Origin of the sequence: Arthrobacter sp. 4R501, from assembly GCF_002929755.1 — a bacterium.
Lineage (GTDB): Bacteria > Actinomycetota > Actinomycetes > Actinomycetales > Micrococcaceae > Arthrobacter.
The window spans coordinates 1-56,577 of the sequence record NZ_PJIW01000005.1 but is presented as its reverse complement, the minus strand read 5'-3'; the positions used below and the strand labels follow the sequence as shown (position 1 = coordinate 56,577).

57 protein-coding genes, 1 other RNA gene and 3 pseudogenes (1 of these 61 only partly in view) are annotated in these 56,577 nt (G+C 60.9%); 27 read left to right on the top strand and 34 right to left on the bottom strand.

Going from position 1 to position 56,577, the window contains the following annotated elements; translation table 11 throughout:
• The 5 genes from CXR02_RS05825 to CXR02_RS22315 form a co-directional block, all read left to right on the top strand.
• Positions 1-596, top strand: partial view of a metal-dependent transcriptional regulator gene (locus CXR02_RS05825; protein WP_104061133.1) — the 3' portion only. The gene continues 118 nt to the left of window position 1, outside the view; the window shows 596 of its 714 coding nt (coding positions 119-714); the start codon falls outside the window, past its left edge; it ends in the stop codon at positions 594-596.
• Positions 597-1,031, top strand: a complete 435-nt coding sequence (locus CXR02_RS05820; RefSeq protein WP_104061132.1) for a CrcB family protein — start codon at positions 597-599, stop codon at positions 1,029-1,031.
• Positions 1,031-1,426, top strand: a complete 396-nt coding sequence (locus CXR02_RS05815; protein ID WP_104061131.1) for a CrcB family protein — start codon at positions 1,031-1,033, stop codon at positions 1,424-1,426. Before CXR02_RS05820 ends, CXR02_RS05815 begins: the two co-directional genes overlap by 1 nt.
• Positions 1,427-1,469: 43 nt before the next feature.
• Positions 1,470-1,838, top strand: a complete 369-nt coding sequence (locus tag CXR02_RS05810; protein WP_056343264.1) for a hypothetical protein — start codon at positions 1,470-1,472, stop codon at positions 1,836-1,838.
• Positions 1,839-1,919: 81 nt separating this feature from the next.
• Positions 1,920-2,057 carry a hypothetical protein gene (locus CXR02_RS22315; protein WP_167349845.1) on the top strand — a complete coding sequence of 46 codons (138 nt, stop codon included), beginning with the start codon at positions 1,920-1,922 and terminating at the stop codon, positions 2,055-2,057.
• A gap of 4 nt (positions 2,058-2,061) precedes the next feature.
• Here CXR02_RS22315 and CXR02_RS05805 read toward each other — a convergent pair whose 3' ends face one another.
• The 14 genes and pseudogenes from CXR02_RS05805 to CXR02_RS05740 all read right to left on the bottom strand — a co-directional run.
• Positions 2,062-3,039, bottom strand: a complete 978-nt coding sequence (locus tag CXR02_RS05805; RefSeq protein WP_104061130.1) for a S1C family serine protease — start codon at positions 3,037-3,039, stop codon at positions 2,062-2,064.
• Between the two features lie 204 nt (positions 3,040-3,243).
• Positions 3,244-3,612: a transfer-messenger RNA gene (gene ssrA / locus CXR02_RS05800) on the bottom strand.
• Between the two features lie 87 nt (positions 3,613-3,699).
• Positions 3,700-4,170, bottom strand: coding sequence for an SsrA-binding protein SmpB (gene smpB, locus CXR02_RS05795; RefSeq protein ID WP_056343258.1), 471 nt, complete (start codon positions 4,168-4,170; stop codon positions 3,700-3,702).
• Positions 4,171-4,257: 87 nt separating this feature from the next.
• Entirely contained in the window at positions 4,258-5,664 is a 1,407-nt protein-coding gene (locus CXR02_RS05790; RefSeq protein WP_104061129.1) for a M23 family metallopeptidase, read from the bottom strand.
• A gap of 27 nt (positions 5,665-5,691) precedes the next feature.
• Positions 5,692-6,606: a permease-like cell division protein FtsX gene (gene ftsX, locus CXR02_RS05785; RefSeq protein ID WP_104061128.1), complete on the bottom strand. Its 915-nt coding sequence runs from the start codon at positions 6,604-6,606 to the stop codon at positions 5,692-5,694.
• Positions 6,603-7,397, bottom strand: a complete 795-nt coding sequence (ftsE, locus tag CXR02_RS05780; RefSeq protein ID WP_104061127.1) for a cell division ATP-binding protein FtsE — start codon at positions 7,395-7,397, stop codon at positions 6,603-6,605. The genes ftsX and ftsE overlap by 4 nt, the downstream gene beginning before the upstream one ends.
• 175 nt (positions 7,398-7,572) lie before the next feature.
• Complete coding sequence (gene prfB / locus CXR02_RS05775; protein WP_058931963.1) at positions 7,573-8,691, bottom strand: peptide chain release factor 2; 1,119 nt, start codon at positions 8,689-8,691, stop codon at positions 7,573-7,575.
• A 63-nt stretch (positions 8,692-8,754) separates the two neighbouring features.
• Positions 8,755-9,168: a pilus assembly protein TadG-related protein gene (locus CXR02_RS05770; RefSeq protein WP_104061126.1), complete on the bottom strand. Its 414-nt coding sequence runs from the start codon at positions 9,166-9,168 to the stop codon at positions 8,755-8,757.
• 64 nt (positions 9,169-9,232) lie between these two features.
• Positions 9,233-9,736: a hypothetical protein gene (locus CXR02_RS05765; protein WP_258060829.1), complete on the bottom strand. Its 504-nt coding sequence runs from the start codon at positions 9,734-9,736 to the stop codon at positions 9,233-9,235.
• Positions 9,717-10,160 carry a TadE/TadG family type IV pilus assembly protein gene (locus CXR02_RS05760; RefSeq protein WP_258060828.1) on the bottom strand — a complete coding sequence of 148 codons (444 nt, stop codon included), beginning with the start codon at positions 10,158-10,160 and terminating at the stop codon, positions 9,717-9,719. Before CXR02_RS05760 ends, CXR02_RS05765 begins: the two co-directional genes overlap by 20 nt.
• Positions 10,161-10,163: 3 nt before the next feature.
• Entirely contained in the window at positions 10,164-10,430 is a 267-nt protein-coding gene (locus CXR02_RS05755) for a hypothetical protein (RefSeq protein ID WP_258060827.1), read from the bottom strand.
• Positions 10,431-10,511: 81 nt separating this feature from the next.
• Complete coding sequence (locus CXR02_RS05750) at positions 10,512-11,453, bottom strand: type II secretion system F family protein (protein WP_104061125.1); 942 nt, start codon at positions 11,451-11,453, stop codon at positions 10,512-10,514.
• Positions 11,450-12,304 (bottom strand): type II secretion system F family protein, encoded by an 855-nt coding sequence (locus CXR02_RS05745; RefSeq protein ID WP_056343669.1) that lies wholly within the window; start codon positions 12,302-12,304, stop codon positions 11,450-11,452. Before CXR02_RS05745 ends, CXR02_RS05750 begins: the two co-directional genes overlap by 4 nt.
• Positions 12,304-12,561: pseudogene (locus tag CXR02_RS05740) on the bottom strand (CpaF family protein); the annotation flags it as partial. The gene CXR02_RS05745 and the pseudogene CXR02_RS05740, both read right to left, overlap by 1 nt.
• Before the next feature lie 516 nt (positions 12,562-13,077).
• Here CXR02_RS05740 and CXR02_RS22310 point away from each other — a divergent pair.
• From CXR02_RS22310 to CXR02_RS05730, 4 genes are all read left to right on the top strand, one after another.
• On the top strand, positions 13,078-13,215 hold the full coding sequence (locus tag CXR02_RS22310; RefSeq protein ID WP_181037139.1) for a hypothetical protein: 138 nt from the start codon (positions 13,078-13,080) through the stop codon (positions 13,213-13,215).
• Positions 13,212-13,337, top strand: coding sequence for a hypothetical protein (locus CXR02_RS22805; RefSeq protein ID WP_258060826.1), 126 nt, complete (start codon positions 13,212-13,214; stop codon positions 13,335-13,337). The genes CXR02_RS22310 and CXR02_RS22805 overlap by 4 nt, the downstream gene beginning before the upstream one ends.
• 112 nt (positions 13,338-13,449) lie before the next feature.
• On the top strand, positions 13,450-14,337 hold the full coding sequence (locus CXR02_RS05735) for a LuxR C-terminal-related transcriptional regulator (RefSeq protein ID WP_104061124.1): 888 nt from the start codon (positions 13,450-13,452) through the stop codon (positions 14,335-14,337).
• Entirely contained in the window at positions 14,334-15,221 is an 888-nt protein-coding gene (locus CXR02_RS05730; RefSeq protein ID WP_104061123.1) for a hypothetical protein, read from the top strand. Before CXR02_RS05735 ends, CXR02_RS05730 begins: the two co-directional genes overlap by 4 nt.
• Positions 15,222-15,405: 184 nt before the next feature.
• On the opposite strand, the gene CXR02_RS05725 is transcribed toward CXR02_RS05730, so the two are convergent.
• From CXR02_RS05725 to CXR02_RS05690, 8 genes and pseudogenes are all read right to left on the bottom strand, one after another.
• Positions 15,406-15,663 carry a hypothetical protein gene (locus CXR02_RS05725; protein WP_104061122.1) on the bottom strand — a complete coding sequence of 86 codons (258 nt, stop codon included), beginning with the start codon at positions 15,661-15,663 and terminating at the stop codon, positions 15,406-15,408.
• Positions 15,663-16,985: a phage major capsid protein gene (locus CXR02_RS05720; protein ID WP_104061121.1), complete on the bottom strand. Its 1,323-nt coding sequence runs from the start codon at positions 16,983-16,985 to the stop codon at positions 15,663-15,665. Before CXR02_RS05720 ends, CXR02_RS05725 begins: the two co-directional genes overlap by 1 nt.
• Before the next feature lie 388 nt (positions 16,986-17,373).
• A complete protein-coding gene (locus CXR02_RS05715) occupies positions 17,374-17,811 on the bottom strand; it encodes a hypothetical protein (protein ID WP_146072480.1) in 438 nt (145 codons plus the stop codon).
• Between the two features lie 463 nt (positions 17,812-18,274).
• Positions 18,275-18,523, bottom strand: a complete 249-nt coding sequence (locus tag CXR02_RS05710) for a hypothetical protein (RefSeq protein WP_104061119.1) — start codon at positions 18,521-18,523, stop codon at positions 18,275-18,277.
• Between the two features lie 282 nt (positions 18,524-18,805).
• Complete coding sequence (locus CXR02_RS05705; protein WP_104061118.1) at positions 18,806-19,567, bottom strand: hypothetical protein; 762 nt, start codon at positions 19,565-19,567, stop codon at positions 18,806-18,808.
• Between the two features lie 544 nt (positions 19,568-20,111).
• Positions 20,112-20,474 carry a hypothetical protein gene (locus CXR02_RS22085; protein WP_146072479.1) on the bottom strand — a complete coding sequence of 121 codons (363 nt, stop codon included), beginning with the start codon at positions 20,472-20,474 and terminating at the stop codon, positions 20,112-20,114.
• 15 nt (positions 20,475-20,489) lie between these two features.
• Positions 20,490-21,905: a recombinase family protein gene (locus tag CXR02_RS05695; protein WP_104061117.1), complete on the bottom strand. Its 1,416-nt coding sequence runs from the start codon at positions 21,903-21,905 to the stop codon at positions 20,490-20,492.
• A gap of 37 nt (positions 21,906-21,942) precedes the next feature.
• Positions 21,943-22,662 (bottom strand): annotated as a pseudogene (locus tag CXR02_RS05690) (CpaF family protein); the annotation flags it as partial.
• A 24-nt stretch (positions 22,663-22,686) separates the two neighbouring features.
• Here CXR02_RS05690 and CXR02_RS22305 point away from each other — a divergent pair.
• The 7 genes from CXR02_RS22305 to CXR02_RS05655 all read left to right on the top strand — a co-directional run bounded on the left by CXR02_RS22305 (position 22,687) and on the right by CXR02_RS05655 (position 25,537).
• Entirely contained in the window at positions 22,687-22,866 is a 180-nt protein-coding gene (locus CXR02_RS22305) for a hypothetical protein (protein ID WP_181037150.1), read from the top strand.
• Between the two features lie 30 nt (positions 22,867-22,896).
• Positions 22,897-23,274: a hypothetical protein gene (locus CXR02_RS05685; protein ID WP_146072478.1), complete on the top strand. Its 378-nt coding sequence runs from the start codon at positions 22,897-22,899 to the stop codon at positions 23,272-23,274.
• A 2-nt stretch (positions 23,275-23,276) separates the two neighbouring features.
• Positions 23,277-23,912 carry a hypothetical protein gene (locus CXR02_RS05680; RefSeq protein WP_104061115.1) on the top strand — a complete coding sequence of 212 codons (636 nt, stop codon included), beginning with the start codon at positions 23,277-23,279 and terminating at the stop codon, positions 23,910-23,912.
• Between the two features lie 11 nt (positions 23,913-23,923).
• On the top strand, positions 23,924-24,313 hold the full coding sequence (locus tag CXR02_RS22300; protein WP_181037138.1) for a hypothetical protein: 390 nt from the start codon (positions 23,924-23,926) through the stop codon (positions 24,311-24,313).
• A gap of 284 nt (positions 24,314-24,597) precedes the next feature.
• Positions 24,598-24,819 (top strand): hypothetical protein, encoded by a 222-nt coding sequence (locus tag CXR02_RS05665; protein WP_104061113.1) that lies wholly within the window; start codon positions 24,598-24,600, stop codon positions 24,817-24,819.
• A gap of 9 nt (positions 24,820-24,828) precedes the next feature.
• Complete coding sequence (locus tag CXR02_RS05660; RefSeq protein ID WP_104061112.1) at positions 24,829-25,335, top strand: hypothetical protein; 507 nt, start codon at positions 24,829-24,831, stop codon at positions 25,333-25,335.
• Positions 25,325-25,537: a hypothetical protein gene (locus CXR02_RS05655; RefSeq protein ID WP_104061111.1), complete on the top strand. Its 213-nt coding sequence runs from the start codon at positions 25,325-25,327 to the stop codon at positions 25,535-25,537. The genes CXR02_RS05660 and CXR02_RS05655 overlap by 11 nt, the downstream gene beginning before the upstream one ends.
• Positions 25,538-26,194: 657 nt before the next feature.
• Here CXR02_RS05655 and CXR02_RS05650 read toward each other — a convergent pair.
• The 9 genes and pseudogenes from CXR02_RS05650 to CXR02_RS22075 form a co-directional block, all read right to left on the bottom strand.
• On the bottom strand, positions 26,195-26,926 hold the full coding sequence (locus tag CXR02_RS05650) for a type I restriction enzyme HsdR N-terminal domain-containing protein (protein WP_181037137.1): 732 nt from the start codon (positions 26,924-26,926) through the stop codon (positions 26,195-26,197).
• 430 nt (positions 26,927-27,356) lie between these two features.
• Complete coding sequence (locus CXR02_RS23160; RefSeq protein WP_146072477.1) at positions 27,357-28,682, bottom strand: DUF3631 domain-containing protein; 1,326 nt, start codon at positions 28,680-28,682, stop codon at positions 27,357-27,359.
• Positions 28,675-28,827, bottom strand: a complete 153-nt coding sequence (locus CXR02_RS22295; RefSeq protein ID WP_181037136.1) for a hypothetical protein — start codon at positions 28,825-28,827, stop codon at positions 28,675-28,677. The genes CXR02_RS23160 and CXR02_RS22295 overlap by 8 nt, the downstream gene beginning before the upstream one ends.
• Positions 28,824-29,099, bottom strand: a complete 276-nt coding sequence (locus CXR02_RS22080) for a hypothetical protein (protein WP_146072476.1) — start codon at positions 29,097-29,099, stop codon at positions 28,824-28,826. The genes CXR02_RS22295 and CXR02_RS22080 overlap by 4 nt, the downstream gene beginning before the upstream one ends.
• A 335-nt stretch (positions 29,100-29,434) precedes the next feature.
• Entirely contained in the window at positions 29,435-29,866 is a 432-nt protein-coding gene (locus CXR02_RS05635) for a hypothetical protein (protein ID WP_104061107.1), read from the bottom strand.
• Positions 29,863-31,281, bottom strand: a complete 1,419-nt coding sequence (locus CXR02_RS05630) for a recombinase family protein (protein WP_104061106.1) — start codon at positions 31,279-31,281, stop codon at positions 29,863-29,865. The genes CXR02_RS05635 and CXR02_RS05630 overlap by 4 nt, the downstream gene beginning before the upstream one ends.
• A 41-nt stretch (positions 31,282-31,322) precedes the next feature.
• Positions 31,323-31,589 (bottom strand): annotated as a pseudogene (locus CXR02_RS05625) (CpaF family protein); the annotation flags it as partial.
• Positions 31,590-32,766: 1,177 nt separating this feature from the next.
• The gene (locus tag CXR02_RS22290) at positions 32,767-33,162 is read right to left on the bottom strand and encodes a hypothetical protein (RefSeq protein ID WP_181037135.1); all 396 of its coding nucleotides are present in this window, start codon (positions 33,160-33,162) and stop codon (positions 32,767-32,769) included.
• A gap of 1,028 nt (positions 33,163-34,190) precedes the next feature.
• Complete coding sequence (locus CXR02_RS22075; protein ID WP_219816390.1) at positions 34,191-35,873, bottom strand: HNH endonuclease family protein; 1,683 nt, start codon at positions 35,871-35,873, stop codon at positions 34,191-34,193.
• 1,395 nt (positions 35,874-37,268) lie between these two features.
• On the opposite strand from CXR02_RS22075, the gene CXR02_RS22795 reads away from it, so the two are divergent.
• Positions 37,269-39,446: a lysozyme gene (locus CXR02_RS22795; protein ID WP_308470664.1), complete on the top strand. Its 2,178-nt coding sequence runs from the start codon at positions 37,269-37,271 to the stop codon at positions 39,444-39,446.
• Positions 39,447-39,512: 66 nt separating this feature from the next.
• Here the strand turns inward: CXR02_RS22795 and rfbA are convergent, their stop codons facing one another.
• A complete protein-coding gene (gene rfbA / locus CXR02_RS05605) occupies positions 39,513-40,385 on the bottom strand; it encodes a glucose-1-phosphate thymidylyltransferase RfbA (protein WP_104061105.1) in 873 nt (290 codons plus the stop codon).
• 57 nt (positions 40,386-40,442) lie between these two features.
• On the opposite strand from rfbA, the gene rfbB reads away from it, so the two are divergent.
• Complete coding sequence (gene rfbB, locus CXR02_RS05600) at positions 40,443-41,441, top strand: dTDP-glucose 4,6-dehydratase (RefSeq protein WP_104061104.1); 999 nt, start codon at positions 40,443-40,445, stop codon at positions 41,439-41,441.
• Between the two features lie 2 nt (positions 41,442-41,443).
• Positions 41,444-42,856: a bifunctional dTDP-4-dehydrorhamnose 3,5-epimerase family protein/NAD(P)-dependent oxidoreductase gene (locus CXR02_RS05595; RefSeq protein ID WP_104061103.1), complete on the top strand. Its 1,413-nt coding sequence runs from the start codon at positions 41,444-41,446 to the stop codon at positions 42,854-42,856.
• 99 nt (positions 42,857-42,955) lie between these two features.
• Here CXR02_RS05595 and CXR02_RS05590 read toward each other — a convergent pair whose 3' ends face one another.
• Complete coding sequence (locus CXR02_RS05590; protein ID WP_104061102.1) at positions 42,956-45,211, bottom strand: hypothetical protein; 2,256 nt, start codon at positions 45,209-45,211, stop codon at positions 42,956-42,958.
• Positions 45,212-45,274: 63 nt separating this feature from the next.
• Positions 45,275-47,056, bottom strand: a complete 1,782-nt coding sequence (locus tag CXR02_RS05585) for a hypothetical protein (RefSeq protein ID WP_146072475.1) — start codon at positions 47,054-47,056, stop codon at positions 45,275-45,277.
• 338 nt (positions 47,057-47,394) lie between these two features.
• Between CXR02_RS05585 and CXR02_RS05580 the strand changes: the two genes are divergently transcribed.
• From CXR02_RS05580 to CXR02_RS05540, 8 genes are all read left to right on the top strand, one after another.
• The gene (locus CXR02_RS05580) at positions 47,395-48,450 is read left to right on the top strand and encodes a glycosyltransferase (RefSeq protein ID WP_181037134.1); all 1,056 of its coding nucleotides are present in this window, start codon (positions 47,395-47,397) and stop codon (positions 48,448-48,450) included.
• Positions 48,443-49,399: an NAD-dependent epimerase/dehydratase family protein gene (locus tag CXR02_RS05575; RefSeq protein WP_104061100.1), complete on the top strand. Its 957-nt coding sequence runs from the start codon at positions 48,443-48,445 to the stop codon at positions 49,397-49,399. Before CXR02_RS05580 ends, CXR02_RS05575 begins: the two co-directional genes overlap by 8 nt.
• Positions 49,400-49,512: 113 nt before the next feature.
• On the top strand, positions 49,513-49,947 hold the full coding sequence (locus CXR02_RS05570; protein ID WP_181037133.1) for a GtrA family protein: 435 nt from the start codon (positions 49,513-49,515) through the stop codon (positions 49,945-49,947).
• Positions 49,944-50,804, top strand: a complete 861-nt coding sequence (locus CXR02_RS05565; RefSeq protein WP_104061098.1) for a glycosyltransferase family A protein — start codon at positions 49,944-49,946, stop codon at positions 50,802-50,804. Before CXR02_RS05570 ends, CXR02_RS05565 begins: the two co-directional genes overlap by 4 nt.
• 915 nt (positions 50,805-51,719) lie before the next feature.
• Entirely contained in the window at positions 51,720-52,517 is a 798-nt protein-coding gene (locus CXR02_RS22070) for a hypothetical protein (protein WP_146072473.1), read from the top strand.
• A gap of 846 nt (positions 52,518-53,363) precedes the next feature.
• The gene (locus tag CXR02_RS05550) at positions 53,364-54,263 is read left to right on the top strand and encodes an ATP-binding protein (RefSeq protein WP_258060824.1); all 900 of its coding nucleotides are present in this window, start codon (positions 53,364-53,366) and stop codon (positions 54,261-54,263) included.
• A 280-nt stretch (positions 54,264-54,543) separates the two neighbouring features.
• The gene (istA, locus tag CXR02_RS05545; protein ID WP_104061276.1) at positions 54,544-56,010 is read left to right on the top strand and encodes an IS21 family transposase; all 1,467 of its coding nucleotides are present in this window, start codon (positions 54,544-54,546) and stop codon (positions 56,008-56,010) included.
• The coding region (locus CXR02_RS05540; RefSeq protein WP_181037132.1) for an ATP-binding protein at positions 56,007-56,577 on the top strand (571 nt) is incomplete at its 3' end. The genes istA and CXR02_RS05540, both read left to right, overlap by 4 nt.

The window sequence follows — 56,577 nt, the reverse complement described above, 5'->3', positions numbered from 1 at the left end:
CCAATTCCTCGGTCTCGGAGATGGTCCGCAAGCTTAAGGACCAGGGCCTCGTGGACCACAAGCCATACAGCGCCATCACCCTGACAGACTCCGGGGTCCGGCTGGCATTGTCCATGGTGCGCCGGCACCGGCTCATTGAGACCTACCTGGTGCAGGAGCTCGGTTACAGCTGGGACGAAGTCCACGACGAAGCCGAACTGCTGGAGCACGCGGTGTCGGACACGTTTATTGAGCGCATGTCGGCAAAGCTGGGCAACCCGCAACGCGACCCGCACGGTGACCCGATCCCCTCCGCGGACGGCACGGTGCTGCTGCCAGCAGCGCATCTGCTCGGCGAACTCGATCCCGGACATACCGGCCGGATCACCCGCATCAGCGACGAGAACCCTGATCTGCTGCGGTATCTTTCGGCCGAGGAAATTGACCTCGACGACGAGGTGGAGGTAGTGGGCCGTAAGCCGTTTGGCGGAGCGCTGGTGGTGCGGATCAGCAACGCCGGCAGGAAGCGGGACTACGATCTCGCGGATGAAGTCACCGCGGCGCTCTGGGTCCACAGCGACCACCCCCACACCGGCTGCACCCTCAGCGACCGCTGAATGACGAACGCCCGCGTTCCGCACTGGCGGGCATGGCTGGCCGTGGCGGCAGGCGGCCTGGCCGGAACGGAACTCCGGTACGGGTTGGGACTCGCCTTTCCGGAAACCGTGGGGGCAATGCCCTGGACCACCCTGGGAATCAACGTCACCGGAAGTTTTGTGCTGGCTGCCCTCACTACGGTCTGGATGGCCCGGCCGCAGACGGCATTCTGGCTCCGCGCCGGCCTGGGGCCCGGATTCCTGGGCTCGTTCACCACGTTCTCAGCAGTCGTTTTCTCGAGTGACCAGCTGTCCAGGGCCGGCGAACATCCCGTGTGGATTGCGTACCTGGGGCTGTCCCTGCTGCTGGGACTGGGCGGCGCGGCCGGTGGCTGGCGGACCGGACGGCTGCTCACCGACCGGCTGCAGGGTGACCGGGCGGGGACAGCGCCGTGATGGGCGCTGTCCTGGTGGGAGTGTTCGGCATGGCGGGCGCCCTGCTGCGCTTCGCCGTCGACAGCTGGTTCGCCCACCGCGAGGGGCTCCGCACGGCCGTCAGCCCGAGCGGCAGGCCGCGGCACTGGCCGTGGGCCACGCTCACCGTCAACGTCACCGGGTGCCTGATCATCGGACTGTCCATCGGCATGACCGGACGGCTCGGCCTTGCCCCCGAGTGGCAGACCGCTGTCGCCACCGGCCTGGCGGGCGGGCTCACCACGTTCAGCTCCTGGACCACCGCCACGGTGCGGCTCCTGAGCGAGTCGCGGTTCGGTGCCGCCGCCCTGAACGTCGGCGCCAACCTGGCCGCCGGATTTGCCGCGGCGGCTGTGGGCATCGCACTGGCGTCGTAAGGGACTCAAACAGGTTTGTCCCGGTCCCGTATCGTTGACTCTGATGATTAGCAGACGCGACGCGGCAATTGCCCTTGATGTACCGATGGAAATGGCCCAGCGCCATGGCATCCCGAAACGACTGACCGAGGCGGAGCTGGGCGAAATCCTGGACAACCCACCGGCATGGCTGATCCAGTCGCGGGCCAACCGGACCGGCAAGCGTCCGGTCTGGGTGCACCTGGAATGTGCCGTCTGCGGCTACGAGGAAGCGGCCCGGCCCAAAAAATGGTGGCCGGAATTCACGTATGTGGTGTGCGAGCACCATGCCCCGGACGAGGTGCCGCCGCTGCGGCCGGGCCTCATCAGGAGCGAGTTCGACGGCGTCGGTACCCGTTTCGTGGGCATCGCGGACGTTGCAGTTCCGGACTGATTCGGGGCATTACATTCGGGGCTGAACAGGCGTATTTTACGAAGTGGGACGCAGCCCGTCCCACGTCGTAAGGAGCATGCCATGCCGGACAAGTCACCACACCAGCAGCTGCACAAGAAGCCGGTCAAAACCATCAAGGAAAAACGCGCGGAAAAGAAGGCCAAGAGCCCGGTTGAAGGCCCGCAGGACCCGGTAGCGCACCTGAAGAAGCGCCGGTAGCGGTTTACCCGTTCCCGGCCATCTCTTCGGGCACTGCCACAATGTCCACTTCCTGGCCGTCCCTCAGCGCTCGGATCGGCAGCGGCTTGCCGATCGCATCGGCGAACAGCAGCTTCTGCAGGCTCTCGGCGTTGCTGACGGGGCGGCTTCCGGCTGTCAGGATGACGTCACCCGCCCGCAGGCCCCCGCGGTCTGCAGGCGAACCGGCCAGAACCTCCACCACGCGCAGCCCGTCCCGCTGTCCCGTCCTGATCACCGCGCTGGCATTGAGCCGGAAAGGTGTGCTGACCACGCCGAGATAAGCCCGCCTGACACGGCCGTCCTTCAGCAGCGCTGAGATGATGCGCCGCGTGGTGGTGTTGATGGGCACGGCCAGGCCCAGCCCGGCTCCGGCCACTGCGGTGTTGATTCCCACGATGCGGCCGTGCGTATCGGCCAGTGCTCCGCCGGAACTGCCGGCATTGAGTGCCGCGTCGGTCTGGATGACGTCCTCGATCACGCGCCGGTTGCCACTGGACCACACCGGAATGGCACGGCCCAGGCCGCTGACCACACCCGCTGTAACTGATCCGGCCAGGCCCAGCGGGTTTCCCACCGCAATGACCAGCTGGCCCACCCGCAACGTCTCGGCATCGCCGAACTGCGCCGGGGCCACTTTCGGTGCCCTGCCGTGGACCACCGCGAGGTCGGACAAAGGATCCGCCCCCACCAGTTCAAGATCGGTCCGGCTGCCGTCAGCAAAGGCGGCATGGCCTTGATGGGTGCCGGCCACCACATGCGAATTGGTGAGCAGGTAGCCGTCTTCAGTGAAGAGCACCGCCGAGCCTGCCCCCATGCGGAACCGGCCGTTACGGCGGTTGCCGGTCATTTCAATGGCCGCAACATGCGGGGTGACCGTCTCAGCCACGCGCATTACGGTCTCCGAATACGAGTCCAGCGGACCGTCGTCGGCCGCTGCATTGGGTTCCCGCGCCTGTTCCATGGCACACCTCCTCGCTGGCGTTGCTGCCCCCGGCTTCCAGACCTGCTGCTGCGCCGGAGCTTACTGGGGACAACCACGCGGTGGCGCCCTGTAGTCCCGGAACGGCTACGCCGTGGGTGAACAGGGCACTCAACACGGCGCTTAAATGCCAGAAGACCCGGACGCGGGGTCCGGGCCTTCTGGCAATGTCTTGCGACATTCAAAATGTGGAGATGGGGGGAATTGAACCCCCGTCCGATGTTGTGTTAACAGGGCTTCTCCGGGCGCAGTTTGCGTCGGACTTTCTCGGCCCCAGCCCTCCTGCAAACAGGTGGCTGATCCGGGCCCAGTCATCTAAGAGTCCCGTTTGCCCCGATGACGGAGGCAAGCAGCAGTGGCTATCTAAATGACGCCAGGATCCGGGGCAATAGCAACCTCGGGCTGACGGACTGTCTTACTGCTTAGGCAGCGAGAGCGAAGTCAGTGCGGTTTGATTTGGCACTTATTGGTTTGCAGACAGCGTTTACGAGATAATTCTGCATCCTCGGCCCGCTTCACCTGTCGCGACTAACATCGTCGAAACCGATCATCCCCGTATTTTGTTTTCAAACCGGCCGGGCTGTGCACGCACAAATCCCTGCCGGACTATCTATCATAACGCATGCCCGGCGGAAATCATTCCTACCGGCGGTTGCGTTCCCGGACCTCGCGAAGGGCTTCGCGGTTGTCCTGCTGCTCACGCAGGGTCTGGCGCTTGTCGTACTCCCGCTTACCGCGTGCGACACCGATCTCCACCTTGGCCCGGCCATCGAGGAAGTACAGCTGCAGCGGCACCACTGTGAAGCCGGACTCCCGGATCTTCACGGAGATCTTGTTGAGCTCCTCACGGTGCAGCAACAGCTTCCGACGCCGGCGTGCGGAGTGGTTGGTCCAGCTCCCCTGGTTGTACTCCGGGATATGGATGCCCTCCATCCACAGCTCGTCGTTGTAGAACGTGCAGAAGCCGTCCACCATGGAGGCGTGGCCTTCGCGCAGGGACTTGACTTCGGTCCCCATCAGGGCGATGCCGGCCTCGTAGGTATCCAGCACGTGGTAGTCATGCCGGGCCTTGCGGTTGGTGGCCACAACTTTACGGCCACTTTCTTTGGGCACGGTGGAACTCCTCAGTTCGTGGATCCTGGTTGGCTCCGGCCGTTCCGGCGCGGAGTCATACCAGTGTACGGCAGGCGCGGACAGGCGTTACAGCAGCCGCATCGGGTCAACGGCAGCCCCGTTGAGCCAGGTTTCAAAGTGCGCATGGCATCCGGTGGAGTTGCCGGTGTTGCCCGAGTAGGCGATGAGCTGCCCCTGGGAAACCTGCTGGCCATTGGAGACCACGACGCTGCTGTTGTGGTAGACGATCGTGGTCAGGGAGTTGCCCTGCACCACACCGTGGGACAGCTTCACCCGCCAGCCGCCGCCGTCGGCGGAACTCCAGCCTGAGGAGAACACCTCGCCGGCCGCCGCAGCATAGACGGGGGTGCCGCAGGCGGCGCCGAAGTCGATGCCGGTGTGGAGGTATCCGCCGGTGCCGTAGAAGTCAATGGTTCCCGGCGGGGTTGAGCGCCAGCCGAAGCCGGAGGTGATCGGAACGTCACCGGAGAACGGGTGCCGCAGGCCAAAGGCCGACGGCGATCCGGTCACCGGGGCGTACGGCTGCTCGGCCTGGCCCTGCGCCCGGGCGGCGGCAGCGGCAACCTCCGCGAGCCGGCGCTGTTCGGCCTCCCAAGCCTCGCGGAGCCGGCGGTCACGTTCGGCGATTTCGTTGGCAATGGAGTTCTGGCTTGCGGCAACAGCGGCCATTTGGGACTGGATACCCGGTTTCGCCGCCTGAAGTTCAGCATCAAGGCGCACGGTGTCGGCGATCAGCTGGTCAACCTGCGCCTTCTTGGCAGCCGCCTCGTCACGGGCAGCCTTCTCCCGCTCCAACGCGGCATCTGCCTTGGCCTTAAGGTCCCTGATCTCTGCCTCGACGGCTTCGAGCCGGGCCTGGGAGTTCACATTGGTGGCGCTTTGCTGCGACAGCTTGTCCATGGCGGCGTTCTGGCTGCGCATGGCCTGGTCCGCGAGGTCCATGGTGTCGGTCAGGCTGCCGCCGTTGTTTGCCCCGAAGAACAGGGTCAGGTTCGACGGGACGCCGCCGGACTTGTAGGCCTGGGTGGCGATCTGGCCGATCAGCTTCTTGGTGTCCGCGATCTTCTGCTTGTCAGCCTCAAGCTGCTGGGTGATTTTGGCTTTGTTCTGCTGAGCAAGGTCAACGCGCGCCGTCAGCGCTTCGACTTCCTTGACCGCACTGGCCACGCGCCCTTGGGCCTCCAGCAGTGCCTGCTGGGCGCCGGGCAGCTGGCCCTGATAGATCACCAGGTCGCCGGCGGCCTTCGCGATGCGTGAGTCCACGAATTCCAGGGACTGCTGAACCCGGGCCGCCTCAGCTTCGAGGGCGGCACGCTTGTCATCGAGCTCATCGGCGTGCGCCACCGGGGCTGACGCACCCATGCTGGCGGCGAGGAGCAGGGCCAGGACGCCGCTGATCAGGCCGGCGCGGCGGCCCGCAGGTCGCCGGCGTTCGGCTCGGTGCCGGGGCGCAGTTCGGTGCAATTCGGTCATCAGGATTCCTTGTTCGGTTTGCACAGCCTAGACCTTCAAATATCTGCGTAAGGTCAAGAGCGACGAAATTCCTGCCAAAGATCCGCCAAGGATCAGCAAGGCGGGCGCAAGAATGAGCGTCTGGCCCGGCGAGATAAACGCCGTATCCGGATACTGCTTGGACAAGTACTCGCCCAGGAAGAAGTGCGCCACCGCCCACAGTGTGCCGGATGCCAGGGCGGCGCCGATGACCGCCGCAATCACGCCTTCGAGGATGAACGGCAGCTGGATGACAAGCTTGGACGCACCCACCAGGCGCATGATCCCGGTCTCGCGGCGGCGGCTGAAGGCCGAGAGCCGGATGGTGGTGGCGATCAGGAGGATGGCACAGACAATCATCACGCCGGCGATGCTGACGGCAACCAGGGAGGCGGCATTCATGGCCGAGAAGAGGCGCTCCAGCAGCTGGCGCTGGTCAATGACCGTTTCGACGCCCGGCTGCGAGGAGAACGTCTCGCTGATGATCTGGTATTTTTCCGGATCCTTCATGTTGATGCGGAACGATGAAGGGAGCTGGTCCGGCGTGACGGAATCCACGATCGGAGAATTCGAGAACTGGTCCTTGAAGTGCTTGTAGGCCTCTTCCTTGGACTCGAACTGGAAATCGTTGACGTATTGGGCCACGGCGGGTGATTCGAGCAGGGTCTGCAGGTTGTCCTGCTGCTCCGGCGTGACCGGCCCGGTGGCGCAACCGGCCGCCGTCGAACCGTCACTGCAGAGGAAGATGGCCACCTGGACTTTGTCGTACCAGTAGCCCTTCATCTGGTTGATCTGGAGCTGCAGCATGCCTGCGGCACCCACGAATGTCAGTGAGACAAAGGTGACCAGGATGACCGAGACCACCATGGAAACGTTGCGGCGCAGTCCGCTACCGATTTCGCCGAGGACAAAGGCGAGCCTCATCGCTGCTCCTCCCCTGCGCCCGGATTGCGTTCCGCTGATACGGGCGGCTGGGATTCGTCCCGGCCGCTGGCGTCCTTGAGCCGGCGGGACTGGCCCACCACGGGGATCATGGAGGTGTACAAAGCTTTGGCCTCGTCGCGGATGACGATGCCATTCCTGAGCTCTACAACGCGTTTGCGCATCTCGTTGACGATGTCGTCGTCGTGCGTGGCCATGACCACCGTGGTGCCGTTCTGGTTGATCTTGTCCAGCACGCCCATGATGCCCATGGAGGTGGTGGGGTCCAGGTTGCCGGTGGGTTCGTCGGCGAGGAGGATGCCGGGGCGGTTGACTACCGCACGGGCGATGGCCACACGCTGCTGCTCGCCGCCGGAAAGCTCGTGCGGAAGGCGGTTTTCCTTGCCTTCCAGGCCCACGGTCTTCAGGACTTCGGGGACGGTGTCGCGGATGACGCTGCGGCTCTTGCCAATGACCTGCATCGCGAAGGCTACGTTGGCGAACACGCTCTTCTGCGGAAGGAGCCGGAAGTCCTGGAAGACCACGCCGATGCCGCGGCGGAGCCTGGGCACGCGCCAGCTGGAGATCTTCGCGACGTTTTGCCCGGCGACGTACACGGCACCCGAAGAGGCCCGGTCTTCCTTCAGCACCAGCCGCAGGAAGGTGGACTTTCCGGATCCGGAAGCGCCGACGAGGAAGGCAAATTCACCACGGTCAATCTCAAGGCTGACATCGTCCAGCGCAGGCCGGGCCGTGTGGTCGTAGACCTTGGTGACATTTTCGAATCGGATCATGGCCCTAAGTACCCTGCAGGGCAGGGCTGATACAGCCCAGATCTGCAGCCGGCGCACGGGCATTCGTTTGGGGGAAGTAGAGCTCCGGCTCCTCGACTATACGCAGGCTTTTGGCCGGATTTCGGGGGCTTCGGGGGTGTGTCGCGCGATCAGGCCTACCGGGCAGGCACAGCAGCTACGACTTTTCGGCGTTCCGGTTGTCGGTGCGCCAGCGGATCCCGGCGTCGATGAAGTCGTCAATTTCGCCGTCGAACACGGCGGAGGTGTTGCCTACCTCGTGTTCGGTCCTGAGGTCCTTGACCATCTGGTACGGGTTCAGGACGTAGGAGCGCATCTGATCGCCCCAGGATGCCTTGACATCGCCGGCGAACGCCTTCTTTTCAGCGTCCTCCTGCTCCTTCTTCAGGAGAAGCAGCCGAGACTGCAAAACACGCAGGGCTGCTGCCCGGTTCTGGAGCTGCGACTTTTCGTTCTGCATCGACACCACGGTGCCGGTGGGGATGTGAGTCAGCCGGACGGCGGAGTCGGTGGTGTTGACCGACTGCCCGCCGGGACCGGAGGACCTGAACACGTCCACACGGATCTCGTTGTCCGGGATGTCGATGGAGTCCGTTGACTCGATGAGCGGAATGACCTCGACGGCGGCGAAGGACGTCTGGCGGCGGCCCTGGTTATCGAACGGGCTGATCCGCACCAGGCGGTGGGTTCCGGCTTCGACGCTGAGCGTGCCGAACGCATACGGCGCCTTGACTTCGAACGTTGCGGACTTCAGTCCCGCCTCTTCGGCGTAGGAGGTGTCCATGACGGTGGTGGGGTACCCGTGGCGTTCGGCCCAGCGAAGGTACATACGCATGAGCATTTCGGCGAAGTCTGCGGCGTCAACGCCGCCGGCCCCCGCCCTGATGGACACCACGGCTTCACGTTCGTCGTACTCTCCGGAAAGCAGCGTCACTACTTCGAGTTCCTTCAGGGATTTCCTGATGGACTCCAGCTCGGTTGCAGCTTCGCCCATGGAATCGGCGTCATCCTCGTCCTGGCCAAGCTCCACCAGCACTTCCAGGTCATCGATCCGCGATACCAGCCTGTTCAGCCGCTCCAGCTCGGACTGGCGGTGCGACAGGCGGGAGGTGATCTTCTGCGCCGCGGCGGGGTCATCCCACAGGTCCGGCTCGCCGGCGCGTTCGCTCAGTTCGGCGATGTCTTCCTTCAGAGCCTCAACATCGCTGACTCGCTCGATGGAGGTGTAGGTGGCGCGAAGAGCGCGGATTTCTGCGGAAAAATCAATATTGGCCATGGTTGTTTAAGCCTACGCTATCCGGCCGGAGTGCCGGACTTCTCCTGGCTTCTCCGCTTCCGGTCAGCGCGTGAGCCGGGAACGGGCCGTGGAGGCCGCTTCAATTCTGATGCCATCAGGCACCAGGAAGTTCACCATCGGCGGGTGGACAATAGCGCTGAGAACCACGACGGCGGTGGACCCGTCAGGGCTGCCCGTCGCCGCTGAAACGGCTAACCCGTCGAACCGGGCCGACGACGGGCTCCGGGCGATAAAGTCGGCCGCGACGCTGCGGACGCGTCCAGGGCCCAGTACGGCTGAGGGGCTCCCGCCCTCTCCCCCGACCTCGCCCAAGGTGTAGCTGTCGGCGGCGGCCAGCGAGGCGCCGTCGGCCAGGGACAACAGCCGCTTGTGTTCGAGGTAGACACTGGAGATGCCGATGACCACCGTGACCACCAGGAGGGCCAGCGCGACGTAGCCGATGATCATGACGATCATCTGGCCGTCCTCACCTGGATCGCTGGGCGTGGCTTCGGGGATCGCTTTGTGCGTCACCTTTGGGTCACCGGAACCTGCCCACCAGTTGGGTGGCCGAGGCTTCAACTTCGCTGGCCTTGAGCCTGAAGTCCTCGTTGAATGGCACGAAGGGCAGCGGCACAGTGAGGTTGACCGTGACGGTGATGGCCGTGCCCGCAGCCTGGCAGTCGGCAGGGTCGCAGCGGGTGGATACGCGTGCCTGCTCGGCATCGTGGCCGAAGTCCGCGAGTGCGATGAGGGCTGCCTGTTCGGCGGCAGCCTGGGCAGACTCTGCATCCGGTTGGGCGACGAACACCTTCGCGGCCTGGTCGGCGGCGCCGACCACGGCGAAGGACCCACCCTGGATCTGGCCCACGGTGATGATGAAGTAGACCAATGGGACCATCAGGAGCAGCGCGAGGAAGGTGAATTCGACCACCGCACTCCCCTCTTCCCTGTGCTCGTTGCGGAGCGCCTCGCTGAACCTGTTCTTGAGGCGGGCCCTGATATCCAGTCGGGCCCGGATGGTGTTAGGGCTGGATTGCGGCATGGCCTTTCACTTCCAGCAGGTCCCGGGGGCCGATAAGCCCGATGACGGGCATGGGAGCCTTGATGGTCACTTCGAGGGTCCGCAGGCCCTGGAACATCACTTCGGCAGTTGTGATGTCCTGCGCGAACTCAGCGTTCAGGGAAGTCTCGATGAGCGTCGCCGCCCGTTCCTGGGCATCTGACGCTCCCCGGTCTGCGAGCGTTCCATAACGTGCCCCTGAGGCTGCCGCGTCGATCAGTGTGTTGCGGACGTGCAGGACAAGGGTCAGCTGGATTATCGCCAGAAAAAACATGGTGAGCAGGCCGCCCACGAGGACGAAGTCCACGACGGCAGAACCGCATTCATCGCGGCGCCAGCCCGGCTCAGCGCCGATCCGGGACCGGCACGGTTCCCGGCTGGGCATGCACTGGCTGGCGCCCAGCATGACTTACTTTCCGACCTTGTCCATGGCCTGGTTAAACATTGTTTCGAGGGCTGGGCCGGCGAGAGCCAGCAACGCCGCCACCAAGACTGCGGACATTAAGGTGATCATCACCCAACCGGGGACGTCGCCACGTTCCGGGTGGTCGTGGGCCGGCACGTCGGGATCTGTCGCTGCGTACCTCCGGCCTGACACAGTTTCACTGGTCCGTGCCCACAGGCCGGCCAGCAAAGCGAGGAGCAGCAGGCTGCCCGAGATTCCCATGTTTTTCATTTCGGTCCCATTCGTTGTGTAAATGACGCGGTGGAAGTCATGTGGCGGTTAGTGGCTGTGGCGGCTTGGCGATGCTTATGGCTAGAGTCCAAGGCTGATGGCCGCGATGCCGGGGAACACTGCGAAAACCACTGTTAAGGGCAGGACACCAAAGACCAAAGGAACCATCATGGCAATTTCTTTCTTGCCCGCCGACTCCATGAGGTCCCGTTTTGCGGTGTCCCGGACGTCCTGGGCCTGAGCCCTGAGTACATCTGCCAAGGGTGTGCCCCGCTCGACCGCGACGATGATTCCGTCGACAAATCTGACGAGCGGCCCCAGATCTGTCCGCGCGGAAAACTCCTGGAGCGCTTCCACCAGCGGTTTTCCCGCTCTGGTCTCAGCAAGAATCTTGGAAAACTCCTTGGCTAGCTCGCCACTGGCACTGCGACAGACGCGGTCCAGTGCACCAGTGGCACTTTCACCGGCACCGACAGCCAGGGCCATGAGCTCGGCAAGGCTGGGAAACTCCGCCATCATCCGGGATTCCCGCCTGCCGATCTGGACGCCCAACCAGAAGTCACGGAAGAGAAAGCCGCCGAGCGCGCTTCCGAGGACGGCCACAACCGCGAGGAATGGACTGAACCGGCCGGCTACCGCGCCCAGCACCACCGCGGCCACGGCGGCGGCGAATCCAGCGGCGGCCCAGAGGAGCTGTTCGGCCCGGAAATCTATGGGTGATTTGTTGATGCCGGCCTGGGCGAGCCTGCGGGTCAGCGCCTTGGACCCGAGGTTCAGCTTCCCCAAGGCTGCGAGTCCGTCGTGGAGCAGGGGACGCGCGATCCGTTCCAACGGTCCGAATGGCGTGGCGTTCTGTCCGCTGGCCCTCAGCAACCGCGATTCAAGGTTTTGCGATTTCAGCTGCGGATCGATGCGCTCGACGAATGTGAGCGGCCGCATAAAGGGCAACCGGACGAAGAGTAGCCACAGGCCCGTCCCGAGGACGATGCCGCACACAATCGCGGCCGCCGAGATCCCGTTCATCGCAGCACCCGTTCATCCTGCGGAAGGGCGCCGATGCGGAGCATGATGGAGTAGCAGACCAGCGACACCACGAGCCCGCCAAGGAGGACGCCGGCTCCCATGGGTGTGTTGTAAGCGTTCACGGCTTCAGGCCTGGTGGCCAGGAGGAGCATAACGATCCAGGGAGCGGCAACCGCGAGCCTGGCGGCGTTGACAGTCCAGGACTGCCGGGCCTCGAGCTCGCTGCGTGTCCGCGCATTTTCCCGGAGAAATTCCGCAAGGGTGCCCAACAGTTTCCCCAGGTCCGAACCGCCAACTTCACGGGTCAGCCTGAGTGCCTCGACGATCCGGTCCGCCACCGGGTCCGCCAGTCGGTCCTTGAGTTTATTAAGCGATGCATCGAATTGCCCGCCCGCGCGGTAGTCGGCACCGAAGTCCCGGAAAACATGCCGAAGCTCCTCGGGGCCTTTCTCCCCCAGCTGGATCAGGGCCTCCGGCAGTGAAAGCCCGGCGCGGATGGCCGAGCGCAGGTGGTCCACCACGTCCGGCCAGAGCTGGCGTAGGACGGCGGTTCTCCTGTTCGCCCGCCACCGGACAATGCTGACGGGCAACCACGCGCCGAAGAGTCCGAAGCAGACGGATATAGGCCATGACCGGCTGACGACAAAGAGGATGAGAGCCACAAATATGCCCAGTCCCAGGCACGACGCGACGAGGCCCGTCCCGGTGACCTTTTCGATTCCGGCGGACGCCAGCAGGTCCTCGAGGCGGCTGACCCGCGGGCGGCGCTTCAGCGCTGCCGGCTTTTCCCAGAACGACCACCAGATCAGGAAGAGCCCGGCGCCCGCAAGCACCCCTACCAGAGGCGCCATCAGCGCGGCTCCAGCAGCGCCGCGACGTCGTACCCTGCCCGGGAAAACTTCTCCGCCGCGGGCATGGAGTTGGCCCGCGGCTGCAGCTGGCCGTCCTCCATGGCGAAAACCATGGAGGATTCGATGATGCCGTTTTCCACCCGCCGGCCGAGGGAAAGGATCTCGGTTACTTGGCGGCGGCCGTTGGCGTGCCGGCTGCAGTGGACCACGAGGTCGATGCAGGATGCCACAGTGGGGACAACGAAGGCAGAAGCAAGATATCCAAAGTCCCTACTGTGGCAGGCCGCGCAATGCGGCCAGGACCAACGCGGCGGCATCGTGGCCTGGGCCTAGGAGAGAGGGGTTTTTCGTTCGAGGCGGGGCATGCCGCGGCCGCGACACGCCGACGATGGGAAATGCCGAAACAATCTTTTTCTGTGTGTAACTACTCCACAGGATGTGGACAGGCTAGCTCTAAAGGCCGAGATTCGGGGGATGTGACACGGCGTGGCCTGTGGATTAACGAGGTGTTACTTACACGCGTGTACTACAGCCAGCCTCCCGGCCGAACTGCCGGATCTACTTGCCAGTAAACTGAGAGGGCAGCCAAAAGGCCTCGTACGGACAGTGGGTCCGGACGAGGACCTGAAGGTAGTGACTTGTATGTGTGTGGGTTTATATCTTTTGCAGGGATATGTTCCAAACACTACAGGGGTTAGGTCCGGCGTAACAACCTCTTACACCGGACCAACTCCAGCGGTCACCCTTCACTTGGACTCGGAAGGGATACAAAAATGGCCACTAATAAGAGGCAGACGAGCAGCAAAGCAGCAACCGCAGCCAGCAAGGTCTTGAGGGACGGGCGCACCAGCGCCGCGTCAAAGACTGCCGCTGCAAGCGCCCTCTCCCAGAAGGGCAAGGGCAAGAAGTGACGGACCGGAAGGAACAGCCGCGGGACGGCGAAGAACGTTTCTTCTGGGGCGGTAACGGAAACACCCAGCCGTACACGGAGACCTACTACACATCTACCGGGATGTGGCACAAGGACCTTTAGGTTCTGAATGGGAGCCCCGCCCTGGAGATCCTCTGGGCGGGGCTTACCCTTTCCGCCCGTTTTTGGCTGGCAAAATTACAAGCATGGATAAAGCAGGCAAGACGGGGGAAGCGTGAAGATTTTTATCAGTTGGTCCGGGGAAGAAAGCAAGCAAGTAGCACTGCTACTTAAAGGCTGGTTGAAGAAAATCCTCCAAGCGACCGATCCCTGGATGAGCGACGTGGATATCCAGCCTGGCACGAGATGGTCACAGAGCATTGCGGGTGAGCTACAGACATCCGGTTTCGGCATCATCTGCGTTACGCCCAGCAACGAGTCGGCCGAGTGGATCAACTTTGAGGCAGGCGCACTTTCCATTGCTATCCAAGACGGAACCGAAAGGAAAGTTGTCCCTCTTCTGATCGGGTTTGATAATCGCGGCGCGATTCAGCGTGGCCCGTTGGGCCTTTTTAACGCTCTCCGCTTTGTAAAGGAGGATGTCTGGAAGCTCCTCCTAACGCTCAACGCCGAACTGCCTAACGCGCTGGATGGTGATGATCTTGGGGACCTATTCGAAACCTATTGGCCAAAGCTTGCGGCCCAGGTCGAGGAATTGAAAAAGCTTGAGAAAACACCAAGTCCCGCCCCCATAAGTCAAGAAGAAATGATCAAGGAGATTTATTCTTCGGTCCTCAATTTACAACACCTCCTGCCCAAAGCTTTGCTCGATCCGATTTTTACGTCTTCGCAGTACGAGGCCGCGGCGAAGCGTGATGCCCTAATTCGCATGGTAGGCCAACTGGAGGTCGATAAATATTCAGGCACTGTTAACAGCCCTTTCACGCCGCGGGAAATTAAAGTCGCAACGATGGCTCGGGAAGGACTGTCAAACGAAAGGATTGCCGAAGAACTTGGCGTTAGTCCTCGTACTGTCGAGGGTCATTTGTACAAAATCTTCAGCAAGACGGGTGTCACCCGCCGCTCAGATATACCAAATCTCACTGTCAAGGATGAACCGTGACCCCCGAATGGATTCAAGCCGTCACGTCAGTCCTGACTTTCTTAGCGGCTGTAGCGGCTGGCTGGTACGCCAGGCGGGCTGCAATACATACAAAGCAACAGGCCGAGGCTTCCGACAAACAGGTCGAGATAGCTGGGCAAGCCCTGGAAATCACGCGGAAGCAAGCAGCGGCCGCAGAGGAACACTCCCTTGAAAGCCTGGAAATAGCACGCCAGGAAGCTCAAGCAGTCCAAGCGGCGGCGGCTCGTCAAGTTGAAGAGGCGAAAGCCACATACCGGCGATATGAAGAGTCGAAGCTAGACGCGGTTATCCCTGAGGTCCTTGCTACAGTGCGGCGCCCCGGCTGGTTCATTGAGACAAAGGAGTTGTATGAACCCGGTCGATGGACAGACCACTGGGAGCCATTTACTGGTGTTCAACATTTTGAAGAAAGCCAACGCAATGAAATCCGATTCCGCATCCGCTTGAATGTTGTAATTGAAAACGTGTCGTCCAAGACTGCGCGTGTCGATATAGTCGACCTTGCAAACGGTGAGTTGGTCAATATTCGCTCCGACGAGCATTTGATCGTGCCACCACATCAAGAACGTGTTTTTACTTGGACCCGCAGTTTCACACCTGGCATGCTCGCAACAGAGGACGAGATAAATGACTCCAAGAACTGGCTCTTTAACCTAACCCTTTGGGTACGTGACCTTGGAATGAATGTGCGCGACACGTACAGGTTCAATTCCGATCTACGCCTGTTCAGCCGCGACGGAACCCGGCTCGTTGTTAGACCAGAGCCCGAACATAATTGGACCGAAAACGTCGCTCCCCCGCTGCAAAACCGGGTTTACGAAAGGCTCGAGACAAATCGCTCAATAACTGTAAATCTAAGCTGATCGGGCAGCCTCACTACAGAACTACAAAAGGACCCGGCCGTTTGACGACCGAGCCCTTTTGCATCATCGGGCGCTGGTGGGTCAGTGAGGGAAAGAGCACAAAAGCCCCTGACCACCATCGCTCCGCCCGGCCGCTCGATTGGAGAAATAAACACGGCAGGCGGTGACGTTGACGCCCTGGCTATCAGCGGCCTTTCACTGGCCGCTTGCCTTCAGATTGCGGTGCCTCGTCCAGTGGCAGCAGGTTCAGCTCCGCCAGGGTGTCGCTTTCACGCTTCGCCTGTTCTGCCATCGCCCAATCCGGCAGGGCCTCGCCTGGGACGAACACCACCTCGGCCCTGGTTTCCGGGTTCGTGGCGTGCAGGTAATCCAGCGCGAACCGGTAGCGGTTCGTGTTGATGCTCAGCGCCGGGCCGCTCTCAGGATGCTTGGCCTCGCTCATCAGGCTGCCCCTTGGATTGCACGGTAGACGGCGAACGCTGCCGGGCGGGCCGGTGCCACGTCACCGCGCCAGTGCGCCACGATGCCGATCTGTCCATAATCCGCGTACCGCTCGGTCAGGACCTGGATGGTAATTGCAAGCCGCTGCCCAATGAGCAGTTGCGTCCAGTCGCCAGCGAAGATGTCCGTCGCCCGGCCCGTCATCGTGCCCTGCGTGTAGCTGGGCACCTGGTTCGTCGTGTACCGCGTGATGCCCTCAACATCCGCAGGCAGCCGCAGCGGCTGTCCCGTGGTGTCGTTCGCACCCGCGTACTGGCGTGCCAGCTTGGGGTTCCAAATCAGCCCGTTCGGCTCCTCGTTGCCGTACTTGACCTTGTAGATCACGTCCAGCACCTCGTTGAAGTACGTTGCCGCGGTCTGTGTCGTGCCGTTGGCCACGCCGCCGAGGACGTTGCCTGCCAGGGTCGCGTTCAGTGCAGCCAGCACGCCGCGGGGGTTCGGCGGCGTCGGCAAGTTGATGGACCCGGCACCGGCAACAATGCCGCCATAGAGCGCCACCTGGTCCAGCTTGGATGCCATCGCCTGGGCAATCGCGTTCTGCACGATGGCGTCAGCATTTGCGGCGTCCTGGAACCACTCAAGGCTGCCAATGACGAGGCAGGACATGTCCTGCGCGGTCAGCGTGACGTTATCCAGCGTCGGGTCGCTGGGCGTAATCAATGATCCCTCTGTGCGGAACGCCGCCGTCGGGTCGCCCGACAGCCTGCCGATCTTCACCACACCCGCGTCCATCGGCACAATCTGTGCACCAGCCTGGAGGACCGCGGACTTGTTACGGGCAAGGTCGATCAACTGCGCCGCCCATACCTGCGGCACGACAGCAGCACCACCGGTGAGGGTGAGGGCGCGGAGCTGGTTCGCCAGGTTGCCGTGCGTGGCAACCGCAGCCTGTTCCTGCGCCGATTCCATCCGCCGGGCGGCCGAAACGACAGTGTGCTCCACAAAGGATTGCCCGGAGCGGACAGCGGCCGCGGCACCTGTAGCCAGGTTCACAAAGTCGCCGCCACGGGCCTCATCATCCTTGCGGCCGCCGCTGAAAGGGGCCAGCGCATCCTCAGCGGCCCGCTCGTCGGCTTCGAACGTGTCCATGCGCTCGATGCTCTCGGTCAGCTTTTGCAGCCCCTCCATATGGCCATCGAATGAGGACCGTTCCTCGCCGGTCATTTCCCGGTCCTCGGCCGCCGCAGTGTTCAGCAGCGCCTCGGCATCGGCGCGGAATTTCGCGCGCCGCTCAACCAGCGTCGCCCTAAGTTTGGTGTTCATTGTGGGTATGCCCCTTTCACGGGACGGGCGCAAACGCGCCAAAATGTGAATGGTGGGAAACGGGGAGAGACTGGGCCTCAACACCGCGCCAAAGATTGGCGGTCCCGGGTGGTTTTCGACCTGCCCGGCGGCGGTACGCTCAGCGGCTCCGAACGGTGGGTAGCGGATGTGTTGCGCACTGTCCGCGTAACCGTTGCTTTGCAGCTACTTCAAGCATAAGTGAGGTCGCGCTAGCACTTTTCCTGTTCCAAAAGGTGCCCACTTTTGCCCCGTACGTGCCAAACCGATGCTCGGCCCTGACAAGCGACGAACCCCCGGAGAAGGGTGTCAGGCCCACCCCCGCAGCGAACGGCCACGAGAGCCCGGAGACAACCCGGGACAGCACACATCAGCCCTCGCCCTCCACCTGCGCCGCCGCGGCAAGTTCGGACACACACACCGCACACCCGCACAACTCCCGGCCCATACCGTACCCATGCCCCGGTTCGTCCGGATGCTTCTGCCCGTACCACGCCCGCGCCCGCGGTGCAGCGTCACAATCGCCACACGCCCCGGGCGTCACCACCGGGAAACTGTCCTGGCACCGGACAGACGGCCGATGGATAGCCGCGAGCCAAAGACCCACATCACCCGGGTCGCCTGCATCGACCACTTCCACGGGCGGCGGTGGCAGGATCGAGGCCTCCAGCGCCTTCATCGCCGCCTCGTGCATCCGGTGTGCCGCCGACAACGGTCGGCCCGCAGCAAGCGCCTCATCCAGCGCCCTGGCACCAGCAACCGCCTGGGCAATCAACAAAGCCTGAGCCGGCGTCGCCTCCAGGCCCATCGACCGGATCAACTTCCTAGTGCCCCGCTCCATCTCACCCCGCCTGCGACGGCCAACAGACCCAACAGCAGCCGCCGGGACAGGCTCTACAGCATCCCCACGCTTCCTCGCCCGCTCACCAGCCTCACAAATCCCGCAACGGCAACCCTGCCGGTAGCCCGGAGCCCCATGCCGCTTCACGGCAACTAACTGCCCGCTATCGGACGGGTCTTTCCTGGCAGTCATCCCTGCCTCCCCTCCGTACGCGGTTTTTCACAGTTCCCGACCATAAATAAAATGTGCCACGGCGCGGTGGAAGCCAGCATGCGGTTCCTAAAAAACGGGACCCCCTCCGGCCGGGTGTTGCTGCCCCCCGCTGACTCCGTGCTGCCTGCCCCGCTGTCGCGTTGTCGTCGCCGTGTGTGGGTGCTCATAGCTGAGCGGGGTCCTGTCCCCGTTGTCGGGGCGTCTACTGCCCTGGCCTTCATCGGCCTGAGGCTTCCAGCTTCACGTACATGTCGAGCATGCGGTCGACGTATTGCTGCTGGCCGCCCAGGCGTGGGTCTGCTGTTATTGCCGTCAGCACCTCGATGGCGGTATGGAACAGTTCCTCGGCCTCCACCGGGTTGGCCGGTGCGAGTGCTATCCACTCGCGGGTCCCTTTGTTGCGGTCCGGGTTGATCAGCGCTTTGAGCAGCGCGAGGACCTGGCGGGGGTTTGAGGTGTCGTTCATGGGTTGGGTTTCCTTTCCTTGTTGGGTTGCGGTCGCGTCATTTGTGGCACCGCGGTCCACATCACTTCTTGCCGCCAGGCACCAAGAACAATCGCCTGCCGCTGCTGTTTCGCTCCGGCAATGGAATAGCCGCCACCTCCGGCGAAGCCTTGTAAGCCAGCCACGCCTCATCACGAGTACGCGACCACCCATCCGGCATGCCCTGCGCATCACATTCATCGCAGTAAACACCCGCGGCATTAGCCAGCCCACGGCAACCCAAGACAGAGCACGGGACCTTCATCAGGACCACTCCCGCCCGGGATAGGCCCCCGCCAGCATGTTCAAGGCCTGCGCCTCATTCAGTCCAGGCCATGCATCAATCAGCCCCTGGACCGTGAGCACGCTGTTCTCTTCACACCAAGTACGCCAACTGAGCGCGTCGTCGTCGGCTGGCCACGCATCAGGGTCAAGCGCCAGCCTCCCCACAGATACCGGCATTCCTTCTGACCCGGGATTACGCGTAACCGCCGCTGTAACGGGACTAGCAACAGGCTTCTGCGCCATCGGGTTGCCTGGCATTGCATCGCTGCTTTCGATACCGGATGAGAGAGTCTTTTGCCTATCCTGGCCTTGCCTGGCCTGGCCTGTGTCGTACGCCGTACCGTACGCCGTACTGTCGGGCGTACTACAGCTCTCTGCATCCGTGACGGCCCTTGCCGCCTTGGCCCGTCCGCGGTTCTGAGCGCTGCGCTGGGCTTCCTTCGTCCTGGCCATCTCGGCCGCTTCAAGTTGCGCGCGGCTCGTCTGGGTTGCCAAGTAATCCGTGATGACCCAACCGCCGCTGCCCTCCTCCTGCCTCCACAGTCCTGCGGCAACAAGAGGTGGAATGCTACCGCGCTCGAAGTGAGGGATGGCTTCTATGTCGTCCTCGGTTAGTTGCCCATCAGTGCGATTGCACACGGCGTACATCAAACTCATGGTGTAAGCGCGGAACTGCTCAGCGTTGAGCCGCTGGATACGCCGGTCCATAAGCCAGCGCTCTGGAAGCCGCGCGTCAGTCATGTTTTGCCTCGCGGCGGGTGCAGGTGGGGCCGAGTTTGGCGGAGATGCTGCGCGAGGCCCAGAGTGGCGCGCCGCATCGGGTGCAGCGGCAGACTACGGAAAGGCCGAATGCTGCCGCTGTGCGTTGGAGGATAGCAAGCGTTACGTCAGACGGGTTGGCGTGCTGCGCGGCGGGGGGAACGTCGCTCATGACGCACCCCGGTATGCAGGCCGGAGCAGCAGCGCGATACGGTCTAGCTGCTCGGGCGTGAGTGGCGGGGCTTCTGCTACGGCCTTCGCCACGTAGTCAGCGAGCTTAGCTGCCTTGAGTTGTTGGCGGGCCGCCACATATTCGGGATCATCTTGGGAGCGTGAGCGGGAAAGCCCAGCTACTACGCCGCGGGCGTGGGCTACTTTTTTGGAGGGTGTTCCAGGCAAAGCGATCACCTACTAAGGACCTCAGTAGTTTTTCGCTTTCCTTGCGGGAGAGCTTTGTCCCTGACCCGGTTGAGTCGGCGGCAATCTGGACGATCAGTCTCGTCCAGCAGACGTTGAACTAATCGTACTAGCTGTTAGTGGCTATCACCGAAGGCGGTGCCGACAGGTTGAGGGTAAGCCGCCCCTGCGAATCGTATTGGCCAGCCGCCTTCAACGCTTCGGCATATTTTTGAAGGGATTTGAAGGACAGCGGCGTGTTCCGGTCACACCTGGAACAGGCGTTGAAACGAAAAGTCATGCCGTGGGCAACAAGGCGGCCTTCTTCCCACAACGTCGGCCGGGTGGGGCCGGAATAGGCCAGAAATTGGTGCTCTGGGCGTCTTGCATTTTCGTTCCAGCCGATCAGGCCGATAACCGTCTCGTCGTGGGGTCCGGGCTTCGTCGCTGTGCGTTTTGCTGTTCCAGTGCAAATGACGCGGATATCCTGCACTTGATTCATTTTTGATCAGGCAGCCTTCCACTCAATGCGGACGCGAGACGGGTCAAACAGCCTGGGTGCGCTCTTGCGGATTGGTTGCACTACAGGCACCAACAGGGCATTGATCACTGCACGTCGCCTCTCAATATCGGCATCATCCCACCAACCCCTCAGGTTCCTTCCCGCGCTGACAGGCACTACCGACGACCTGGCCGCAGAAGCCAGCTCCTGCTCAATAACGTCAAGCCTTCCGCCAACCCGCGCATTGATGGCCTCAAGCTGCTTCCGCGTTATCAGGCCATCAGCAAAGCTCTCGGCAGCTTCATCCATCCGCCCCCGCAACACCGAAGCTTCGCTTTGCAGCGACTGCTGTACCCGCTGGTCATCCGGCCCGTTCAACCTGGCAAGGACCGACGCATCACTGAGGCGGGCCAGGACAGTCTCTGTGATTAGGTGCTCCACGGGTTCCGCTGTTTGGAAGGCGTGGCCTGTCCCCGTAGTGGGGCACTTGTAGTAAAACTTCGATTCGCCCGCCCCTCCCGCCCGGGAAGATGTCTTCATCGCGGCACCGCAAGTGCCGCATCGCAAAAGGCCTGCCAGCAGGTGGCGGACACGAGAATCAGTCTGGGACCGCCGGGCGGGATTCGTGACGATTGCCTTCACCGTCCGCCATTCGTCTTCCGTGATGATGGCCGGGAACGTGGATTTCTCCTTCATGATTTCGCCCTTGTATGCAGTCAGGCCCGCGTTAGTGGGCCGCAGCAGCAGGTTACGGACACTTGTCGAGGTCCACGTTTGGCCTCGCCTAGTTGGCACTCCCCGCCCGTTCAGGTCCTTGACGATTGAGCCGATGCTTGCCCCCGCGATGATAGCGGCTATGGCTTTCCGTATTTCGGCCGCGTCCTCTTGCACGATTGCAGGCGTCTCGGATTTCTTTTCAATCCTCCAGCCGTAAGGTACAGGCCCACCGCTGAACTTTCCCGCCTGCGCCAGTTCTACTTTCTTCCGTATGATCCGCTCGGATTTATGCTCGGATTCATATCGTGCCCAGACGCCCAGGGACCGCGCATTAGCTCGCCCAGAAGGCGTGCTCAGGTCTAGGTCGCCAGCCTTGACCGTCTGGGTAGTTATGCCCCTGCTCTCGGATATCTCGATGTAGTCCTCAAGCTCCCGCGGCGACCGGTGCAGGCGGTCTGTGTGCCAACAAATAACCGTCTGCACCGAGCCTGCCGCCATGGCTTCGAGCAGCTGCTTATAGGCGGGCCGCGCCTTGCCGCTGAAGGCACTTATGTCGTTGTCCACAAACACGCGAGCGACCTGCCAGCCCATGCGCTGGGCGACCTCCCGGCAGTCCTGTTCTTGCCGTTGTACGCCTAGGCCTGCGCCTTCGCGGTCCTTGGAAATGCGAGCATAAATGGCTGCTCTCAGTGGTGTCGTGCTCATGACTCGAACTGTACGCCGCTAGTAGTGCTTTTGCCGAGTACGCAGACGAGATATTTTCACCGGCGAGTAGCGGAAGGGTGCAGATCTTGGTCACAGCGTCGTGGGCTGAGTTTGCATGGACGGTGCACATCCCCGGAAGTCCACTGTTTAAGGCGATCAGCATGTCCAGGCTTTCCGCTTCCCGTACCTCTCCCACCACGAGTCTGTCCGGGCGCATCCGGAGGGCTTCCTTTACAAGCCTGCGCAGTGGGATCTCGCCTTCGCCTTCGAGGTTAGGCTGCCTGCATTGGAGTCCGACGACGTCCCTGAGCGGGAACTGGAGTTCAAAGATTTCCTCAACCGTGATGACGCGCTCACGGCTGCCGATGCTCGCAGCCAGGCAGTTGAGCATGGTGGTCTTGCCCGCCTGGGTTGAGCCAGACACCAGGATGTTGAGTCCGCTGGAGACAGCTGCTCCGAGGAACCGGGCGGACTGGGGTGTCAGCGTGCCAAGCTCGACGAGGTGTTCAAGGCGACTGGCCTTCACCACGAACTTGCGGATATTCACAGCCCAGTGCCTGCGCGTGACATCCGGAATGACTACGTGAAGCCTCGAGCCATCAGGCAGGGCTGCATCTACAAAGGGCGATGACATGTCCAGGCGACGGCCCGAACTCTTCAGCATGCGCTCCACGAGATCTCGAACTTGTTGGTCAGTGAGACTGAGGGAAGTCAGCTCCGACTCGCCGTTCCTGGCGACGTAGATCTCGTTGGGGGAAAAGAATCTATATAGGTTTCTTATATGACCCTCGAAGACATGAAAACCCAGTTCGCCGGAAAGCGCGTGCAGTTCGTCGGCATGATGGGCGCCACTGACGGCCCCAAGGGGAAAGTCTGGCGAGTCACCAACCGCGGAGTCTGGGTTACGTTCCCGGACGGCCACCGCGAACAGCTCCACCCTGAGGATCTCCGGGTCATCTAGACCCACCACGACAACAGATTGGTCTCAGCCATGAATACCACCGCAATTTCCCCCACCCTTTACCCGGCCACCGTCCGCGAAGCAGGAGACATGGCCGAAGCGCAGGGTATGAAGCTCTCGGAATTCCTTGAAACGCTCGGACCCCTGCCGACGCCGCCCGCCGGTTACACCATGTCGGAATGCGTCGATGGACTCTGGACGGCTCCGGAGATTGAGGCTCCGGTCATGGGCATGGTCATCATCCCGGCTTGGAACTACCGGACGCAAAGGCACTACATCGAGCTCTGGACGCACAAGGGCACTGAGGCCGAGTCGCTGGTGCACCTATCCCAGACCGGCGCCCACAAGCTCGCCGCGGTCCTGGCTGAAGTGGCCGCCAACACCACCACCCAGAAAACGGAGAAATAGACATGGCTCAGCCCGGACAGTTCAGGCCCCCGAACGACGAGGGATGGATGGGTCGTGAAATCACCGACATCAAGCGCCAGATTCGGGAGCTCTCCGCCGCTAACGTCTTCGGCTTGACGGGGATCCGCCCGAAAAACGGCGGCACGGAATTTGAGGGGTACGTCACCATCAACGGGCCCGCCACGATCACCGGCACCCTCGACTTGCCCGCCGGGATCATCGGGAACGACGCGCTGACGAGCCCGGTCCAGATCGGAACCGCAAGCAACGGCGTCAACAACTACGCGATCGGGACGGCATCAACAGTCCGGGCGTCTGTTGCCCTGACGGTCCCTGCCGGATTCACGCAGGCAGTAGTAACGGCGAACCCCACCGCCATGGGCCAAAACAGCACCGCGACAACGGATTACCTCTACGTCATGGCTGTTGTTCAAGGCATCAACGGCGGCGAACTCTACACATCAGCCGGCGCCGGTCTAGGCGTCGGACTCGCTGCGCCGTTCCACACCACCTTGACCGGACTTACCGGAGGGGAAGAAATCGTCATCAGTGTTGCTACTCGCGCCGGCTTCAATACTTGGGCGGCTTCTACAGCCAACCAGGCGAACATCTACGCGACGGCGCTATTCCTGCGCTAAGGAGCCCAGACATGGAAACGAAATCAGCAGCACTAGGCGTAGCCGGAACACTCCTCTTCGCCTCTGTCGCCTTCGGCCTCATCGCCACGGCAAACGCCGAAAACACTCCGGCGCCCGTGCCGGTCACCACCACATCCGCCACGCCACCCCCGACACCATCCCAGGAGCCCGTCATGACAAACCCCGTCCCCACTGAAGCCGTACCCGCAGCCGTAACGCCGGAGCCCGTTACGGTTCCTGAGCCCGTAGTTGTCCCTGAGCCTGTCGTAATCGCCCCAGCGGCACCCGCGCCGGTAGTGCCCATCCCGGCGCCCGCCCAGACGTTCGATGCCCCTCCTGCCGAAGCACCCGGGATGCCAAACCCCATCCCCCGCAACATCCCATGGAACCCGGTCGGATGATGACCCGCCCCCGCGTAAACACCCGCTTCTGGGGATGGAGAGACCCGCAAGGGAACGAGCTACCCGGCGTTGGACTCTTCCGCGGCCGTGACCTACAAGCCCACCTGACCTACACCGAAGCCCGAAAACTGGCCGACAAGCTGCACGACATGGCCGACACACTCGAGGCCCGACAGGAGCCCACCCAATGACCACCACCCCCGGCTGCGGCCTCACCCGTACCGGCGCCGAACGGCTCGCCGGCTACACCTTCACCGTCCCAACCAACTAAGGAGAAAACCCAAATGAGCAACATGTACGAAGACACCGCCAACACAGCCGCGACGGCAATGGAACAGCGCCAGCTCGAAGACAAAGCCGCGTCATGGACTCCGGCAGCCCAGGCCGAGTACGCCAACTTTCAGCGCATGCAGACCGAAGGCATCAAACTCAGCCCGAACATGCATATGGCACTCGGCTACCTGGACCGAGCAAAGTCCGCTTACCAGCAGATCAACGGAAAGTAGAGAACCATCATGACTATCAAACTCAGCACCGAAGCACTTGCCCAGGAACTCGAGAGCCGCCGCCAGCAGGAACAGACCGAAGGGCAGCGCCGCGCCGACGTCGTAACCGCAGCCCAAAAGGAATGGTCTAAAGAAATCCTCCGGACCTACAAGGAAACGGAAACCAAGCTGGAGGAAGACGGCGCCGCCGCCATGGTAGCCGCAGAGAAAGCAGTCACTGACGGCGACCTCTCCGGCGCATTCACCGGATACACCAACTGGCACGCCTCACGGTGGGCACGCTACCACCTCCGGTCATCTGCCCAGGCTTCAATCAACCGGGTGCCCGAGTACACCGGGCCAGCTATCCCGGATCTGCGCGTCGCTGACGTGAAGTTCCCCGAATGGCTCAGCTCGCAGTGCGAACGGCTGGCCTCGCTCAACGGCGCAGAAATGTTTGAAGACGCCATCGGCCCCGAGATCCCCACCAACTACGAAGACGCCGCCGCCTGGCTGGAGGCCAGCCATGGCAAATGACGCACTCGACCCCGGACCGAACGGCGATTACCCGTACATGCCGCGCAACCCGGACGGGACGCTCGACACAGTACGCATGCCGATTCACACAGTGCAGCACCCGACAGCACGGGACGCCGCGGGTAACAAGGTCCGCATGAACCTTGAGCCCACACTGCCGGACGGCCGCAAGGTCTCAGCAGTCGTACCACCCCAGCAGTAACCCATGAACCGGCGTCAACACCACCGCAGTCCACAAGGGTGAGCTGAGAACGGAAGTGATGGGCAGTCAGAACACTGCACCAGCGCCACACGGTGCCGGGTGCGTAGGAGCCACAACAACAAGCAACAGCGACGGCCACCGCGCACCCGACACCCCTACCTCTACCCCTTTTTTTCGCACCTCCGGCATTGCGACATTCTCGCTCATGGGCTTTTTTCCACAGCCTCTGAGAGCCTCACAAGGCCCCCTTGGTGTGGAAATGCACGTTCGGGGGGATACGGATCGTAGTGCCAAAGGTGCGAACGCAGGGGGGCGGAAGGGTAAACGCCACGCTGGCACTAGCGGCTTGGGGCCTGACTCTGTGTATGGCGCGAACGTCACGGCGGGCTGCAACAAGGCAAGTGCCGAACGATGGCGGGGAGCCCTTTGCTTGAGGGTGCGATGATCCGCCAGCGCCCGGCCGCCGGCAAATGGGCCTGTGACTAACTGAGAAAAGGAAACACCTTCCCTACATCAGGCCACGGCGGTACAAATGGGACGGCCCCGGATCTCTTCGGAGGTTCGGGGCCGTGCCTACGACCGCCACGGCACCCTGCCCGCTTGCCAGACCGCAAGAGCCCGCCGGCAACCAAGCTGACAGGCTCTTGCGGTCTGCTGTCACTTGGCCAGTTCTGGCACCAGCACGGAGTCGCGAACGAGCCTGCCAAGGTCTGCTGAATCGATCGTGTGACCTGACCTACGCTTTACTTCTTTCCGCAGCTCGTTCAGAACAGTTTCAGAAAGGATGGCGCTTGCCAAAGCCTTCGGCGCTGTCGCCGCCCGGGCTTTCCATACTTCCTCGATTTGCCCACGCTTCAGTGATTCCTTGTGAAGGTAGAACATCTGCGCAGCTTTCACGGCAATGGACTCGTCGGAAATCAGGTTGACATCCAGAACAAGGTCAATTGTCACTGGCATACCAGGGATCAACCGGAAAACTTGCCACTGCCATCCGTTCGTAAGGATCAGCCATTCGACGCCTTCATTAACCGCATACATCTCGACTTGGCGAAGGTGTCGGCTGTTGAGTTTTGTAGTGGCGCGCTTAACCTCGATGAAGGCAATGAGTTGTTGATCAAGACGGACACCATAGTCCGCGAACTCACCTTTTACTTGATACTCCGTGGTTAGCTCTGCGTACTTGTCCCAGCCGAGCCCCTCGCAGAGCATGTCAGTAATGAGCAGTCTGGTGTCGCCCTCGTTAGCATCTCGCTTGATAAGGTCAGCCAGGGGTTTTGCGAACTTGCGGAGGCTTGCTCGCACCTTCTCCGCAGTATCCTGCTCCCACTTCGGCCGCTTGGAAACAGGCGTAGATTCCTCGGACATTTTTCCCCATTCATCAAACCCCACAGAATTTCCCCCAGCATAGGGCATGGAAACTGTGCTCGGACGGGAAGCGAGCCCTATTTGCGATCATTTCGCGTGCGGCTATTCCCAATTCCGACTGCCACCCTTAGGCTTCAGTCCGAGGCAAGAGCCTCACTAAACCTTGGGGGGAAATAATGCCTACAGCCTGGACATGCGGTGATTGCGGTTCACCGACAATAAACCGGAAGGTGGATGCATCGTCCATCGCTGATTCAGTCAAGCAATTTGTCACGGTTCCGGATAGGTGCAGTGAACGCAAATGCCCGAACAACGACAGCCGGAACCACAGTCTGGAGTGGTGCAACGAGGTCTGAACGCGCCCAATGTCGCCCCCGGCACCGCCCTGTCGTGGCCGCTGACGGCACAGGAAAGCCCCGGACCTATGACAGGTGCCGGGGCAGTTCCTATGGTCTTAGAGTGCCGAGCAGGTAAAGCAGACGCTTGGCTTGGGTATCGGATGGAGCTTGCAGCCGTCGGTTACGGCGGTCTCGTCGGTTCCGTCGGTTTCTTTTGGAGGGGTCATGCCCATCCGACGCCAGACTTTTTCGAGATTCGCCCGGAAGTATCCGCGCTTGGAATCGCCCTGTCTGGTGGAGTGCAGCTTGAACGCGGTAACCAACATCCGGCCGAGCCGCTGGGCGTTCAGTTCCTTACCGTAACTGCTCGCCATGCTCCACATCGCCGGGTTGTGCTGGATCAGCCGGTGGATAAGTACCGCGGAAGGGGTGAACGTGTCTGCCGGTTCCCAAATGTCCCGCACGTCCTTTAGGAGAACCACAGCCGGGGGTAGGTGGGTGATTCCGTCTTCCTTGTCCATCTCTGCCTCCGCTATGTCTCTCTTGATGAGTTCATCCGCAATGGCTGCCCACTGCTCTCCTGCCGCCGTAGCTACCCGCTTTATGGGATTCCAGCGCTCTTTGATCCGGCCTATGCATCCTGCCGGGAGTTCCGGGCGAACCGTGCGCACAAACTCCCGCGCTTCCTCCGCAGCCTCCGTTAGGCGCCTGCCGAGCTCCTGCGCATCTTCCTCTATCTCTTCCCAATCTGAGGATTCAACGCGGCCCTCAAGGTCTGGCATCAGCAGCACTCGAATGCAGCGGGAGCGAGTATCGTCCGGGAGGTTCGGCGCGTTGCCGGCCATCGCTACCGGAGAGAACGTGGGCATCTCGCTTACGTCCCACTCCCCACCCTTGCCAGGAACCAAGACCGGCCGGGTAGCTCCGCGCTTGTACCCGGAGTTGAGAACCGCAATGAGGTCTTCGACTCCGGGCTTCTTTGGATCCAGTGACCTGTCCACTTCATCTATGAGGATTGTTCGCATCGTCTTATTGAGCATCCGGGTAAGCAGTGCAGGGGATGACAGGGACGCTGCCTGTACCGGATTGAGGCAGAGCCGGGACAGGTGTTCGAGCACCGTGGTTTTCCCAGAGCCCGGCATGGATGAATCCAGTACAAGCCGTGGTGTCGTGTATGTCTCGAAAGCAAGGTGAGTATGGGCTGCCCAGAGGGTCAGGAGGTCTAAGTCAAGGTCATCCATCACGCAGACAAACCTTGAGAGCCAGGCCCTCACGTCGGTTAGTACCCCCGAAAGTGAACCGACGGGACCGACGGGACCGACGGGACCGACGGTTCGGGGGTCTGTTATCAAACCGACGGGACCGACGTAAGCGACGGAACTGACGGCAAGACCTACGCCGGCCAATTCTTCATCTGTGAGGGGCGCGAAGTTGCTATTCATAGCGGCGGTCACCTGTCCTAGGAACGTAGGTAGCGCCTAGGCAGGTGCGGGACGCGTGCACGCCTATCCATTCTTGGGCGCGGCGGGCGGTTGTGCGGACGTCGGGAGCGTTGGCCAGGAAGTCGCGGATCTCTTCGTCGGTCACAGTGCACCGCCTACGGGCATGAGCTGGCAGAGGATGATGTGCGCGGCGTGCCCGGACATCACGGCTCGGTCTGCGGCCCGCTGGGCTCCGGGGAGGTTGAAGTAAACGCGGCGGCGGTACTTGCCCTCGGCGGTCTCCACAACTACGACATGTACGCCGGTAACTAGTGCGGTGGCCGTTGTTTCGTCTGTGGCCGCTGGTATGCTGTTGGTAGCAAGATTTATAGCCGCCTTGGATTCGTGCCCTGGGCGGCTTTCTTGTGCGTGGGTCATGCAGCACCACCACGCAGCAGGACCGAAACGCGGTCTATCTGTTCCGGGGAGAGGGCTGGGGCTTCAGCGACTACGCGGGCTACGTAATCTTCGAGTTTTGCGGCGGCAAGGTTTCGGCGGGCCTCCACGACCGCGGCCGGATCCTTACGGCGGGTCGCTACACCTACTGCACTTCTGGCCTTGAGTATCTGGGACAAAACAATAGCTCCCTAGTGAGAGCAGCTAAGCTGCACTTTCACTGGGAGCTATTAGGCTACTTCCCCTTTTGGGGCCCTGTATTGGTGGAATCCGAGGCAACCACAACCATGTAGTAAAAACCTATCACAACTTGTTGTCTAGGTTCGCACCTGAACTACCGGGCGTGTCCTGGCCTTCCCCGCCAGTGCCCCAAGCGTCGCTTTCAGCACCCAAACAGCATTGTGTCGCGTCACGGTCCCACACTCCGGGCAGGTGAGGCTCAGAGGCGCCGCGGCGTCATCCACGTGACGTATCCCAGTTGGCGGGCGTCCTGCCAACTCAGGAGTAGAAAAGTAAAGCAGTTCCACGCCGGATGAGCCGATCGCCAGAGACACGCTGTAACCCGTAAAGTGCGAACCGCACTTGAGGGGAATATCAGCCACCCGGCCAATGGACTTTTTCACGCTGGCGTCAACCAGCGAGACAATCGGTTCCAGCTTGGCAATTTCGCGGAAGTCGGCTGTCCGCAGGTCGATCGCTGCGAACCACCCGTCCAATGATCCAATGTTGTTCGCGTATGGGCGGCTCATGCCGAAACCTTCCATTCGATTTTTACCTGCTCCGGGCTGAATCTAATGCCGGGCCCTGATGGCAGGATGGTGATGGTTGCGAGCTGCCGGATTATCTCGCGCTTCCGGTTTATGGTGGCAGACTCCCACGCGGCCGCGGCGCCTGCCCCGGTCATGCCGTCAAGGATCCTGACCGGCTGAAAGCGGAGCACTTGCCCCTCAGCCTCAGCAAGACTGATCTTCAGCCGCTCATTCACGCGTGCCATCTGCCGCGCCGTGATGGTGCCGTCTGCATAGTCATCAGCGGCGGTATCCATGCGGGCCAGGATCGCGGCCCGGGAGCTGATGGCCGATGCCAGCGCTTCCGGCTTTTCGGACAGGTCCAATACCGTGTCAGGGCGCGAGAGTCGAGCAACCATCACGGCGTTTACCACCTCGTCTACCGGCGCCATCTGTCGCGTGAGCCTCATGCAGTCTTTGCAGGCGTAGTTGGAGCGCAGGTATGTGCCGTCAGGAAGTAGCTTGTACATGTTCGGGCGCAGAGTGCCACCACAGCGCCCACACAGGGCAATGCCGGATAGCAGGTGCTTGGGCTCCATCCCGCCGGAGTGACGACGGCCCGGAGCCGTCAGGACGGCCATTGCCTGATCATAGGTGTCTTGGCTGATGATGGGCTCCCAATCGCCTTTGCCAATGATCTGCCCCGCGTGGGTACGGTGGCCGGCATACCGGGGCTTCCTCAGCATGTTGCCCACGACGTTACCGATAAACGCGTTACCCTGCCCAGTCTTGAAACCGCTCTCGTTCAGGTACTTTGCAAGGTAGCGCAGCGTGTCCCCGGCGATGGCGCGGGCGTAGAGCTCGCGGATAGCTTCCGCCTCTGCCTCAACTATGGCGTCACAGGTGCCGATCTGGCGGCCGTTCTCGTCAAGAATGGGCTCCCTTCGGTATCCGAACGGCATAACGCCGTGAGACTTGCCCGCCTTGGCATTCTCCTGAAATTTACGCTTGAGGCGCCGTGACATTTGCTCTACCTCGTGCCGTGCTACTGATCCCTTGATGCGCGCCGTGAGCCTACCCTGAGGCGTGGCTAGGTCAACTTCACCGCCGACTGATGCCAGCGCCAGGCCGTGACTATCTGCTAGTCCGATGAACCGTTCCAGCTCGGCAGGCGTGCGGGTGAGCCTGTCCACGTCCCAAACAACCACGGCGTCAATCGTGCGATGCTCGATCGCGTGCAGCATCCGTTCATAGGCCGGGCGCTTCTTAGTGCGCGTGGCCGACACGTCGTTATCGGTGAAGACCTCCCCCAAGGGCCAGCCGCGCCGGGATGCTTCGGCTGTGCAGTCCTCAATCTGTCGGGCCACGCCTAAGGCTGTGCCCTCGTCGGAGCTAATGCGGGCGTAGACACCGCAGGATTGAACGCTTTTCGTCATATTCCAACTGTAGCGGAAAGAAACCTATATTGCGCCTTGACAGGCGCGTTGATCCAGACTTCCTCAATGGTCGGATCGTCCAGCAGCGGCTGAAGGACGCCGAAGCCGGCCACCGCGTCAAAGACAAACCTGCGCGCGGCCTCCAGCGGACCAATCGGAGGCAGCGGCCCCATCAGGGCCCGTTCGTCGTAGTCGCTGACAGCCGCCTCTACGAGACGACGGACCTCGCCCGCCTGCCGCAGCGGGTCAAGACCACGACGGCGGATCAGCTCGCGGACTTCGTCTTCCACGATTCGCACAGCGTCCAAGTTGTTCCCCAATACAACTGCCGCCCCCGGCGGAGGCAGTTCAACTGGGTACAGCCTAGGGACCGTACACCACGCCGCCAAGTCATATGAGGCGGGCTGTGGATAACAGTGACGCATCTTTCTTCGCACCGTGGCGTAGCCGGTCGGTGCTTGGGCCGTCTGCTCGAGCGTCCTCGCCTTTGGACGCGATCGCCAAATTGGACTTGGCAGCGAGAACTCGTCCCTCCAATGCTGAGAATATGCGTCGTTGGTCCCAAGTTTTCCAATGGAGACGACTGTTACCGCGCAGACGACACAGTCGTTGCAGCTCCCATTATTAATGGGTGTACCAACGACCCCTGGAACCCAGCATGTTAGGCCATCCGGGCCTCCCATTGCTCGTCATCTTTGGCTTTGCGTGTTCGCTGTTCCCAGCCCTGCATGGCGGCTTGGCCCTCCCGGAATTTGGGTGCGACCGTGCCCGCGTCCGCATCCTGCCGCCGCCGCAATAGCCACATCGCTATGGCCCGTTCGCGAGGGCTTGGTGATTTCCTTGACGGCACGATGATGATCCCGCAAGGCTGGGTCGCTCTCGGCTTCTAACTGGATGTGGTAGCCAACTTTACTTGCCCCGGCGCCAGCGTACTTGGCGATGCTAGTCGCGCTTATCCCGCCGCGGTACATCTCCACCCACTCGGGATCCGGGGCGCGGCGGTGACCTTGGCTCATAAGAAAACATCCTGCCACGTGCTCTGGACGGTCTAGCTCTGCCATACACTTTCGGCATGAACAAACAGCCGGGTGCCATCGTGGTTTTCGTGCTGCTCCTATGCACATTGCCTTCGTGTAGCACGAACGAGCCTCCTGCAGAGACGGTGGCAGAAGTTCAACAGTGCCATGGCGCGTACGTTGCTGACGTAGACACCAATGCTCCAGGAGAGCCGACCCAAGAAGCGGCAGCGGCGGCCTGGGCTACGTCGCCGATCGCGCCCTCCGGCGCTCCAACCGATGGATGGGAAGAGGTGGATAGCCAGACGCTGCGCAGTGGCGACTGGAGCGTGGGCCTGAATCCTACCCTTTCCGGCGGATGGCTTGTTTCTGGACTTGGTTGCCAATCCCCTCAAACCTGATTCTTTCTCCGGCACGCGAAAAGGCCCCGCAACCCGCTTCGGGGGCGCGAGGCCCTTCCAGTCGTAGCTTAGGGTGCGCCGATACGGTCGCCATCTGAATCCAACAGGGCAACGTCCCCGTAGTAGGGGTAGTAGGTGTTGAACCAGTTCTGCGCCGCTGCCCAGTTGGTGGAGTCGGTGCAGTTCACACTGTTACCGGGATTGCCGGGCTGTGTGGGAGGCGGACTGCTGCCACCACACGGGGCGTTCCGGACAGTTGGAGTGGGCGAGCCAGACGCCTGCCATTCGTTCAGGCTTAAAGGCCGATTCATTCCGGGGCCGGCATACCAGATCGTGGTGCTGCCGCAGTCCTTGTAGAACGAGTCACGGGTGATCCGCTGCACGGCCCGTGGGGTGGGAAAGGCTTCTTCCTGCCACTCGGCGTAACCCATGGGACGGCCTGCGCCGGTGCTGAGGTTCGACATGCGGGCGAACTCTGGTGCCCAGCTGAGCTTGAGGTACCCTTCGTTGCTGCGCTGGACATAGCCGCGGAATCCTGAATCGGCCCATTCCTGGTAGGTGAGCTTGTGGTTAACACCGTCAGCACCTTCGACGAAGATCTCAGAGGATGTGCCCCACTGGTCGAAGTGGCTGTCCTTGATCCAACCGGCGTTACGCGGGGATGGCCTGCCCGCTGTGAGCCACTGCTGCTAGGACAGGGGCGTCCACAGCCACTTGTGTTCCCCGCCAGGCCAGAAAGTAACCGCATAGACGGTGGGAGACCAGGGGTACTTCACGAAATCGGTAGAGGCCGGGGTCGGTGTCCGGAAGCTGCAAACGTCCCGCCACTTTTCGTTGAGAAGCACTACCGGCAGCAGCAGCGCACGAAGGACAATTGCAACGCTGAGAGGTGCGGAACGCGGCTGAAGCCGTGCAAGTCTCGGCAAGGATTCTGCCGAACACATGAGCCCTGTTGCTGAAAGAACCGATCCGCACACCGGAGGCAATTGCCGGACCTTGGAAAAGTTCGTGGCACAGATCAGCCCAAGCCGAGCAGGACTGGAAGGCCTGTTCGGATGCTGGCCGTGGCAAGGACGAATCAACAAGTCAACCGGCGAAGTCCGCCCAGGGTATGGATTGATAAGCATTGGTAACCACGATTGGCTCACCCATCGGTACTCGTAGGGTGGCGCCGATACTAATATCCAGCCCCATGAGTCAGTGGCATTGACAGCCGTACCACGGCAGCGGCATGTACTCGTAATCCGGCTCAAGATCCTCGTAGGGGCTTGCGATTTGTTCATCTTCAATTCGGGCCATCATGGCCCGAAAGCCATCGGGATCAAACTTCACCCTTGCGGGCGAAGGTAGTGGCAAGCTACCAAAGAAGCCCCCGCTCTGCCATGTATGAGGGCAGTTCGGGGGCTTCTATGTCACTTTCCGCGAATCGGGGGACGCGGACCGAGCCGCCATCAACAAGTACAGCATGCGTACTATCCCCCTAGCCGAGGCCTTACGGCAGGCTTTCGCAGACGCGGCCGTCGTTATCGATACCGTCGAGGTTCGCTACGTCGCCGTAGTAGGGGTAGTAGTGGTTGTACCAAGCCTGCGCTTGGTACTGATAGGTGAAGTCCGAACAATCTACGTCAGCGGGGCGGGCGGGCTGCGAGGGCGGAGGCGGCGTAGTGCTACCACACGGGGCGTTGCGCACGGTCGGGTTGGGTGAACCTGCTGCCTGCCATTCCTGGAGGCTGACAGGTCGGTTCATGCCAGGCCCGGCGTACCAGATCGTGCTGCTGCCGCAGTCCTTGTAGAACGAGTCACCTGGGATGCGCTGCATCCTCTGCGGCGTGGGAAAGGCTTCTTCCTGCCATTCCGCGTAGCCCAAGGGTCTGCCGGACTGAGTGTAGAGGTTTGTCATGCGTGCCATTTCCGGCGCCCAGGTCAGGGCGGCGAACCCTTCAGCATGACGCTCTTGGAAAGACCGGTAGCCCGAATCCGCCCACTCCTGGTACGTGAGCTTGTGGTTCACACCATCTGCGCCCTCCACGAAAAGCTCACCGGAGTTCGTGCCCCACTTGTAGTAATAGCTGCCCTTGATCCAGCCAGCGTTACGCGGGGTCGGGTAGCCAGCAGTCTGCCACTGGTGGAAGGACAGCGGTGTCCACATCCAGTAGTTCTCCCCGCCAGGCCAGAATGTCACGGCGTAAACCGTAGGAGACCATGGGTACTTGACGAAGTCGGTTGCTGCCGGAGTCGGGGTCTGGAAGTTGTAAACGTCCCGCCACTTCTCATAGCTCAGCGGAAGAGGGGTCTGGGTTGCCCCGTCGGGGTTGGTCACGAGTTCGTAGATCGTAGAGTCGTAGACGATCTTGTACAGGGGCCATCCGGTGAACGTGCTGCCGGTAGTGTCCATCTTTGTCGGGCGCTCAACGACGGTTGACCCGCATGAGGTGCCGTTCACTAGGGAGTTCAGGGCTGCGTGTTCGCTGTTGTCGGCGGTGAGGTTCCACCGCCATTTCACGGAGACCCAGTCAACGGCGTAGCCGCACTGCTCCAGAGTCGGAATCCAAGTTGCCGGGTCCTGGGCACCCTTGGACTGATTCACTTCGTCAGTGACTGCCTCGAGGCTGCGCTGGTAACCAAGGTCGTTGGCGTAGGCCGCACGAAGTTCCGGTGACCAGCGCCAGGCTCCTGACTGCCAAGCCTCCTGCAAAGGCACGAGGTGGTCGACGTCCACGTCGGAGGGGTTCGTCCATGTGGCACCGTCGTACCGGGAGTACCACTGGCCTGCGATGATCGTGCAGCCGCTGCTGTAGGAAACGTCTACTTGTGACTCTGCAGCGAGGACTTCCTGCCGTGTGTCACACCCGTTGCCGTCTGCATCGATCCAGTGCTCGAAGAGCGCCCGGTCGTATGTGCTGGTGTTCTCTTCGGGCATGAAGGAGAGTTCGTTGAAGAACGCTGACAGGGTGGTCGTGTTGGCTCCGACAGCCGCGGCCTCGGGCTGCGCAAGCTTCGCCGCCTTGGTCTGCGGCGCCTCAAGTGTGGCCGTTGGCGCCGACAGTGGCGTAACGAGGGGCTCTGAGGTGGAAGTTGAGGTGGCGGCTTCTGTAGCCACCGGGGTTGGTGCGACGGCACCGGTAGGAGCAGCCGTGGTCGCTGGTGGCGACACTGTTGGGTCGTTGGTAATCATAGTGAAAGGCGCTGCGTTGGCCGGAGAAGCAACAGATCCTAGAGCGACGGTTGCGATGGCGAGCGAAGCGAAGACGGCAGAGAGCCGCCCGCGGTAATCCCCCATGGAAGTCCTTCTATATAACGCTTCGTGAGAAGCAGCAAGTCAATTGGCCTCTGGAGCATATCCACCGATTCGATGATTGCGTGAATGTGACACAAGTGCGGGCGAAGCACCCAGCAGCAATGGCCTTGCTGGCTGGCATCTTGTCGCGGGGCCAGCACCAGCGTCCTGCCCGGTTGTCCACTGACGTTCGGAACCGTATTGGTACTTGTGCCCCCGAGTGAAACGATTAGTAGGTACACGCTTTGCGTCTCCGAATGCGCCGCCAGCAGTAGCCGTAGGACGGGCGAACGACTGTGCACCATAGTCAGTGCCGGGCTCGTTGGTGTACCCGCCCACCCCAGGAACGTGACCGCGTTGATAGCATCGTTCGCTGGTTATCGCGGTTGGAGGAATGCCAGTTGAGTTCCACTCATCCTTGTCTGCTGCGATACTTCCCCGGCTGTTACGTCGATGCCGAGGGTGTGGCCAGTGATGTCGCGCCCGAACCGGTGGCAGTTCCGGCAACCATGGTGCTCCAGATGATGACCGCACGGTGAGGCCCGGAGAACGGCGTAGGCTTCCGCTTCGTTGCCTCTGGCTCGGATCCGCAGGTCGTGAACGCTAGTCCCTCCCCCAGTAGAGGAAGGTCAATTGGGATGCAGCCCCGGGGGCGTGCAGCAGGCCGCCCAGTCAACTGAAACGGGCTGTGAATAACAGTGACGCATCATTCACATTGGCAACAACGGAAACTCTGGTTACTGCAGACACTGCGGTGTTAGGGTAGGCGCATTAAGTCTCGATATTTCCAGTTCAGCGTCTCCTGAACTGCAACCCCTTATGTCGCGCTCAAGCAAGCGCCTCCTTGTCTCCGGAGCCAAAATGAAGCGGAACCCGTTCAACAATCATCGTCCCCTCCTGCAATTTCTGGGCACGGCAGCCCTCGCTGCTGCTCTGGTGGCGGGTCCTGGACTGGCGGGCGTCGCCTTCGCTGTTGAACCGAGCCCGACGCCCACTCCTGACTCGACGTCCGCGCCGGCACCGGCGTCGTCCCTCGCCGGATCGACGCCGGTCCCGGACTCGGCTACGACCGGAGCTGCTTCACCCTCCGCGCCAGCGCCTTCCCTCCCTCCGGATCCGTCGGCTGCACCCTCGCCTGGGCCTGTATCGATCAGCATGAATGAGTCGATGGCAGAAGCCGTTGGCGTTGGCGGTGCGGAAATGGGGCAACGCTCCGCACGAGTGGCTGCATCAACTTCAAGCTCCAGTTTCAAGAAGCTCAGCACCGAGGCCCTCGGAACCGAGGGCACATGGATGCCGACGTTTGGTGTTCAGGGACTCGACGTGAGTGGCCATCAGCCGAGTGTTGATTGGCAACAGCAGTGGAACATGGGTGCCCGATTTGCCTACGTCAAGGCCAGTGAGGGCAACTACTACACCAACCCGTCGTACAGTTCGCAGTATCAGGGGTCACGGAACGTTGGCATGATTCGTGGGGCATACCATTTCGCGATCCCCAATTGGTCTTCGGGCGCCGACCAGGCACGTTACTTTGTTCAGAACGGGGGTGGCTGGACCGCCGACGGATACACGATGCCGCCGGTCCTGGACTTTGAGTTCAACCCGTACGAGAACCGCACCATCAACGGATTCTACTTCGGCAACACGTGCTACGGCATGTCGCCAGCTCAGTTGGGTTCATGGGTCCGCGACTTCGGCAACACCATGCAGTCATTGACCGGCCGGCTGCCTGTGATCTACACCAATACGAACTGGTGGCGCCAATGCCTTGGTGATCCGTCAGGCTTCGGCGACTACCCGCTGTGGGTCGCCGCATACCCAAGCTCGCCCACTAACGACGCGGGCGCTGTTCCCTCCAGTTGGGGCACATACAGCATCTGGCAGTATAGCAGTACTGGACCGCTCGCCGGTGACTCGAATGTGTGGAACGGGGATTACGCGGGACTTCAAAAATTCGCCAGCATTGCTGACGGCTCGCGATTGGTGATAGGTCCGTCCGGCGGTGTTATCTATCTCGTTGCCGGCGGAAAGAAGTATTCTTTCCCCAATTGGGATTTGTATGAAATCTTCGCCCGCATTGGTGGCCTATCTCAAGTGAACCAGGGTTACCTGGACGGACTAACCCTTGGCACATCCGTGGGCCGCTTTGTTCGGAGTGAAGATGGCGCTATTTTCCTAGTGGATCAAGGACGAAAGCACCACGTACCTTCGTGTTCCATCATGAACGATTTCGGCGGAGGATTCTGCGAACGGTGGGTCCCGCTCGCAGACAGCCAACTGGCTCTATTCGCCGACAGTGCCCCTCTGGCTAATGCCACTACTTCGCCGTCCGGCCGACTGTTCTACGTCGAAGGCGGGATTAAACGGGAGTACTTCGACGCCAACTCCTTAAGCGAAGCAGGCCGGAGTTATCAGACAGTGCCGCTGAGCGATGCAGTTACGGCTGGCATGCCGTACGGATCACCGATCTTACGACAAGACGTCATAGTGGTCGATAGAAGGACGGGAGCGCCGTATATCAATACAGCAGGGAAGCTCGTCCCGGTTCCAGCTTCCATCAATGCAAATAATATTTGGGCCAGAACACTCATGGTTGCCGCCATGGATGAGCAGTCCATTGAGAAATTGCCCAAGTCCTCGGCATATGGAGGATTCGCGCAAAATCCCTCAGGCACTCAAAGCTTTGTCGTCGGCAAAAATCAAAAATACCCGGCGGCGGTCAGTCAGTGGCAGGCAGCTCCTGTTGTTTTCTCAGACGCACTGCTGGGCACCATACCAACGGGACCGTCCATAGGAATTCCCGCATTCGTTAAATCCGATGCTTCACCAACGGTTTTTCGCTACGAAAACAAATTATTGCGGGAAGTTCCCGACCTTGAAACCCTGTATCAACTCGGCCTTGGGCAGATGCCGCCGCTGTACTCGTTGACTCCGGAGACCATAGATTCCATAGCGAAGGGTGTACCCCTACTCCAGCCTGGACGACTCTATGTCGGTGACACCCGCCCCGAGGTGTATCTTGTCGACGGAGCGAGCAAAATGTGGAGAGTCGAGGACTTCCGAATTACGGATGCCATGGGCATTCGTGGCTACTCGCGGATCAGGCAGAGCGCGCTTTCGCCTTATCAGGACTCCGGGACGGTTCTACCAACTGTCAAATGCAACGGCAAAGCCCTTGTTGGTTACAACGGAGCCCTTTGGAATGTCGTGGCAAACGCTGACACGGCACAACTGCCTGCGCGCACCTTGGATCCCGCTACATGCCTTCCAATGGAAGTCAAGGGAACAATCAGCAGCACTGTTTTCGTGAAGGCGTTGGATGACGCAACAATCTACTTTCTTCGGGATGGATTGAAGCAACCAGTCTCATCTTGGTCACGCCTCGTTGAATTAAACAGAGGCAACTCACCCGTCATTGTCGAATACAGCCGGAGCGCTCTTGAAGCAATTCCGATGGGAAACCCCGCATAACTCAGAAATACTGAGTAGCAAAAAGGCGGGTGGCCGGTAATTTCCCGACCACCCGCCTTTCCTTGATCAGTCCGCGCTTTGATCCAGCAGTTCAAGCAAGTATTTCCCGTAGCCGCTCTTGACGAGCGGTTCGGCCCGTTCCTGCAGTTCCGCGTCGCTCAGGAACCCCAGCCGCCAGGAGATCTCCTCCGGACAGCCGATGGACAGACCTTGGCGCTTCTGCACAGTGTGAATGAATTCGGATGCTTCGTTCAGCGAATCAAACGTTCCGGTATCCAACCAAGCTGTGCCACGCGGCAGGATCTCCACCTGGAGCCTGCCTCGTTCCAGGTACACCCGATTCACGTCCGTGATTTCCAGCTCTCCCCGCGGGGAGGGCTTAAGATCCTTGGCGATCTGCACAACGTCGTTGTCGTAGAAGTACAGGCCGGGAACTGCGTAGTGGCTCTTGGGCTTGGCCGGCTTCTCCTCAAGCGAAATGGCCTTGCCTTCGTCATCGAATTCCACCACGCCGTAGGCTGAGGGGTCGGCAACCCAGTATCCGAATACTGCACCGCCGTCGATGTCCGAGAACCGGCGCAACTGGGTGCCCATACCGCGGCCGTAAAAGATGTTGTCCCCCAGTACCAGGGCTACCGGTCCGTCGCCGATGTGCTCGGCGCCCAGGATGAATGCCTGCGCAAGACCGTCCGGCGACGGCTGCTGGGCGTACGTAATATTTACGCCGAACTGCGAACCATCACCGAGCAGTCGCTGGAACTGATCAGCGTCATGAGGCGTCGTGATGATGAGGATGTCACGGATGCCCGCGAGGATGAGTGTGGACAGCGGATAGTAGATCATCGGCTTGTCGTAGACCGGCACCAATTGCTTGCTGATGCCTAAGGTAATGGGATGGAGTCTGGAGCCGGTACCGCCGGCAAGGATAATTCCGCGCATGCAACCTATCTTTCCCTCTGATTCGAAGTCCAGCCAAATCCGGTAACCTATGAAACTATGCAGCGACTTCTCGTAACCGGCGGCGCCGGATTCATCGGCTCGAATTTTGTCCATTATGTAATGGCCAACACGGACAACTATGTCACCGTCTTGGACAAGCTCACCTATGCCGGCAACCTCGAGTCGCTGAGGCACCTGCCCGAGGACCGTTTTGCGTTCGTCAAGGGAGATATCGCTGATCCTGCCGTCGTCGATCAGCTCGTTGCCGATCACGACGTCGTGGTCCACTACGCGGCTGAGTCTCACAACGACAACTCCCTGCACGATCCCCGGCCGTTCCTGGACACCAACATCATCGGCACCTACACGCTGATCGAAGCCGCCCGCAAGCACAACAAGCGCTTCCACCACATCTCCACCGACGAGGTCTACGGCGACCTTGAACTCGACGACCCCGAACGATTCACCGAAAACACCCCGTACAACCCCTCCAGCCCATACTCATCCACCAAGGCCGGATCGGACCTGCTGGTCCGGGCCTGGGTGCGTTCCTTCGGGCTGCAGGCGACCATCAGCAACTGCTCCAACAACTACGGTCCCTACCAGCACGTCGAGAAGTTCATCCCTCGCCAAATCACCAACGTGATCGCCGGAATCCGCCCCAAGCTCTACGGCAAGGGTGAGAACGTCCGGGACTGGATCCACGCCAACGACCACTCCTCCGCCGTCCTAGCGATCATCGAAAAAGGCATCATCGGTGAGACATACCTCATCGGCGCCGACGGCGAAAAGAACAACAAGGAAGTCGTCGAGCTCATCCTTGAGCACATGGGGCTGCCCCGCGACGCCTACGACCATGTCGTGGACCGACCCGGCCACGACCTTCGCTACGCCATCGACTCCGCCAAGCTGCGCGACGAGCTGGGCTGGCAGCCGGAGTTCTCAAACTTCGACGCCGGCATCGAGGACACCATCGCCTGGTACCGCAACAACGAGGACTGGTGGCGCCCGCAGAAGGCAGCCACCGAAGCCAAGTACAAGGAGCAGGGCCAGTAAGCATGGAGTTTCAAAAGAAACTCGCAGGTGCAAAAACGCCAATTCCCGGCGTCGTGCTCTACGACCTTCCGGTGTACGGCGACAACCGAGGTTGGTTCAAAGAGAACTGGCAGCGGGAAAAGATGATCGCTGCCGGTCTGTCCGACTTCGGCCCCGTCCAGAACAACGTCTCCTTCAATGACAAGACAGGAACAACCAGGGGGATCCACGCCGAGCCTTGGGACAAGTTCGTCTCCGTGGCCACAGGCCGGATCTTCGGCGCCTGGGTGGACCTCAGGGAAGGCCCGTCCTTCGGGGCAGTTTTCACGGCCGAACTCGATGCCAGCAAGGCGATCTTCATTCCTCGCGGCGTCGCCAACTCGTACCAGACGCTGGAGGACAACACGTCCTATGTCTACCTGGTCAATGATCACTGGTCACCCGACGCCGAGTACACGTTCCTGAACCTGGCCGATGAGACCGCCAACATTCCGTGGCCGATTCCCTTGGCCGACGCGGAAGTTTCCGAAAAGGATTTAGGCCACCCGCGCTTGGCCGAAGTCAGGCCCATGGGCCCCCGAAAGACGCTGATCGTGGGGGCCGACGGGCAGCTGGGGCGCGCCCTTCGCAAAGTGTACGACGGCGACCCTTCCATCGAGTTCGCGGGCCGCCAGGAATTCGACCTCCTCGACCCGGAGTCCTACTCGGCACGTCACTGGGGCAACTACAGCACGATCATCAACGCCGCCGCGTACACCTCGGTGGATGCTGCAGAATCCGCCACCGGACGAGCGGCAGCCTGGGCCATCAATGCGGCAGCCGTCAGCCGTCTGGCGCGGGTGGCAGCGGAGCATTCCCTGACCCTCGTGCACGTCTCCAGCGACTACGTGTTTGACGGGTCCAGGCAGGAACACGCCGAGGACGAACCGTTCTCTCCCCTCGGCGTATACGGCCAGAGCAAAGCAGCCGGAGACGCCGTCGTCAGCACGGTCCCCCGGCATTACATTGTGCGGACGAGCTGGGTCATCGGCGAGGGCAACAACTTCGTCCGCACCATGGCCTCCCTCGCGGACCGCGGGGTCCAGCCCGCTGTCGTCTCGGACCAAATCGGACGGTTGACGTTCGCCACGGACATCGCCGAGGGAATCAGGCACCTGGTCGAGTCCAAGGCATCATTCGGAACATATAACCTGAGCAATGACGGATCCCCGCAATCCTGGGCAGACGTAGCAGCTGACGTTTTCGAGCTAAGCGGCTCCGAGCGATCGGCTGTCTCCGGCGTCACTACTGCCGAGTATTTCAAGGACAAGGCCGCTGCCCCGCGGCCGCTGAACAGCGTCCTAGACCTCAGGAAAATCAAGGCCACGGGATTCCAGCCGCGGAACTCCAGAACGGCCCTCGTCGAATACCTCAGCACCAGCCAAGCGACTGTCTAGCACTCGATAACAGACAAAAGCCGGTTGCCGTCCGAAAGGGCGGCACCCGGCTTTTCCTGCTCAGCGGCTATCGCGCACTGAGATCCGCGGACAGCACAGTCACGAACCGGCAGCTACGGATTTTTCTGCGGGAGCGCGGCGGCGGTGGGCCGCAACAAGATCATAGGCCGCCCACACCGACATGCCGCCCACACCAACCGACCACAACGCAACTCCCAGTGTCCATCCAGGAGGCGTGAAAGCGACTGATACTGTGCGCCCGGCCGCTTCCTCTGGCACGTCAATGGCCAGCAGGAACCCATCGACGGGAGAACTAATGCCTGCTCCCCGGGCTTCGTAACCCGGCCATGGGAGCCGGGCCAAGGCAGCGCGGCCGCCGCCAGGTGGGACCTGATCCACACGAAGCGTGACCTGCGTCGGCGTGCGGCCTGTTTCCGTCAGTCTGGTGCCAGCCGATGTCCAGACGAGGCCACCAGACGTGTCCGTTGATTCATCGCGGCTCCACAGTGCAATTTCTCCGTCGTTACTGACCTCGCGCCAGCCCTCCGGAACAGACCTGACTGGCAGGTCTTCCTCTCTTCCAACATAATTGTTAGCAGCGGACGGGCGCTGATTGCCGTCAAAGGACTTTTTTAGAATCTGGATGTTGTCGATGCCAAGCTCGTCGACCAGCAGCATTCCCGTTTCAGGCCGCGGCTCAAACAGCCTGCTCAGCAACTCGGCGCAGGTGCCTCCCAAATAGCGGAGACACAATATCTGATTATATTGCGCGTGGCCGATTAGCTGATATCTGTTCAGCACTGACGCCTCGCTCAGATACCAAGTGTTAGCCATAAGGGTCCTTGACCAAGTCGACTCATCCTGGGGATAGTCAAGGGGGTCTCCGACCACGAGCACCTCGCCGGACACGCCAGCGAGGACGCCCTGCGGAATGGCTGAATCGGAAGGAACTCGAGAGTCTGACAGCGGGCTCGGACCAGTTGTACGATGCTGCAAGAGTGTTGTTCCTAGTGTCACGGCCAGACACACACCGGCAATGAGTGATGCCATTGATAAATTGCCTATCGGAAGCCGATTTCCTCGCAGGCGCCACCAAAGAATACAAAGGGCAGCGATGGCCAAAATGCCAGCAAGAAAGACCGTCATGTAGCGGTCCGGGAACTGAGCCCACGCACCATAAACACCGAATGCGATGGCGCCCGTTGCCCCCAGAAGGGACAGCTTTGAAGGGTGCTGTGCAAGTGCACGCTCCATGAGTACTACGCACAATAGAATGCAGACAAGCGCTAGGTAAGGCATGAACCTTGCCGGGTACCGCAGAGGCCCCACCGTCGAGGGCAACAGCACAAACATCATGGACAGTCCAGCGAAGAAGAGAATATCCCTGATGTGCGGGGCGTAGGCCCGAATTCTTCGCCAGCTCAGGAATGCGACCAGCGGCAGGAACCAAGCAATATAGAGCGCCGGTGCTGGGGCTGAGAGGCCGTCCCACCACCACGACGGCATCATCGGGTAGGCGGAAGCTATGGTCGAGCTCATTAGGCCGCTAAGATCCACCCCCATATAGTCGTCATTCGCGATAGCGGTGGTACTTCGTGTTGTTACTGCCGCCGTCAGCACCCCCGGCAGGTACACCACCACCGCAACCAACACTAGAGCTACGCCTATTCCCCCTATGCGCCAAGCCATCGCCCAGTGCCGCTTCAGCAGCGCATCCACGCCGAGAGCCAAGAGAACGAAGCCGACAGCAACCGTCCCGGCGACGTAGCCGACAGTGACCACGAGGTACCCTACAAAAAAGGCCCAGAACGAGCTGCGCCGGCCGTCGGCAGCCATCTTTAGCAGCAACCAAAAATAGGGTAGGAGCGCCCAAGCAAGTTGCCCCGTCACCCAGGAAGGGGCATCAAAGAATGTCGTGAACCCATTCAATGGCGCCGCTACGCCAGCCACCAGGGCTAGTGCCGGTGAAACGTTGAAGGTACGGCTCAGAAGGAAGCACCCAACTCCGCCCGCAACCAGGAATGCAATCTTCAGACAAGTGGTTACCGTAACAGCGTCCTGAACGAAGTAGACGAGAACGCCGATAACCATGATGAGTGGGTTCCAAGTTCCCCACTGTCCTTCAGCTGCATAGTTTCCGCTGGACCAAACCTGCGGATTCATGATGGGCACAGATCCCGATATCAGGGACTCGCCCAGGTGATACCAGACACCGTAGGCGCCGTTTTCCGTGTCATCCCAAAAGTAGAACCGCGGCGTCCAAATCAGCGGTACCAAGCTTAAGAGCAGAACACTCAGCGCCGTTAGGAGGATCCAAAATGATGACCGCCCCGAGGTGGCTTCATGGTCTTGCATCAATACCCTGTCTTATCCCGTGTGCGGAGCAAAATGGCCGGGTGCTGTACCACCACCGCCGCGTCAGTATGTCAGCTTCCAGAGCGTGAGCGTAGCTGACTTGCCTCCGTTGTCGTAGGTGACCTCTGAAACTTTCGCGGCATCAATTTGGTCTTGCCAGCCTTTAGGGCAGCCGGTATCAGTCAGCACGTAGCGGATATCGGCCTCCTTTGCAGCCTCATGGGAAAACGACCCCTGTGAACGCTGCATCAGAATGTCCCGGATTTGGCTTTCATCCGTGGGCCATGCCAGTCCCAGGTTGTAGAAGACTGTGGGAAGACCGGTCAAGGCCTTCACGCGGAAGGGACTGATGCAGGGGTCGAACATCACCAGTTCCGATGCTTGCCCCGCCTCGTCCACTGTCACCCGTAGGCCGGAACCAGACTGCGTCAGCGGCAAGGCAACAGACTTGATTGCAAGTGCCTGCGGGTCGCTGAAACTCGCAGTGCCATTGTCATGGACATACTCGGAAAACTTGGAGTAGTCTGCCAGACTCACGGCTATGGCTGCGACCACTGTCACACATGCGGCTACTGCAATCGATGCATGCTTCCTGCTTCCGCCCGATGAAGCCCGTAATGACCGGGCCTCGGCTACCAGTGAATGCTTCCTGCTCACCGGCGAATCTCGTAATGATCCGACCTCGGCAAGCTCAGGATTATTCCCGTGGTGCCAACGCCGCCAACTTCGAACCGCGACTTGGCAGAAAACAGGAACGGCCGCTGCGGTGACCAATGTGAAGCTGTCGATCCAAAAACGATACGGCTCCTGGTTTGCACCCCAAAGGTCGTTGCTGGCAACCAATGGCCACGCAACGGCCGCGCCGACGGCAAACGCTATCCAAGCTTTGTTTCTGTGCACCACACCTGCCCAAAAAATCAGCATGAGCATGAGCAAAGGCACCAGGGCGCCTAGAACGCCGATCCACAGCGGCACCCCAAGCCCGTTCGATGAGACTTCCCGGTAGCTGAGGAAATCGTCCTTCTGCACCAGCCCGAGAAGGGTTCCAACGACCGTTGGTGAAGCAGCAAGAACCAATGCCAAGCAGGCCGAGATGACTGTGGACTTGTACCTCGGCAGAATCAAGAGGAATCCCGGTAGGGCAGGGGCTAGCCCTGCCATCAAGGTCATGAGCGGCCCGGTGGATGCGGCAAGCGCGGTTCCCCCGAGAAGAACCGCGGCCAGGAGCCCTAAGCTGGCAGCGACTAACCATTTACGTCCGTATGCTAGCAACCCATATACGGCGGTTGCATAAACGAGCAGGTACACGGCAGTCAGGAATGAATACGTCTGAACATTGGCTAAGGTCCCAACTGCGGCAGCGACTGAGACGACGGTGACGGCCCGGGCTTTGGCGCTGCAAGGTGCCATTCCATCTGCCAATGGAAACGTAACGGCTATTAGGAGACATATCGCGGTCACAGCTATGGACAGCGCTGCCGACTCCCCGTTCAGTGTAAACAGGACGCCAAACGCACCCCAGAGGACGGCGTGGTTGTCAAGAGAATGATGCCAGTCACCGCTCGCAGCAACGGCGAACGTGCCGATGATACTGGGGACGAAACCGAGAACGCCAAGAACGGGGAGACCTGTCAGCCGAATTAGCAACCAACTGATGGCGCCTACCATGACGAACTGAAAGGCAAGCCCCGTAATCTGCCACGTGGCAATGATGTCTGTGTTGAACAGGCGCGACAGCAGACCGAGAAAGACGTAATAAAGACGGGGATAGTGATTGGTCCCCGTTTCCGTGAATGGTTCAACAGCAGCGATGTTACCGTGCTGCACGTTGACAGCGATTGCCAAGTACGAGTACTGGTCATGCGGGAAATACTCTCGAAAGCTCCCCCAGCTGAAGCCAGCGCTCGTTGTGAGCGGCCGGACTTGGAGTATCCAATACATCACACCAGAAAATATGATGGCTGTGGCTGATGCCGCTTTCTGCAAACTCCTCCGAAGGCTCCCAGCAGGTGTGTGTCGTTTCATTCGGCTGGATACCCCAACATTTCCCGTTGTTCTGTTCGGCAGCTCTCAATGCCTGCCCGGTCACAAGTAAAGATTCTAAGGCCTCCGGCATCCTGGACAGCCCCCGGGCCTAACAGCTGTCACTCTGCATCGTCGCCAAAGCGGTAGACTCTGTACACATGACCAATGCAGTGACAGGCTCTTCGGCCAGCACCCATCGTATTTCTGTCGTCGTCCCTGTTTACCAAGGTGAATACACTCTGCCCGAGGTAGTCGCGGAGCTGATGGGCCTGGCGGAGCCGAGGATTTCGCCGGCGGGCCACCGTTTTGTCATTGCTGAAGTTCTTCTGGTTTTCGACCATGGCCCGGATCGTTCTGCGCAAGTAATCCGAGAACTCGCTGGTCGCTACGATATCGTGAGAGCGGTTTGGCTCAGCCGCAATTTCGGGCAGCATCCAGCAACGCTCGCGGGCATGGCATCCGCCGGCGGCGACTGGGTTGTAACCATGGACGAGGACGGTCAGCACGACCCGGCTGCCATCGCCGACATGTTGGACACTGCCATGGCGGAACAGTCCACTCTCGTATACGCCCTACCAAGTAATAAGCCCCCGCACGGATTCGTTCGCAATGCAGCCTCCAAGGGAGCCAAGAAGGTTGTTGCGGCCCTCCTATCCAGCAATGACGCCCCCAACTACCAAAGCTTCCGGCTTGTCACCGGCGAAGTGGCCCGCTCCGTGGCCGCCTATGCAGGCAACGCCGTGTATCTCGACGTCGCTCTGGGCTGGATCGCCTCCAATATCGCCACGTGCCCGGTAGCTCTACGGGAAGAGGGGGACCGGGCGTCCGGCTACCGGCTCCGGACGCTGCTATCGCATTTCTGGAGGATGGTCATCTCCAGTGGCACGCGTGGACTTCGGCTAGTCAGCCTCATTGGAGCTATTTTTGCATTCCTGGGGATCTGCTTGGCCGTCTACCTTCTCATTGCATATCTCACGGGGCATGGTGCGGGACAGCAGGGTTGGACATCCACCATGATCGTCATACTCATCAGCACGGGAGCCATTCTCTTCTCGCTCGGGGTCATCGCCGAATATGTCGGTGTGAATGTCAATATGGCTATGGGAAAACCCGCGTACCTGATCGTCAGTGATCCGGCTGTCGGTCCTCTTGGGAAAGCCAGCACCCGGGCTGTTCCCGCCGCGGATCCAGGGGGAAGCACGCCCAATGCCTGATCCGGTATGGGTCGTTGGCGCAGGTGGACTGCTGGGACGGGGGCTGGTTTCTGAGCTAAGGTCACGAGGCCACGAGGTCCTGACTTCTTCGATCCCGTGGCATGATCCAGCGGCTGCCAAAACTGCGCTGGCGGCAGGTGCCACAGAGTTGCTGCTTCAGGCCAATGGCCAGTCATGGCTAATCGCCTGGTGCGCGGGTGCCGGGGTCACTGGAACGTCCCAGACTGATCTTGACTCAGAACTCGACGTCTTCAAGGCCGCCCTTGATTCCATCACGGACGTACTCTGCCGCCCAGGATCTGCTCGGGGCCGCCTGTTTCTTGCCTCTTCGGCTGGTGGGGTCTATGCTGGCGCACCTAACCCTCCTTACTCCGAAGTGAGCATTCCCCAGCCGTTGGCTCCCTACGGTTTCGCCAAGCTCGCAGCGGAACGTGCTGCCACCGAATTTGCTTCATCTTCCGGCACCAGGGTGATGGTTGGACGCGTGGCCAACCTATACGGTCCTGGACAAAACCTCGCCAAACCCCAGGGACTCATCTCGGTATTCGCCAAGGCGCATCTGACCGGACAGCCTGTGTCTGTCTATGTTTCCCTAGACACTCTTCGTGATTACATCTTCATAGACGATGCCGCAGCTTTGATCGCTGACTGTCTGAACCGTCTCTCCGAACCCGACGTCAGTGATGGGGAGACCATCACCAAAATCCTGGCCACTCAGCGAGCGGACACGATAGGCGCTCTTATCGGCGCATGTAGGACCGTATTCAAACGCCGGCCCCGAATCGTCCTCGGCGCTTCACCACATGCGAAGGCACAAGCCCATGATCTGCGGCTGAAGTCAGTGGTGTGGACGGAACTGGACAATCGTCCGTTCACTCCCCTCCCTGTAGGAATCAACGCAACGGTCCGGGACATGCAGTCGCTGCGAGGCGCAGACGGCGCCCTATGAATAGAACTAGCAGCACGGCACACACCAAGAAAAGGGCACAAGAATTGGCTTCACACGCTGAGAACGAGGGCGAACCGGTACGCGGAATCCATGCAGGCCCACCCGGCCCACTTATGAAGGTTGTCAAGGATCAGCGCGTTGCGTTCCTTCTCGTTGGAGGCGCCAACACGGCCTTCAGCACGGGCCTGTTCATTGTCCTGGCATTGGCGTTCCCTGAGGCGCCGTCTTTCGTCCTCCTGTCGACATCGTGGACAATCTCGCTGATTGCCGTCTTTTTCGTTTACCGTAAGCTCGTCTTCCGCGTTAAGGGGCATGTTTGGCTTGACCTGGGCCGCTTCGCCCTCGTCAACCTCACATCCCTTCTTGTGAACATCGGACTCCTGTCGCTGTTTGCTGACCTGCTGAAGTTCCCGAGAATCCCGACTCAGCTAGTCATCACACTGTTGTCAGTGATTATCAGCTATTTTGGTCACCGCTACTTTTCATTCCGGCGCAAAACTGCGCCCATCCGGCCCTTGAACGCCCCAAAAGAGGAAGAGACGGCATGACCCCGAAAGTCTCCATAGTCATCCCCGCGTACAACAATGTTCAGTACGTCGCTGAGACGCTTGATTCAGTCCTGAACCAGACATATGACGACTACGAAGTCGTTATCGCAGATCACTCTTCTGTTGACGGAACGATGGGAGTCATCGAGAGCTACCGCGGTCATCCCAAGCTAAGGATTTTGAGCCCTACACCTGCGGGCGGAGGCGCCCAAGCCAACTGGAATCGAGTTAGTTCCGAGGCCCGGGGAGCCTATGTCAAACTTGTCTGCGGCGACGACCTCATTGCGCCAACGGCTGTGGCTGAGCAGGTGGCGGCGTTCGAGACGTATCCGACGGCCGTACTAGTGGCCAGCCTGCGCGACCTCGTCGATTCCAGTGGGGACGTGTTTGTGAAGAACCGAGGCCTGCAAGGAATTTCCGGGCTAGTCAGCGGGGCTAAAGCGGTGCGCGCGACTGTCATTGCCGGGTCCAACATCTTCGGAGAGCCCGCTTGCGTCATGTACCGGAAGGAACTGTTGCAGGCGGAAGGCGGCTGGGACAACACAAACCCCTACCTCATCGATGAAGCAACATATGCGCGGATCTGCTTTCACGGTGACGTTGTCGCGATTCGCCGTAGCCTGGCTACTTTCCGTATCAGTGCCAGCCAATGGAGCGTCCGTTTGGCCAAACAGCAGTCGGACCAGGCCATAGCATTCCATGAGGAAATTGCTCGCAAGCACCCCGGCGTTGTCAGCCGCTTCGACTTGCTCGTGGGTAATGCGAAAGCAGTAGCAATGTCCTATGCCCGCCGATTGGCCTACATACGGCTGCGCAAGCGAATGGGTCACGAGCACGCAGTCGAAAGTACTGTCTAACTGTGGCGTTGCCATGGTGATCGATTGTAGTGGTGGGACCCATTTCTGAGGGAACAGACCCTATTCTGGCGTTCTTCTGCTCGACGTGGGCGTTGTCGTTGGACTTGCAGGGCCGGGAGCGGCTGAAGTAGACGTCTTTGTCGCCGGCCCAGTTGACCAGGGCGTGGTTGATAAATTCCCCGCCGTTTTCGGTATCCAAACCAAGCATGGGAAACGGCAATCGCGCCACGATCTTATCCGCGGCATCCAGCACCCATTTGTGCGCCCCGTTACGGACCGCGACGTTCTCGGTCCAGCCGGTGAACACGTCTCTGGCGGTCAGCATCATGGCGAATTCCCCGGCCAGGTTGGGCCTCAGTGAACGACCATGTCCGCTTCGGGGAACCCGGGGGCCTGTTCGTGTTTGTCCCCGGCCTTGCAGACCGAGTTCGAGTTCCTGCAATAGCGGCCCGGCCTTGGTCGCAGACAGCCCTTTGCCCGAGAGAATCCCGGCGAGCCGCCACACACTGATCAGGATCTTCAAGGTGTCGTAAGCGTACGTCCGTCTCCGCGGCTTCCGCGCTGTCGATTTCGCCGGACTCTTCCGCTTATGGGCCGTAGACAGGGCCCGGCGGGCAGCGGCCCTGGACCACGACGTTGCGGCCACGAGCTACTCCAGAATCAACCCCGTGGGTTCTTCGATGACTTCGTATGATCAGTTGCGTACTTCTTCCTGATTTTCCTAGGCGTTGCCATCGACAAGTCCATCCCTCATCGTCACGCCGTTCCGTAGCGGCCCGTAATTTCGCGAGCGTTTTTCAAATGAGGCAAGCACCCCGTTTCGCGACCTGTTGAGGTGAGTCTCGTGGCTCCGTCGCAATATTCGTCCATGAGTAATAAACTTAGGGGCTATCACTTGCCGAACATGGGGAATAAATGAAACAGCAACCAACGTCTTTCATTCAAAGGCGCTCGCTCCTAGTCCGTCAACTATTTGCCGGAGTACTTTCCATAATATTGGCCGCTGTCGGACTTACTAGTCTGGCTTCGCCTGCAAATGCCGCACCACCCACAGGATATTACAGCGTCCCCTACTCCCAAGACCTCTATTACCACTACGAATCTGGTGGTTATGTAACAACGTATCGGGCGTCGAACGCCATGTGGGTCAGCGATGGCTCGCCCACGCCAAAGCCCATCGCTACCGACTTTGTCAAGTACCCTTGGTCGCCGACCATATATGCAGTCTCCTATTTTGATGGAGGATGGGTGTGGTCAGGGCCTTTGGCCTTCCAACAATGGCAGAGGGCCGGGTTTCCTGCGCCGCGTAATGCAGGGTTCATTGACGGCACCACATACGTCACATGGGAAACGTCGGGTGAAATATTCGCGAATGCACCAGACAACACAACTCACAAACTGACTTACGGCGAATGGGCTGCATCCGGTTTCCAAGAACCGACCTACAAGACAAATCAGGGCTATCAGAAATTGACATGGGACGGCAACATTGGTTACATTTTTCAAATTAATACTGGCGCCGGATATCCAATAAATTACTCAGAATGGGCAACGGCAGGTTTCCCGACCCCTCAGGCAGTGAGCCGCTTTCCTGGAGACCAGTTTTGCCAGTACTTAACTACCGCCATCTATTACTTCGGCCCTACTTGGAACGGACAAATCACGTTCAGCCAGTGGGCGGCCGCAGGCTATCCTCAGCCAGCACGCTGCTGAACGCGTCGGAGAACATAAGCTAGCCGGTCCCACAGGAAGTTCGATGGCTGGGTGTTCGATGCTGTACACGAAGCAGACTATTAGGTCAACGGCAGGTCAGGATCACCGATGGAGGCGACCGTACACCGACACCGGTGAGTACGGCACCCATTGACTTGAGCAAGTCCTCCCCAACGTCGGCCGAGGTGACTGCTCGACAGGAGTACGGCCTGCGCAGAAGCCCACCTGAATGTTGATCAATCTGAGTTCGCAAAGTTCAACCGGGTCCACGTGGGAGCAGCAGTTCGAAATGGCTGCTATAGCCCCGATCCGACATCAACGCTCGCAGTAGCCCAACACCTGGGAATTCACGGTCTCACACAATGACGGTGGTCTCACGTTGTTCGACGGACTGCCCGATTTTGAACGTATGCAAAAAGCGTATTAGAGTTACATACAAGCAACTTCGCCTGTCACACATCTTGCGAAAGCGCTTATGGGAGACCCCGCAGTACTAGACATCCTGCGGGGTCTTTCATATGTCAACGGCCTTTTGGTCAGCAAGCGCGGCTTCGCCCAGACAGAACAGATGCAAAGTCGGCGCCGACCGTGGACCTACCGCCTCCGACGCAAGAATGTCTTTGCCGAGCGTCAACTCATGGAGCACGCTTGCCGCTTGCGCTGGTTGCCGTTTATGTTGTCAGAGTTTTTTCGCTAGGAAGAACTATTTCCTGATAGTGATTCCATGAGTGGGACAACCTGCCTCGGCGGCGTTGCAACGACCGCTAGAAATCGCCGAACGGTCAATCAATTTTGCCGTCTCCGGTCAGTTTAAAGTTGCCGCTTACAGGGACCAGCCTGGCCAGTGTGGGGACCGTCGGCGCCGCCAATTCAGGGACCACCGGTACGGTCGGGGTGGGGGCCGGGCCCAGATACGGCCACGGCGTGCAGCTGCACCTGGTCTTTTCCCACACCGAGGCACCAGAACAAGCACAGGAGAACAGACAGCACAGGCGGGACCGCGATGAACCAGCTCAGCACCGCCACCACCACGGCCGGCCGGTGGACCCTGTCAGCACCGATTTGTCACGGATCCTGCGGGACCTGAAGCTCTCCGGACTCAAAGACACCCTGCCCGAGCGCCTCGTGCTGGCCAGACACCAGCAGATGGGCCATGCCGCGTTCCTGGAACTCCTGCTCGCCGATGAGCTCTCCCGCCGCGACTCCCGCTCCGCGACACTGCGCGCCGCCCGGGCCGGCCTGGATGCGGCGATGCGCCTGGAAACCTGGGACGACGCCACAGAGCTGAGCTATGACCGGATGCTCCTCTCGGACCTGAGCACTCTGGCGTTCGCCGAAGCCGGGCACTCCGTACTCCTCCTGGGCCCGGTCGGCGTGGGCAAAACACACCTCGCCACCGCCCTGGGCCATGCCGGAATCCGGCGGCGGATGAGCGTGCACTTCACCCGCGCCGACAAACTCTTCACCCGGCTCCGAGCCGCCCGCCTCGACAACTCGCTCGAAGCCGAGCTCAGGCGCATCGCCGCCGTGGACCTGCTGATCATCGACGACTTCGCGATCAAAGCCCTCGACGCCACCGAGACGAACGACTTCTACGAAATCGTCGTTGAACGCCACCGCCGCAAATCCACGATCATCAGCTCCAACCGGGAACCAGCCGAATGGCTGGGAATGACCAACGACACCCTGCTGGCCCAATCAGCGATCGACCGGCTCACCCAAGGCGCCCACACCCTCGTCATCTAGGGCCCCTGTGTGTGATCGACTATCTGTAGGCCGTTTCAGCCAGGAATTTGAGCCAAGTTGGTGGCTCGTTTCAGGCCAAAAGAGCGGTAAGAATCAGGCCAGTTTTTTCTTCCCGAAATCATGGTTTCGGGGGTTTGCCTGGAGATAGAGATCACCCGGTGGCCGGTGCCCTTCCCAGAGTGTCAGGGACATGGGCCCGCCACCCCCAGATAGGTTCCTTACGGCGCTGCCATTGCGAAGCGTGTGCGCCGGAAGGGCTGGAAAGCAGATGACGGTACCCATGTCCGTACAAGAAAATATCAGAAGGCTGGACTCCCAGGGAGTCCCGGGCCGGGAGATCGCCCGGAGGCTGGGCGTCAGCCGGTCCTCGGTGACGAAGTACGCCGATCAGGAGAACTACTCCCCTGAACCGCCGGTGCCGCTGGCCCGGCGCGGAGCTTCGGTGCTCACCGGGTTCGAGCACATTATCGAAGCGTGGCTGGGCGAGGACCAGCGCCGGAACCGCAAGCAGCGGCATACGGCCAAACGCGTCTTTGACCGGCTCGTGGATGAGCATGGTTTCACCGGCACGTATTCCCCGGTGCAGCGGTTCGTGAAGAAATGGACGGCCCGTAACAGGATCGCTGGTGAGGGTTTCACCGAGTTGGTGTGGCCGGCCGGGACCGCGCAGGTCGACTTCGGGCAGGCTGAGGCCATCATCGCCGGGATCCGGCAGATCCTGCACATCCTGGTGGTGACCTTCCCGTTCTCGAACATGCGCTTCGTGCAGGCATACCGCGGCGAAACCGCCGAATGCGTCTGCCACGGACTGCGGAGGGTGTTCGAGCACATCGGGGCCGCACCGAGGCACCTGGTCTTTGATAACGCCACCGGCATCGGACGCCGGGTCGGCACCAAGGTCGTGGAGACGAAACTGTTCGGCGCGTTCAAACTGCACTACCGCTCCGAATCCCGCTACTGCAACCCCTACTCCGGGCATGAAAAAGGGAACGTGGAAAACGCGGTCGGGTTCCTGCGCCGTAACCTCATGGTTCCCGAACCTGTGGCCTCCAGCCTGCAGGCCTTGAACGAGGTGCTCATGGCCCGGTGCGACGCGTTGGCCACCACCACGCATTACCGCAAGGGCCTGCCCTTGGGCGAACTGTTCACCCACGACGTTGCCTCATCCCTGGCGTTGCCCGGGGTCGGGTTCGACCCGGTGCGCTACGAATCGCGCAAGGCCGACAAAACCGGGAACCTGCTCATTGACGGGAACACCTACGCCGCCGGGTCCTCCTTCCATGGGCGGATGCTCACCGTCGGTTTGCGCCACGACGTGGTGCAGATCCTGGATGAGCACTCCGAGCCGATCCGGTCCTTTGACCGGGTGTTCGGCCGGCAGGCCGAGACGATCTTCGACCCCGAGTCTCTGGTTCCGCTGCTGGTGACCAAGCCCGGCGCCTGGAGCCATTCCCCGTTGCGGGCCCTGGTCACCGACCCGGTCCGCGACTGGCTCGATGCCGCGGCGCCCACGGACCGTCGCCGCCTGCTCAACGCGGTGGATGCCGCGACCGGGTCCGCCGGCTTCGACGCCGCGATGGCCGCCGCCGACACGCTGATCCGGCGTGGGGACACTCCGGACATGGCAGCTCTGGGGATGCTCGCCCGCCGGCTGGCCCACGGCACCGAACCGGCCGCCGCCAACGTGGACTTAAGCGTCTATGACACCTTCACCACCCTGAACACGAGCACCGGAGAAGTCGCATGAACCCGATCACCGTCCAGGACATCCTCGAAGCAGGCAAACATGCCTCACTGACCGGCAGCGTGTTGACCGAATGGGCCGAGAAAGGCACCCCGAAACAGCGCGAATACCTGCACGGGGTGCTGCTGGCCGAACACGAATCCCGGCAGGAATCACGCCGCCAGCGGTTGCTGAAATCCGCGAGGCTCCCTGCCCTGAAAACACTCACGGGATTCGACTACACCAGTGTCAGGTTCCCCGAGGACTACGGCCGCGAACCCCTCGAGTCCCTGGAGTTCATCACCCGGGCCCAGGACCTGGTTCTCTACGGGGATGTGGGGACCGGCAAAACCCACATGGCCAGCGCCCTGGTGGCAGCCGCCTGCCGGCAGGGCATCCCGGCCAGGTTCTTCACCACCTCGGCCCTGGTTATGATGCTGCGCAGGGCCAAGGACGAAGACAGGCTGGACAAGGAGCTCGCTGGCTTGGCCAAAAACAAGGTCCTGGCCATCGACCTATGCCGAGCCCGCGGCTATGCCGAGGCTGCCGTCGGCCCGGGCTGGTGTGCGTGGTCCCTGCGGTTTGTGGCTC

Coding starts and splice junctions, on each gene's coding strand:
- CXR02_RS05665 (WP_104061113.1), top strand. CDS start 24,598: ATGAGCAACATGTACGAAGACACCGCCAACACAGCCGCGACGGCAATG.
- CXR02_RS05660 (WP_104061112.1), top strand. CDS start 24,829: ATGACTATCAAACTCAGCACCGAAGCACTTGCCCAGGAACTCGAGAGC.
- CXR02_RS05755 (WP_258060827.1), bottom strand. CDS start 10,430: ATGAAAAACATGGGAATCTCGGGCAGCCTGCTGCTCCTCGCTTTGCTG.
- CXR02_RS05705 (WP_104061118.1), bottom strand. CDS start 19,567: ATGACTGACGCGCGGCTTCCAGAGCGCTGGCTTATGGACCGGCGTATC.
- CXR02_RS05695 (WP_104061117.1), bottom strand. CDS start 21,905: ATGAGCACGACACCACTGAGAGCAGCCATTTATGCTCGCATTTCCAAG.
- CXR02_RS22075 (WP_219816390.1), bottom strand. CDS start 35,873: ATGATTACCAACGACCCAACAGTGTCGCCACCAGCGACCACGGCTGCT.
- ftsE (WP_104061127.1), bottom strand. CDS start 7,397: ATGATCCGATTCGAAAATGTCACCAAGGTCTACGACCACACGGCCCGG.
- CXR02_RS05765 (WP_258060829.1), bottom strand. CDS start 9,736: ATGCCGCAATCCAGCCCTAACACCATCCGGGCCCGACTGGATATCAGG.
- CXR02_RS05815 (WP_104061131.1), top strand. CDS start 1,031: ATGGGCGCTGTCCTGGTGGGAGTGTTCGGCATGGCGGGCGCCCTGCTG.
- rfbB (WP_104061104.1), top strand. CDS start 40,443: ATGCAGCGACTTCTCGTAACCGGCGGCGCCGGATTCATCGGCTCGAAT.
- CXR02_RS05570 (WP_181037133.1), top strand. CDS start 49,513: ATGAAGGTTGTCAAGGATCAGCGCGTTGCGTTCCTTCTCGTTGGAGGC.
- CXR02_RS05710 (WP_104061119.1), bottom strand. CDS start 18,523: ATGAACGACACCTCAAACCCCCGCCAGGTCCTCGCGCTGCTCAAAGCG.
- CXR02_RS05590 (WP_104061102.1), bottom strand. CDS start 45,211: ATGCAAGACCATGAAGCCACCTCGGGGCGGTCATCATTTTGGATCCTC.
- CXR02_RS22290 (WP_181037135.1), bottom strand. CDS start 33,162: ATGTCGAACCTCAGCACCGGCGCAGGCCGTCCCATGGGTTACGCCGAG.
- CXR02_RS05745 (WP_056343669.1), bottom strand. CDS start 12,304: ATGGCGCCTCTGGTAGGGGTGCTTGCGGGCGCCGGGCTCTTCCTGATC.
- istA (WP_104061276.1), top strand. CDS start 54,544: ATGTCCGTACAAGAAAATATCAGAAGGCTGGACTCCCAGGGAGTCCCG.
- CXR02_RS05575 (WP_104061100.1), top strand. CDS start 48,443: ATGCCTGATCCGGTATGGGTCGTTGGCGCAGGTGGACTGCTGGGACGG.
- CXR02_RS05820 (WP_104061132.1), top strand. CDS start 597: ATGACGAACGCCCGCGTTCCGCACTGGCGGGCATGGCTGGCCGTGGCG.
- ftsX (WP_104061128.1), bottom strand. CDS start 6,606: ATGAGGCTCGCCTTTGTCCTCGGCGAAATCGGTAGCGGACTGCGCCGC.
- CXR02_RS22305 (WP_181037150.1), top strand. CDS start 22,687: ATGACCCTCGAAGACATGAAAACCCAGTTCGCCGGAAAGCGCGTGCAG.
- CXR02_RS05655 (WP_104061111.1), top strand. CDS start 25,325: ATGGCAAATGACGCACTCGACCCCGGACCGAACGGCGATTACCCGTAC.
- CXR02_RS05635 (WP_104061107.1), bottom strand. CDS start 29,866: ATGAGCCGCCCATACGCGAACAACATTGGATCATTGGACGGGTGGTTC.
- CXR02_RS22315 (WP_167349845.1), top strand. CDS start 1,920: ATGCCGGACAAGTCACCACACCAGCAGCTGCACAAGAAGCCGGTCAAA.
- CXR02_RS05790 (WP_104061129.1), bottom strand. CDS start 5,664: ATGACCGAATTGCACCGAACTGCGCCCCGGCACCGAGCCGAACGCCGG.
- CXR02_RS22310 (WP_181037139.1), top strand. CDS start 13,078: ATGGCCACTAATAAGAGGCAGACGAGCAGCAAAGCAGCAACCGCAGCC.
- CXR02_RS05685 (WP_146072478.1), top strand. CDS start 22,897: ATGAATACCACCGCAATTTCCCCCACCCTTTACCCGGCCACCGTCCGC.
- CXR02_RS05725 (WP_104061122.1), bottom strand. CDS start 15,663: ATGAGCGAGGCCAAGCATCCTGAGAGCGGCCCGGCGCTGAGCATCAAC.
- rfbA (WP_104061105.1), bottom strand. CDS start 40,385: ATGCGCGGAATTATCCTTGCCGGCGGTACCGGCTCCAGACTCCATCCC.
- CXR02_RS22070 (WP_146072473.1), top strand. CDS start 51,720: ATGAAACAGCAACCAACGTCTTTCATTCAAAGGCGCTCGCTCCTAGTC.
- CXR02_RS22795 (WP_308470664.1), top strand. CDS start 37,269: ATGCCGACGTTTGGTGTTCAGGGACTCGACGTGAGTGGCCATCAGCCG.
- CXR02_RS05595 (WP_104061103.1), top strand. CDS start 41,444: ATGGAGTTTCAAAAGAAACTCGCAGGTGCAAAAACGCCAATTCCCGGC.
- CXR02_RS22300 (WP_181037138.1), top strand. CDS start 23,924: ATGGAAACGAAATCAGCAGCACTAGGCGTAGCCGGAACACTCCTCTTC.
- CXR02_RS05720 (WP_104061121.1), bottom strand. CDS start 16,985: ATGAACACCAAACTTAGGGCGACGCTGGTTGAGCGGCGCGCGAAATTC.
- CXR02_RS05805 (WP_104061130.1), bottom strand. CDS start 3,039: ATGGAACAGGCGCGGGAACCCAATGCAGCGGCCGACGACGGTCCGCTG.
- CXR02_RS05580 (WP_181037134.1), top strand. CDS start 47,395: ATGACCAATGCAGTGACAGGCTCTTCGGCCAGCACCCATCGTATTTCT.
- CXR02_RS05715 (WP_146072480.1), bottom strand. CDS start 17,811: ATGGGCCTGGAGGCGACGCCGGCTCAGGCTTTGTTGATTGCCCAGGCG.
- CXR02_RS05770 (WP_104061126.1), bottom strand. CDS start 9,168: ATGATCGTCATGATCATCGGCTACGTCGCGCTGGCCCTCCTGGTGGTC.
- CXR02_RS05565 (WP_104061098.1), top strand. CDS start 49,944: ATGACCCCGAAAGTCTCCATAGTCATCCCCGCGTACAACAATGTTCAG.
- CXR02_RS05750 (WP_104061125.1), bottom strand. CDS start 11,453: ATGAACGGGATCTCGGCGGCCGCGATTGTGTGCGGCATCGTCCTCGGG.
- CXR02_RS05760 (WP_258060828.1), bottom strand. CDS start 10,160: ATGCTGGGCGCCAGCCAGTGCATGCCCAGCCGGGAACCGTGCCGGTCC.
- CXR02_RS22080 (WP_146072476.1), bottom strand. CDS start 29,099: ATGACCCACGCACAAGAAAGCCGCCCAGGGCACGAATCCAAGGCGGCT.
- prfB (WP_058931963.1), bottom strand. CDS start 8,691: ATGGCCAATATTGATTTTTCCGCAGAAATCCGCGCTCTTCGCGCCACC.
- CXR02_RS05680 (WP_104061115.1), top strand. CDS start 23,277: ATGGCTCAGCCCGGACAGTTCAGGCCCCCGAACGACGAGGGATGGATG.
- CXR02_RS05630 (WP_104061106.1), bottom strand. CDS start 31,281: ATGACGAAAAGCGTTCAATCCTGCGGTGTCTACGCCCGCATTAGCTCC.
- CXR02_RS05810 (WP_056343264.1), top strand. CDS start 1,470: ATGATTAGCAGACGCGACGCGGCAATTGCCCTTGATGTACCGATGGAA.
- CXR02_RS23160 (WP_146072477.1), bottom strand. CDS start 28,682: ATGAATAGCAACTTCGCGCCCCTCACAGATGAAGAATTGGCCGGCGTA.